Source organism: Rheinheimera lutimaris (assembly GCF_013283795.1).
In the GTDB taxonomy this organism is placed as follows: domain Bacteria; phylum Pseudomonadota; class Gammaproteobacteria; order Enterobacterales; family Alteromonadaceae; genus Alishewanella; species Alishewanella lutimaris.
In genome coordinates this window covers 1-57,671 of record NZ_JABSOD010000015.1, presented here as the reverse complement: position 1 = coordinate 57,671, position 57,671 = coordinate 1, and the positions used below count along the sequence as shown (strand labels likewise).

43 protein-coding genes (1 of these 43 running past the window's edge) are annotated in these 57,671 nt (G+C 50.8%); 11 read left to right on the top strand and 32 right to left on the bottom strand.

What is annotated here, in order from left to right:
• Positions 1-188: the 3' portion of a ribosome assembly RNA-binding protein YhbY gene (gene yhbY / locus HRH59_RS14000; RefSeq protein WP_173501899.1), read on the top strand. Its footprint begins 109 nt before the window's first position; the window shows 188 of its 297 coding nt (coding positions 110-297); the start codon falls outside the window, past its left edge; the stop codon is at positions 186-188.
• A 54-nt stretch (positions 189-242) separates the two neighbouring features.
• On the opposite strand, the gene greA is transcribed toward yhbY, so the two are convergent.
• From greA to HRH59_RS13975, 5 genes are all read right to left on the bottom strand, one after another.
• Positions 243-719, bottom strand: coding sequence for a transcription elongation factor GreA (greA, locus tag HRH59_RS13995; protein ID WP_173501898.1), 477 nt, complete (start codon positions 717-719; stop codon positions 243-245).
• Complete coding sequence (carB, locus tag HRH59_RS13990; RefSeq protein ID WP_173501897.1) at positions 716-3,937, bottom strand: carbamoyl-phosphate synthase large subunit; 3,222 nt, start codon at positions 3,935-3,937, stop codon at positions 716-718. Before carB ends, greA begins: the two co-directional genes overlap by 4 nt.
• A gap of 28 nt (positions 3,938-3,965) precedes the next feature.
• Positions 3,966-5,096 (bottom strand): glutamine-hydrolyzing carbamoyl-phosphate synthase small subunit, encoded by a 1,131-nt coding sequence (gene carA, locus HRH59_RS13985; protein WP_173501896.1) that lies wholly within the window; start codon positions 5,094-5,096, stop codon positions 3,966-3,968.
• A 197-nt stretch (positions 5,097-5,293) separates the two neighbouring features.
• Positions 5,294-6,103, bottom strand: coding sequence for a 4-hydroxy-tetrahydrodipicolinate reductase (gene dapB / locus HRH59_RS13980; RefSeq protein ID WP_173501895.1), 810 nt, complete (start codon positions 6,101-6,103; stop codon positions 5,294-5,296).
• 115 nt (positions 6,104-6,218) lie between these two features.
• The gene (locus HRH59_RS13975; RefSeq protein ID WP_173501894.1) at positions 6,219-8,090 is read right to left on the bottom strand and encodes an MFS transporter; all 1,872 of its coding nucleotides are present in this window, start codon (positions 8,088-8,090) and stop codon (positions 6,219-6,221) included.
• A gap of 174 nt (positions 8,091-8,264) precedes the next feature.
• On the opposite strand from HRH59_RS13975, the gene HRH59_RS13970 reads away from it, so the two are divergent.
• Positions 8,265-9,575 carry a Na+/H+ antiporter NhaC family protein gene (locus tag HRH59_RS13970; protein WP_173501893.1) on the top strand — a complete coding sequence of 437 codons (1,311 nt, stop codon included), beginning with the start codon at positions 8,265-8,267 and terminating at the stop codon, positions 9,573-9,575.
• 21 nt (positions 9,576-9,596) lie between these two features.
• Here HRH59_RS13970 and HRH59_RS13965 read toward each other — a convergent pair whose 3' ends face one another.
• The 6 genes from HRH59_RS13965 to dnaK form a co-directional block, all read right to left on the bottom strand.
• Positions 9,597-10,649 carry a nucleotidyltransferase family protein gene (locus HRH59_RS13965; RefSeq protein WP_173501892.1) on the bottom strand — a complete coding sequence of 351 codons (1,053 nt, stop codon included), beginning with the start codon at positions 10,647-10,649 and terminating at the stop codon, positions 9,597-9,599.
• Positions 10,646-11,503 (bottom strand): HprK-related kinase A, encoded by an 858-nt coding sequence (locus HRH59_RS13960; RefSeq protein ID WP_173501891.1) that lies wholly within the window; start codon positions 11,501-11,503, stop codon positions 10,646-10,648. Before HRH59_RS13960 ends, HRH59_RS13965 begins: the two co-directional genes overlap by 4 nt.
• Before the next feature lie 244 nt (positions 11,504-11,747).
• Positions 11,748-12,314 carry a hypothetical protein gene (locus tag HRH59_RS13955; RefSeq protein WP_173501890.1) on the bottom strand — a complete coding sequence of 189 codons (567 nt, stop codon included), beginning with the start codon at positions 12,312-12,314 and terminating at the stop codon, positions 11,748-11,750.
• A 140-nt stretch (positions 12,315-12,454) separates the two neighbouring features.
• Positions 12,455-13,255 carry a M48 family metallopeptidase gene (locus tag HRH59_RS13950; RefSeq protein ID WP_173501889.1) on the bottom strand — a complete coding sequence of 267 codons (801 nt, stop codon included), beginning with the start codon at positions 13,253-13,255 and terminating at the stop codon, positions 12,455-12,457.
• 102 nt (positions 13,256-13,357) lie between these two features.
• Positions 13,358-14,491, bottom strand: coding sequence for a molecular chaperone DnaJ (gene dnaJ, locus HRH59_RS13945; protein ID WP_173501888.1), 1,134 nt, complete (start codon positions 14,489-14,491; stop codon positions 13,358-13,360).
• Positions 14,492-14,560: 69 nt separating this feature from the next.
• Complete coding sequence (gene dnaK, locus HRH59_RS13940; RefSeq protein WP_173501887.1) at positions 14,561-16,471, bottom strand: molecular chaperone DnaK; 1,911 nt, start codon at positions 16,469-16,471, stop codon at positions 14,561-14,563.
• 227 nt (positions 16,472-16,698) lie between these two features.
• Between dnaK and luxS the strand changes: the two genes are divergently transcribed.
• On the top strand, positions 16,699-17,208 hold the full coding sequence (gene luxS, locus HRH59_RS13935) for an S-ribosylhomocysteine lyase (protein ID WP_173501886.1): 510 nt from the start codon (positions 16,699-16,701) through the stop codon (positions 17,206-17,208).
• Positions 17,209-17,263: 55 nt separating this feature from the next.
• Here the strand turns inward: luxS and HRH59_RS13930 are convergent, their stop codons facing one another.
• From HRH59_RS13930 to HRH59_RS13840, 19 genes are all read right to left on the bottom strand, one after another.
• Entirely contained in the window at positions 17,264-17,524 is a 261-nt protein-coding gene (locus HRH59_RS13930; protein WP_173501885.1) for a PepSY domain-containing protein, read from the bottom strand.
• Between the two features lie 56 nt (positions 17,525-17,580).
• Positions 17,581-20,325 carry an FAD-binding and (Fe-S)-binding domain-containing protein gene (locus HRH59_RS13925; protein WP_173501884.1) on the bottom strand — a complete coding sequence of 915 codons (2,745 nt, stop codon included), beginning with the start codon at positions 20,323-20,325 and terminating at the stop codon, positions 17,581-17,583.
• Positions 20,326-20,465: 140 nt separating this feature from the next.
• Complete coding sequence (locus tag HRH59_RS13920; protein ID WP_173501883.1) at positions 20,466-20,846, bottom strand: VOC family protein; 381 nt, start codon at positions 20,844-20,846, stop codon at positions 20,466-20,468.
• Positions 20,847-20,849: 3 nt separating this feature from the next.
• Complete coding sequence (gene pelA, locus HRH59_RS13915; protein WP_173501882.1) at positions 20,850-23,207, bottom strand: pectate lyase; 2,358 nt, start codon at positions 23,205-23,207, stop codon at positions 20,850-20,852.
• Positions 23,207-26,236 (bottom strand): TonB-dependent receptor, encoded by a 3,030-nt coding sequence (locus HRH59_RS13910; protein ID WP_218573529.1) that lies wholly within the window; start codon positions 26,234-26,236, stop codon positions 23,207-23,209. The genes pelA and HRH59_RS13910 overlap by 1 nt, the downstream gene beginning before the upstream one ends.
• Before the next feature lie 160 nt (positions 26,237-26,396).
• Positions 26,397-28,010: an NADP-dependent glyceraldehyde-3-phosphate dehydrogenase gene (locus tag HRH59_RS13905; protein WP_173501881.1), complete on the bottom strand. Its 1,614-nt coding sequence runs from the start codon at positions 28,008-28,010 to the stop codon at positions 26,397-26,399.
• 374 nt (positions 28,011-28,384) lie between these two features.
• Entirely contained in the window at positions 28,385-29,341 is a 957-nt protein-coding gene (locus HRH59_RS13900; protein ID WP_173501880.1) for a sugar kinase, read from the bottom strand.
• A gap of 11 nt (positions 29,342-29,352) precedes the next feature.
• Entirely contained in the window at positions 29,353-30,009 is a 657-nt protein-coding gene (gene eda / locus HRH59_RS13895; RefSeq protein ID WP_173501879.1) for a bifunctional 4-hydroxy-2-oxoglutarate aldolase/2-dehydro-3-deoxy-phosphogluconate aldolase, read from the bottom strand.
• Positions 30,009-31,478 carry a mannitol dehydrogenase family protein gene (locus HRH59_RS13890; RefSeq protein ID WP_173501878.1) on the bottom strand — a complete coding sequence of 490 codons (1,470 nt, stop codon included), beginning with the start codon at positions 31,476-31,478 and terminating at the stop codon, positions 30,009-30,011. Before HRH59_RS13890 ends, eda begins: the two co-directional genes overlap by 1 nt.
• Positions 31,479-31,674: 196 nt before the next feature.
• Positions 31,675-33,099 carry a glucuronate isomerase gene (uxaC, locus tag HRH59_RS13885; protein WP_173501877.1) on the bottom strand — a complete coding sequence of 475 codons (1,425 nt, stop codon included), beginning with the start codon at positions 33,097-33,099 and terminating at the stop codon, positions 31,675-31,677.
• Positions 33,100-33,145: 46 nt separating this feature from the next.
• Positions 33,146-34,702 (bottom strand): UxaA family hydrolase, encoded by a 1,557-nt coding sequence (locus HRH59_RS13880; protein ID WP_231702507.1) that lies wholly within the window; start codon positions 34,700-34,702, stop codon positions 33,146-33,148.
• 276 nt (positions 34,703-34,978) lie between these two features.
• On the bottom strand, positions 34,979-36,424 hold the full coding sequence (locus HRH59_RS13875) for a glycoside hydrolase family 28 protein (protein ID WP_173501876.1): 1,446 nt from the start codon (positions 36,422-36,424) through the stop codon (positions 34,979-34,981).
• A 162-nt stretch (positions 36,425-36,586) separates the two neighbouring features.
• Positions 36,587-37,621 carry a LacI family DNA-binding transcriptional regulator gene (locus HRH59_RS13870; protein ID WP_173501875.1) on the bottom strand — a complete coding sequence of 345 codons (1,035 nt, stop codon included), beginning with the start codon at positions 37,619-37,621 and terminating at the stop codon, positions 36,587-36,589.
• Positions 37,622-37,631: 10 nt separating this feature from the next.
• Positions 37,632-38,417 carry an IclR family transcriptional regulator gene (locus tag HRH59_RS13865; RefSeq protein WP_173501874.1) on the bottom strand — a complete coding sequence of 262 codons (786 nt, stop codon included), beginning with the start codon at positions 38,415-38,417 and terminating at the stop codon, positions 37,632-37,634.
• Positions 38,418-38,475: 58 nt separating this feature from the next.
• Entirely contained in the window at positions 38,476-39,771 is a 1,296-nt protein-coding gene (locus tag HRH59_RS13860; protein WP_173501873.1) for a TRAP transporter large permease, read from the bottom strand.
• On the bottom strand, positions 39,771-40,271 hold the full coding sequence (locus HRH59_RS13855; protein ID WP_173501872.1) for a TRAP transporter small permease: 501 nt from the start codon (positions 40,269-40,271) through the stop codon (positions 39,771-39,773). The genes HRH59_RS13860 and HRH59_RS13855 overlap by 1 nt, the downstream gene beginning before the upstream one ends.
• On the bottom strand, positions 40,264-41,271 hold the full coding sequence (locus HRH59_RS13850; RefSeq protein ID WP_173501871.1) for a TRAP transporter substrate-binding protein: 1,008 nt from the start codon (positions 41,269-41,271) through the stop codon (positions 40,264-40,266). The genes HRH59_RS13855 and HRH59_RS13850 overlap by 8 nt, the downstream gene beginning before the upstream one ends.
• A gap of 87 nt (positions 41,272-41,358) precedes the next feature.
• Positions 41,359-42,201 carry a 5-dehydro-4-deoxy-D-glucuronate isomerase gene (kduI, locus tag HRH59_RS13845; protein WP_173501870.1) on the bottom strand — a complete coding sequence of 281 codons (843 nt, stop codon included), beginning with the start codon at positions 42,199-42,201 and terminating at the stop codon, positions 41,359-41,361.
• A gap of 43 nt (positions 42,202-42,244) precedes the next feature.
• Positions 42,245-43,003: an SDR family oxidoreductase gene (locus tag HRH59_RS13840; RefSeq protein ID WP_173501869.1), complete on the bottom strand. Its 759-nt coding sequence runs from the start codon at positions 43,001-43,003 to the stop codon at positions 42,245-42,247.
• Between the two features lie 372 nt (positions 43,004-43,375).
• Between HRH59_RS13840 and HRH59_RS13835 the strand changes: the two genes are divergently transcribed.
• The 5 genes from HRH59_RS13835 (at position 43,376) to HRH59_RS13815 (ending at position 52,682) form a co-directional block, all read left to right on the top strand.
• A complete protein-coding gene (locus HRH59_RS13835) occupies positions 43,376-46,156 on the top strand; it encodes a TonB-dependent receptor (RefSeq protein WP_173501868.1) in 2,781 nt (926 codons plus the stop codon).
• Between the two features lie 125 nt (positions 46,157-46,281).
• Positions 46,282-48,750: a glycoside hydrolase family 88 protein gene (locus tag HRH59_RS13830; RefSeq protein WP_173501867.1), complete on the top strand. Its 2,469-nt coding sequence runs from the start codon at positions 46,282-46,284 to the stop codon at positions 48,748-48,750.
• 187 nt (positions 48,751-48,937) lie between these two features.
• A complete protein-coding gene (locus HRH59_RS13825; protein ID WP_173501866.1) occupies positions 48,938-49,948 on the top strand; it encodes a pectinesterase family protein in 1,011 nt (336 codons plus the stop codon).
• A 3-nt stretch (positions 49,949-49,951) separates the two neighbouring features.
• Positions 49,952-50,704, top strand: a complete 753-nt coding sequence (locus tag HRH59_RS13820) for a rhamnogalacturonan acetylesterase (RefSeq protein ID WP_173501865.1) — start codon at positions 49,952-49,954, stop codon at positions 50,702-50,704.
• Positions 50,705-50,810: 106 nt separating this feature from the next.
• Positions 50,811-52,682 carry an Ig-like domain-containing protein gene (locus tag HRH59_RS13815; protein ID WP_173501864.1) on the top strand — a complete coding sequence of 624 codons (1,872 nt, stop codon included), beginning with the start codon at positions 50,811-50,813 and terminating at the stop codon, positions 52,680-52,682.
• A gap of 72 nt (positions 52,683-52,754) precedes the next feature.
• Here the strand turns inward: HRH59_RS13815 and grpE are convergent, their stop codons facing one another.
• Positions 52,755-53,318, bottom strand: a complete 564-nt coding sequence (gene grpE / locus HRH59_RS13810) for a nucleotide exchange factor GrpE (protein ID WP_173501863.1) — start codon at positions 53,316-53,318, stop codon at positions 52,755-52,757.
• 30 nt (positions 53,319-53,348) lie between these two features.
• Complete coding sequence (gene hrcA, locus HRH59_RS13805; protein WP_173501862.1) at positions 53,349-54,380, bottom strand: heat-inducible transcriptional repressor HrcA; 1,032 nt, start codon at positions 54,378-54,380, stop codon at positions 53,349-53,351.
• Positions 54,381-54,507: 127 nt separating this feature from the next.
• Here hrcA and nadK point away from each other — a divergent pair, with 127 nt between their 5' ends.
• From nadK to HRH59_RS13790, 3 genes are all read left to right on the top strand, one after another.
• The gene (gene nadK, locus HRH59_RS13800) at positions 54,508-55,389 is read left to right on the top strand and encodes an NAD(+) kinase (protein ID WP_173501861.1); all 882 of its coding nucleotides are present in this window, start codon (positions 54,508-54,510) and stop codon (positions 55,387-55,389) included.
• Between the two features lie 115 nt (positions 55,390-55,504).
• Positions 55,505-57,178 carry a DNA repair protein RecN gene (gene recN, locus HRH59_RS13795; RefSeq protein WP_173501860.1) on the top strand — a complete coding sequence of 558 codons (1,674 nt, stop codon included), beginning with the start codon at positions 55,505-55,507 and terminating at the stop codon, positions 57,176-57,178.
• Between the two features lie 67 nt (positions 57,179-57,245).
• The gene (locus tag HRH59_RS13790; RefSeq protein ID WP_173501859.1) at positions 57,246-57,596 is read left to right on the top strand and encodes an outer membrane protein assembly factor BamE; all 351 of its coding nucleotides are present in this window, start codon (positions 57,246-57,248) and stop codon (positions 57,594-57,596) included.
• Positions 57,597-57,671: the final 75 nt, after the last annotated feature.

Here is a 57,671-nt window from a genome sequence, read left to right as displayed (position 1 = left end):
TCGAAGTAGCGCTTAACTTTCATGAATTAATTAAAGTGAAAGTACCTACTGAAGATCGCGAACAAAAAGTGTTGATCATGGATGCTATTATCCGTGAAACCAAAGCTGAGAAAGTTCAGGTAATCGGTAAAACACTGGTGTTGTTCCGCCAGGGCGAAGATAAAAAAATTGCCTTACCACGCAAATAAATTTTAAATATAAAAAAAGCGCCTTTAGCAGGCGCTTCTTTTTGCCCGAATGGCTCAGATATACTGCACAGCAGTGATCTCAAACTCTACCACGCCTTTGGGCGTGGTAATGTTAACAACATCATCTGCTACCTTACCGATTAAGCCACGCGCAATGGGTGAATTAACCGAAATCAGGTTATTTTTAATATCGGCTTCATCGTCACCAACAATGCGGTAAGTCACTTCTTCTTCTGAATCCAGATTCAGAATAGTTACCGTACTACCGAAAATAACCTTACCGGTATTAGGCAACTTGCTGATATCAATGATCTGCGCATTAGACAACTTGGCTTCAATATCCTGAATACGGCCTTCACAAAAACCCTGTTGCTCACGGGCCGCGTGGTATTCCGCATTCTCTTTTAAATCGCCGTGTTCGCGCGCAGTGGCAATGGCCTGAATAATCGCCGGCCGTTTCACTGATTTTAATTCATGCAGTTCAGTGCGCAAACGTTCTGCGCCCTGCACTGTCATCGGGATTGCACTCATCCGTTCACTCTCTTATGTAGTTCCTGCACCGATGCTACGCTGTCAAACGCGCTGGCGGCGTTGGACTTAACGGTAGCAAAGGCAGCATTTAACGTAGTGGTGTAGTTAGCTTTATATTGCAAGGCACCACGGCGTATTACTTTAGAATCTTCAATGGCCTGACGACCGTCAGTGGTATTGACAATATAGCTGTACTCACCGTTTTTAATACGGTCCAGAATATGCGGCCGGCCTTCAGACACCTTGTTTACTGTACGGCAAACCACACCTGCAGCTTCCAGTGCCTTAGCGGTACCGCCGGTAGCATCCAGCTCAAAGCCTTTGACTACCATTAGTTTAGCCAGTTCAACTACGCGCACTTTATCGCTGTCACGCACTGAAAGCAAGGCACGGCCACCGGTCGGAATTAAGGTGCTGGCACCTAACTGGCCTTTGGCAAACGCTTGCTCGAAGGTATCACCCACGCCCATAACTTCACCGGTAGAACGCATCTCGGGGCCTAAAATAGGATCGACACCCGGGAATTTGTTAAACGGGATCACCACTTCTTTTACTGAGAAAAACGGCGGAATAATCTCTTTGGTTACGCCCTGCTCAGCCAACGATTTGCCGGCCATACAACGCGCGCCCACTTTGGCTACTGCGACACCGGTTGCCTTAGACACAAACGGCACAGTCCGGGCAGCCCGCGGGTTTACTTCAATTAAGTAAACTTCGTTATCTTTTACCGCAAACTGGGTGTTCATCAGGCCTACTACGCCCAGCTCCAGCGCCAGCTTTTTAACCTGTTCACGCATGACATCCTGAATTTCTTTGCTCAGGCTGTGCGGTGGTAACGAACAAGCCGAGTCACCGGAGTGCACGCCGGCTTGCTCAATGTGTTCCATAATGCCGCCAATGACTACTTCTTTACCGTCACAGATAGCGTCGATATCAACTTCAATGGCATCGTCCAGGAAGTTATCCAGCAGCACCGGTGAGTCATTCGATACACTTACCGCATCCGTCATATAACGGCGCAAATCCTGCTCGTCATAAACGATTTCCATAGCACGGCCGCCCAGTACGTAAGACGGACGAACTACCATCGGAAAACCGATTTCCGGCGCCTTGGCAATGGCTTCTTCCATGCTGGTTACAGTAGCGTTTTTTGGCTGCTTTAAGCCCAAACGCTCAACCGCTTGCTGGAAACGCTCACGGTCTTCGGCACGGTCAATGGCGTCCGGCGAAGTACCAATAATTGGCACGCCATTAGCTTCCAGCGCACGGGCTAATTTCAGTGGCGTTTGGCCACCGTATTGCACGATAACGCCTTTAGGCTGCTCTTTACGCACGATTTCCAGCACATCTTCCAGCGTAATGGGTTCAAAGTACAAACGATCTGAGGTGTCGTAATCGGTAGAAACGGTTTCCGGGTTACAGTTCACCATAATGGTTTCAAAACCGTCTTCGCGCAGTGCCAGTGACGCGTGTACACAGCAGTAATCGAATTCGATACCCTGACCTATACGGTTCGGGCCGCCGCCGATAATCATAATTTTATCGCGGTTGGTCGGCGCCGCTTCACACTCTTCATCGTAGCTGCTGTACATATAGGCGGTATCAGACGCAAATTCAGCGGCACAGGTATCTACCCGTTTGTATACCGGATGAATATTAAAGCTGTAGCGCTTTTTACGTACTTCGTTTTCGCTAACACCCAACACATCGGCGATACGTTTATCGGCAAAGCCTTTACGCTTTAAGCGTTTTATCCGCGCTTCGTCCAGCGCAACAAAACCGTCTTTGCTAAGCGCCAGCTCTTCCTTTACCAGATCTTCAATTTGTACGAGGAACCAGCGATCGATATTGGTTAAGCTGAAAATTTCATCCATGCTCATACCAAGGCGGAATGCATCGGCAATGTACCAAATACGGTGTGAACCGGGCTCTTTTAATTCGCGGATAATTTTATCTTTGCTTTCCGGCAAGCTGATATCAATGACCGGATCAAGGCCGCAAACGCCAATTTCAAGGCTGCGCAGCGCTTTTTGTAAAGATTCCTGCTGGTTACGGCCGATGGACATCACCTCACCCACCGACTTCATCTGGGTGGTTAAGCGATCATTGGCGCCGGCGAATTTTTCAAAGTTAAAGCGCGGTATCTTAGTTACCACGTAATCGATGCTGGGTTCAAACGACGCCGGGGTTTTACCACCGGTAATATCGTTAGCCAGTTCATCCAGGGTGTAGCCAATCGCCAGCTTGGCAGCCACTTTGGCAATCGGGAAGCCGGTTGCTTTAGACGCCAGTGCAGATGAGCGCGACACGCGCGGGTTCATCTCGATAATAACCATCCGGCCATCAATCGGGTTGATACCAAACTGTACGTTCGAACCGCCGGTTTCAACACCGATTTCACGCAGTACCGCCAAAGAGGCATTACGCATGATTTGATATTCTTTGTCAGTCAGGGTTTGCGCCGGCGCTACAGTGATAGAGTCACCGGTGTGTACGCCCATAGGGTCGAAGTTTTCAATGGCACAAACGATAATGCAGTTATCGTTTTTATCGCGCACCACTTCCATTTCGTATTCTTTCCAGCCAATTAACGACTCGTCAATCAACAACTCTTTGGTGGGCGATAAGTCCAGACCGCGGGTACAAATTTCTTCAAACTCTTCGCGGTTGTAAGCAATACCACCACCCGAGCCACCCATAGTGAATGACGGCCGGATAATACACGGGAAACCGATATCATCCAGTACCTGGTAAGCTTCATCTAATGAGTGGGCAAAACCGGCGCGCGGGCAGGCCAGGCCGATAGAGCGCATAGCTTTATCAAAACGGCCACGGTCTTCAGCTTTGTCGATAGCATCAGCAGTGGCGCCTATCATCTCAACGTTATATTTGGCCAATACGCCATGGCGTTCTAAATCCAGCGCACAATTTAGTGCAGTCTGGCCGCCCATGGTTGGCAACACAGCACAGGGCCGCTCTTTTTCAATGATTTTTTCCACAACCTGCCAGTGAATTGGCTCGATGTAGGTGGCGTCAGCCATTTCCGGATCGGTCATAATGGTGGCCGGGTTAGAGTTCACCAGAATAACGCGGTAGCCTTCTTCTTTTAATGCTTTACAGGCCTGAGCGCCTGAGTAGTCAAATTCACAGGCCTGGCCGATCACTATGGGGCCGGCACCTAAAATCAGAATGCTGTTTAAATCTGTACGTTTTGGCATTGCAGTAACTCTCCGTAATTCTGTTCGCTTAGGCTTTGGCTTGTTGCATCAGCGCAATAAAGTGGTCAAACAGCTCTGACGCCTCATGCGGGCCCGGGCTGGCTTCAGGGTGCCCCTGGAAGCTGAATGCCGGTTTATCGGTACGGTGTATGCCTTGTAACGTGCCGTCAAACAACGATTTATGCGTAGCGCGTAGATTCGCCGGTAAGCTCTCTTCATCAACAGCAAAGCCGTGATTCTGCGCGGTAATCAGTACCCGCTTAGTGCCGAGGTTTTGCACCGGGTGGTTACCACCGTGGTGGCCATGGCCCATCTTCACTGTTTTAGCACCGCTGGCCAGCGCCAGTAACTGGTGGCCCAAACAGATACCAAACAGCGGAATATCAGTTTCAAGGAAGCTTTTAATCGCCTCGATAGCGTAAGTGCAAGGTGCCGGGTCGCCCGGGCCATTGGATAAAAAGATGCCGTCCGGTTGCATGGCCAGCACATCAGCAGCCGGTGTTTGTGCAGGAACCACTGTCAGCTTACAGCCGCGATCTGCCAACATACGCAAAATATTGCGTTTTACACCAAAGTCATACGCTACCACATGGAACTGCTGTGGTGCTGCAGCACGATGGCCTTCGCCCAGTGCCCAACTGCCTTCAGTCCACTGATAAGCTTGTTTAACGGTAACTTCTTTGGCTAAGTCCATACCTGACAAGCCCGGGAAGCCTTTGGCCAGTTGCAGTGCTTTGGCTTCGTCCGGGTTGTCGCCGGCGATAATGCAGCCATTTTGCGCACCTTTCTCGCGTAAAATACGGGTTAACTTGCGGGTATCGATATCGGCGATGCCGAGAATATTATGTTGTGTTAAATACTGACTAAGAGAGAGTTGGTTACGGAAATTACTGGCAAGAAGGGGCAGGTCGCGGATGATCAGGCCTCTGGCCCAGATTTGTCCGGATTCTTCATCTTCAAGGTTAGTACCGGTATTGCCAATGTGTGGATAAGTAAGAGTAACGATTTGTTCTGCATATGAGGGATCAGTCAATATTTCCTGATACCCGGTCATGGAAGTGTTAAACACCACTTCCCCTACAGAAACTCCTTCAGCGCCAATGGCTGTACCGCGAAATACGGTGCCGTCTTCCAGTACGAGCAGGGCGGACTTAGTCAAGATAACCTCCAAACAGCAAAAAACGGGCGAAAACCTGACACTGTTTTACAACCCGTTTTGACCCAAAATGTGATACCCGATTTGCCTTAGGCAAACCTGACTATTTTAGGCGATCGAAGGATATTTAGCTATGCTTTTTTTGAATTTTATTACAAATGGCACCTTTAACCCGTTTTTAAGCTTAATAGCGCAAAAAGTTAGCTTAAATCTGCCAAACCTAACACTTGTTGCATAGAATAAAGTCCGGGCTGTTTATTTTGCAACCACAGAGCAGCACGCAGTGCGCCTTGGGCAAAGGTGTTACGGCTGGATGCTTTGTGAGTAATTTCCAGTCTTTCGCCTAAATCGGCAAATAAGGCGGTGTGGTCGCCAATAATGTCGCCGCCACGCACGGTGGCAAAGCCGATAGTTTGCTGCTCTCGCTCACCGGTAATACCCTCACGGCCATATACCGCAACCTTCGCCAAATCGCGGTCCAACGCTTTAGCAATGCTGGAGCCGATAGCCATAGCCGTGCCTGAAGGGGCATCTTTTTTAAAGCGATGATGCGCTTCAATAATTTCAATATCGGCCGTTTGCCCCATCACTTTGGCGGCAGTTTGTACCAAATGCAGCAGCAGGTTTACCCCGACACTCATATTCGGTGCCCACACAATCGGAATATGCTTAGCCGCTTGCTGTACCTGCTGATATTGCACATCGGTTAAACCGGTCACACCTATTACCATGGCTTTTTTGCCCGCAACCGCCAGCGCCAGGTGCGCAAGCATGGCATCCGGCATGGTGAAGTCAACCCAGATATCGGCGTTGTTTATGCTGTCGCTGCCGGTAATGCCAAGTGGCAGGCCCAGTTTACCGACACCGGCCAGCTCACCGGCATCAACACCGGCAAGCTCAGAACCGGCACGCACAGTAGCGGCAGTAAGATGTAGCTGCTGTTCTTTAGCAACCGTAATTAACGCCCGACCCATGCGGCCGTTAGCGCCAAAAATTCCGATAGATGGCATACAAAAGCTCTGCATAAAAATAACAATGGCGGCTATTAGAGCAAAAGCCGCCGGTAGGGGGAAGTAAAATAGCCATCTTTACAGCTAAAAATAAACCGGGCAGCAGTAAACGGTGTCAGGCGCTATCGCCCCGTAACAACCGCACTTGCTGCTCCAATTCGGCCGCACTGGCGTGCTGTGGCGGCACAGACGGGCTTGCTATCAGCTGCACCTTTGACCAAAAACGGCCTTTAAACTTAAAGGCGCCGTTACCATGATGGCTGAAAAACGAGCCCCATAACCCCTGCAGCGCCATTGGCACGACCGGCACCGGTGTCTCAGCTAATATACGCTCAATGCCGGGACGAAAGCTGTCAATCTCACCGCTTTTGGTTAAGCGCCCTTCCGGGAAGATACACACCAGGTTGCCCGCTTCCAGCTCGCGCTTAATGCTGGCAAATGCGGCTTCGTATACCTGCTCATTTTTCTGCTTTGAGCAAATAGGAATGGTGCGCGCCGCTTTAAACAGCCAATTAGCTACCGGCAAATCGTAAATGGCTTTTTCCATTACAAACCGCACCGGCCGGCGCACCGCTCCGGCAATCAGCAACGCATCGACATAGCTGACATGGTTAGCTACCAGCACCGCTGCGCCATCGGCCGGAATATGTTCCAGCCCGTTGCTACGCACTCTGTACGTAGTATGACTTAGCAGATAAATAACAAACCGCAGGGCAAACTCCGGCACCTGGCTGTATACATACAGCGCCACCACAGCGTTCATTATGGCGAGGATTAAAAAATACTCCGGAATAGCTAAATCCAGCACGGTTAAAAACACGATACCGGCAATCGCGCTTACCACCATAAACAGCGCATTAAAAATGTTGTTAGCGGCAATAACCCGCGCCCGTTGCTGCGGCTCGGCACGCTGTTGTAACAATGCATACAGCGGCACAATAAATAAGCCGCCAAATACGCCGATTAATGTCAGATCTGTCAGCACCCACCAGCCGAATGCCGTGGCTAAAAACTGTGGCAGGTTAAGCAGCTCTGCCGGCAACGCTGCCGGGCTGCTGAAAAACAAACTAACGCCAAACACCGTTAAACCGACAGAGCCAATCGGCACTATGCCAAGCTCTACTCTGTCGCCGGATAAACGCTCACACAGCATAGAGCCTATACCCACGCCAACGGAAAATGCCACCAACAATGCCGTTACTACCGTATTATCACCACCGAGCACGGTTTTAGTGAAGTTAGGAAACTGAGTTAAATAGCTGGCACCTAAAAACCAAAACCAGCTGATGGCCATAATAGCTAAATACAAGGTACGGTTGGCGTAACTGATGCTGATAGTCGCCTTGGTTTGTTGCCAGGGGGCAAAGCGAAAATTATCGGCGTTGTGCACTTCCCCCACCGCCGGAATATGCCGGCTTATCAGATAACCCAGAACAGAAAACAGCACTACTACGCCAGCAATCCACAGCGGCGCGTCGGCCAGCCCGACCAATAAACCGCCGGTAATGGTACCGAGTAAAATAGCAACAAAGGTGCCCATTTCAACCCAGGCATTGCCGGCCAGCAGCTCTTTGTCGGTTAACAGCTGCGGTAAAATAGCGTATTTTACCGGGCCAAAAAACGCCGACTGGCTGCCCATTAAAAACAGCAACCCCAGCAACAGCAGATACTGCTGAAAATAAAATGCCAGACCAGCCAACAACATCAGGCCAATCTCCAGCAGCTTTAGCGCCCGGATTAATTTGGTTTTACACACCGCATCAGCCAGGGTACCGGCAGTGGCGGAAAACAATAAAAACGGCAGAATAAACAAGCCGGCCGCCAGGTTCATGGTTAAATCGGTATCCCACGGCAACGCATTAGCCGCGGTAAAAGCCAATATTAACATCAGCGCATTTTTAAACACGTTGTCATTAAAAGCGCCGCTGGCCTGAGTAAGAAAAAACGGCAAAAAACGTTTGCTGTTGATTAAGCGCTGTTGCGACATAGTCACTCCGTCGGAAAAACAGATAGTAATAAATAAGTTGCCAGCATAATCAACTCAGGTAGCTTATACCAGAGCAGAAAACCGGCGGATGAAATTGACAGGCCATCTAGCCATCTATATATTGCGCAACCATTGCGGCTGTTGTTCAGCCGGTGCTTTGATAAGGTATAAGCTATGAACGATATTACGCAGGCGCCAGCGGGTGCCAGGCGCTCGTTGTTACCATTACTGTTTTTTGTCGCGCTGTTTCTCGGCACCGGCTTGTATTTGCAAAGCCAGGATGTGGCCTATGCGTTTTATCAGCTACCGGGCCATGTTGCCATTATTCCGGCGCTGATACTGGCCATCTGGCTGCACCGGGCGCCGTTGCAGCAATCGATAGATGTGATGATCAAAGGTGCCGGTAACAGCAACATTATTACCATGTGTATTATCTACTTGCTGGCCGGCGCCTTTGCCAGTGTGGCGACCGCCACCGGCGGTGTTGATGCCGCCGTCAATGCCGGCCTGAGTTTGGTACCGGCACCCTGGTTGTTACCGGGGTTATTTGTTATTGCTGCGCTGGTATCTACCGCTATGGGCACCTCTATGGGTACCATAGGCGCCTTAGCGCCGATTGCCGTTGGCCTGGCCAATCAGGCGGGGCTGGAGCAGGCATTAGTGGCTGGCGTACTGCTAAGCGGTGCCATGTTCGGTGATAACTTATCCATTATCTCTGATACTACCATTGCCTCTACCCGCACTCAGGGCGCACAGATGGCAGACAAATTTCGCGAAAACATCAAAATTGCCCTGCCGGCTGCCGCCTTAACGTTGTTGTTATATGTTTTACTGGCTAACGAGGGCGCACCAATCCAGATTGACCAGGTAAACTGGAGCGGCGTACTGCCTTATGCCGCCATTCTGCTGCTGGCCGTAATGGGATTAAATGTGTTTGTAGTGCTGCTGTTAGGCATAGTGCTGGCCGCACTGCAGGGTGCATTATTTGCTGATTATGCTATGGCTAACCTGGGCAAAGACATAGCAACGGGATTTGCTAATGTGCAGGAAATATTCTTACTGGCGATGCTGGTAAGTGCATTAAGTGAGTTTATTAAGCAACAAGGTGGCTTGCAGTGGATCGCCGGTAAAATTCAGCAAACGGCAAACCGGCTGAAACTGGCCGGAAATAAAGCGCAGCAACTGGCAATAGCGGCATTAGCGTTTAGCAGTAACCTGTGTATTGCCAATAATACGGTGGCGATAGTGTTAACCGGTGACGTAGCCAAAACACTGGCACAGCAGCATCACATTACGCCGCGGCGCAGTGCCAGCTTGCTGGACATTTTTGCCTGTATCAGTCAGGGATTAGTGCCTTACGGTGCCCAGGCACTGCTGCTCGGTGCCAGCTTTGGCATATCGCCATGGCAGGTAGTTAGCCAAAGTTATTACTGCTTAATTCTGTTACTGGTGGCGCTATTGATTATTCTCGCCAGAAAAAACTGATGATCGGCAAGTTGCTGTTGTTCAAGCAGATTTAAGCAGCCAGCGTTTCAGATAAAACGCTGGCTTGGCTACACTATGATACAGCAGAATGTACCAACGCATTTTAAGACTGTGGCCCCGGACAAACCATAGCATTTTACATATCGCAGCCAGTGGGCCTGTATCTGTCAACGTTCTGACAAACAACCATGATATTAAACGTTGTGGTCGTGAGCTGCTTTTAAGCGCAAAGTAAGCAGCCATATCATGGTCGAAAAGTTTAGCCAGCACATATATCACGTTATTCACAGCCTTCACTGTGCCGGTTTGTTGTGCCTCTGCAGCTAATGACTCTAACTTATCGGCTGCTACTACATCCAAAAATAATTCATTTAAATCAATAATATCTTTTAAGCTTCTGTGTGTTTCTTCTTGCCAGAACAAATGCACAGACGCATGAATAAACATGTGTTCCAGGCAAGGTACCTTAAACGCTGAACCCGCTACCTCTTCCGCCTGTAAAAAAAATCGCTCGATATTGATTTTAGTCGCTGACGCTGCCGGAAATATCTGATGATGTAAATCAATAACGGTGTCACGGTCAAAATGCTGCAAAGGAGGATGTTGGTGCGACCAACGTAAATAGTATTGCCGATCATACTCCGGCAATTCAGGCTCATAAAACCCTTTAAAAAACAGTCTATTTTTAAACTTGGTAAAAAACGCGGCAGGTACCAGCACGTCAATATCGGAAAATAGCCGGCCGAAACTGACCGGTAAAGCCAGTGCACGATAAGCTGCCCCTTTCAGTAACAGGCAGGGATGCTCTGCTTGCTGCACCAACATTTCTAATTGCATTAGCTCAGCAAACAACGATTGTTGTTGTTTAGCTGCATATCTGGCACCGGATCCAAGCTGACGGCGAACCGCTAAGGGTATTTGCGGATACCCCTCACACTGGTACAGTTTAAAATAGGCTTTAGCCAGCAGACCATGCTTACGCAACTCTGTTAACAACTGCGTCCAATCAGTCGCGCCTGCGTTAGCAGCATAGTGCCCGGGCGATCTGAAAAACTGCAATGTATGAGACGTCAACTAAGCTTCTCCAGCAGAGACAATGCTTCATCAGTATCAGCATAAGTTAACTGCAGCATAGTTACAGTGCGGCATAATTGACTAAGCGCTGCAAAGCCTTCTGCACCCAGTACAGAATAATTAAATGAGTTATTTATCAGCTGCATAATGCCTTGCCCAAGGCTTACAGGAGCAAAAATAGTACTGTAACAGTCGCTGTCATAGCGCGGAAAAATAATGTGTGTCGCAACGCACGATTGCTGATAGCCGTGCCAACTGATTGTTGTAGGCAACAAATAGCCAACCGTACCTTTAATAGTGTCAGGAATATTCAGTGCCATTGCTGCTGCAGGATAGCGCTGCCGGATAACGTCTAAAGATTTATTTTTTAAGCTGACAGGCCTGACACAAGGCACAATGTCAGCGCTTTGCAGATCAATCAGACAGGTTTCGTCTGACAGTAGTCGCCAGCCCTGTAACATCAGTAACGCACTGAGTGTACTCTTACCGGCTCCGGGTTCAGCCGGCAATATTATACTTACATCCCCCTTTTGCAACACAGCTGCATGAAACGCCAGATAATGATGTTGAAAGGATGCAATACTCCAGTTAAACGCCCATTCAAAAATAGCCGGTAAATGAGCTTTATTCGTCATTCTGAAATGCTCAGATGCCGAGCCAACATAGTAGTCTGAGCGCAGCCCCAGCCAGCGCCGCTCAACTTTTAAGTCGAAATCATAAACGGTATCAGGCGCTATCGGACCCAGTACAGTGGCAGGATATAGCTGCTTTACAGCATCGTACAGATAGTTTGATCTATTACTGACTATCAGCGAGAACGGATAAGTGTGTAACGCGAAATTGTACTCACTCATTCTGGTTGTTCAACAGTATCAGGTAACTCAGATTTACTTACCAGCCTGGTTTCCTGGCCGATAAGATCAAACAACAGCACGAACGTCTGATTGTCTGCCTGCAACTCATTAGCAATGCACTGGCTCTGCGTGCTGTTACACGCAACAAGCCAATCTGCATAACTCATGGTAATGGGAGGATATGTCTTCACAAACATCTTTATATAACAGCAGCGCCAGAAACAGCAAATACAATAACCGTCATCTAATAACCGTTAACATAAAAAGCAACCAGCCGCATCAAGTCAATACGCTCCTGATTTATCGCTTGCTTATAAGCGTAAACAAAATCGTCTGCCGATGGAAACTCACCATACCGCTTCAGCACGCGTTCCATATATAACGCATATAAAAAACAATAACTCATATTGCGTTCAAAGCTGTCTTCACCTTCGTTAAGACAATGCTCAAGCTTTGTCCTTTTACTTCCGCCAAATATTTGTCTGAACTTGGTATCCTGGCACACTTCTACACCATTATACTTGTGCACTTTATATGAAGGCTTTCTGAAACAACCATGTGGATTACCGAAATAGTTTACATCACAGACTTTGTGAGAAATCTGCTCTTTGCAGGTTTTGCCTGTTTGCGCACTAAATGACGCTATTTGTGATGCCGTTGCACTTAAGCCGCAATTTAACGATGAAGAACCCCATGTTGCTTTGCTTTTAAAAGACATCAGCAACGGCAAACTGGCAAGGCCGGCTTTAAACAGAAATGCTCTGCGGCTGTTCTGAGTTTCCTTTACATCCATATCGTTATCTCTATCCATAGCTGTTTCCCGAAATCTGGCGGCAAATTAACTTAAAAGGCTCATGCAATAATCAATCCAGCGCGCCAAAGCCATGATTTTTATCACTAATCAAAAATTGACTTTAGCTTCACTGGTTTACATGTAAAAAAAACCGACAATCAACGACTGCACTTGGGCAACGACGACGCCGCTTTACGGTCGTTATAGGTTTTCATTGCCGCCGGCATTTTTTCGCGTAAATCTTTAATCCGTGTTTCGGGCAACGGATGCGTTGACATAAATTCCGGCGTTCCACCGCCGCCCGCTGCAGCCATGTTCTGCCATAAGTTCACTGCCTGGCGCGGCTCAAAACCGGCCCTGGCCATTAAATCCAGACCAATAATGTCAGACTCAGACTCATGCGCGCGGCTAAACGGTAAGGCAACGCCCAACTGTGCCCCCAAACCAAAGGCTGTCATCAGCTCCTGTTGATACTTCACACCATAAGCCTTCATGCCGGCATCGCCTAACGACAGCACCGTTTGTAGCGCCTGGTTCGTTGATAAACGCTCGTTACTGTGGCCGGCAATAACGTGGCCTATTTCGTGGCCAACTACCGCAGCCAGTTGGTCCTGATTTTCAGCGACCTTTAACAGGCCGGTATACACACCTATTTTGCCGCCCGGCAGTGCAAAGGCATTGACCTGGTCTGAATCAAACACCACAATTTCCCAGCTTTGCGCCCGCATACTGTCCGGTGTTACTGCCAGCAGGCTGTTTGCCACGCATTTCACATAGTTATTGGTTTTTACGTCTTTCGCAATCGGCGTTTCCGCTTTCATGCTTTCAAACGTCTGCGCCCCCATTTTACTCAGCTCGGTATCGTTAAACAGCATGATCTGGCGCCGCCCGGTGGGTGATTGCGCGCAGGCTACGATCAACAAAGTGCAGGTGGCGCCAAGCAATAACTTCTTCAACATCAATATATCCTTATCCGTTGCGGTAGCAGGGAAAATATCATCAGCTTTTATTGTATCTGCTGAAAAACAAAAAACCACCCGCAGGTGGTTTTTCATTAGTGTTTAACTGGTTAAATCATCAAAGAACTTCTTCACACCATCGAAGAAGCCTTTTGATTTAGGCCGGTGTTTGGCTTCACCATCACCTGCCATGCTGTCATCCAGTTGGCGTAGTAAGTCTTTTTGCTTATCACTTAAATTAACCGGCGTTTCAATGACCACTTTACATACCAGGTCACCTACGCCACCGCCACGTACCGACTGCACACCTTTACCGCGTAAACGGAACATTTTTTCGGTTTGTGTTTCCGCCGGTATTTTCAGCTTCACGCGGCCGTCCAACGTGGGCACATCAATTTCACCGCCCAGTGCGGCAGTGGTGAAACTCAGCGGCACATCGCAATACAGGTTATTACCGTCACGCACGAAAATCGGGTGTTCTCTTACATGCACCTGCACATATAAATCGCCCGCTTGCGCGCCATGCATACCTGCTTCACCTTCACCGGTTAAACGAATACGGTCACCGGTATCAACGCCAGCCGGAATTTTCACCGACAGCGTTTTGGTTTTCTCTACGCGGCCTTCGCCATGGCACTTGGAACAAGGATCCGGAATGATCTTACCGCGGCCATTACAGGTTGGGCAGGTTTGCTGCACAGCAAAAAAGCCCTGACGCATGGTAACCTGGCCGGCACCGTGACAGGTTGGACAACTTTTGGCTGAAGTGCCTTTTTTGGCACCTGAGCCATCACAGACATCACAACCGACCATGGTCGGTACTTTAATATCGACCGATTTACCACGAACCGCCTCTTCCAGGCTCAGCTCCAGGTTGTAGCGTAAATCTGAACCACGCTGCGCCCGCGATTGACCCCGACGGCCACCGCCACCGAAGATATCACCGAACACATCGCCGAAAATATCACCGAAATCAGCGCCGCCGGCGCCACCGGCACCACCACGGTTCGGATCTACTCCGGCATGGCCATAACGGTCGTAGGCAGCCCGCTTTTGTTCATCCGACAACACCTCATAGGCTTCCTGGACTTCTTTAAACTTCTCTTCCATGGCTTTATCGCCCTGAGTACGATCAGGGTGAAACTTCATGGCGAGGCGTTTATAAGCCTTTTTGATGTCTTTATCGTCGGCGCCTTTAGCGACACCTAATACTTCATAATAGTCACGCTTGGACATAGTTCCCGCTCAGTAAATGTCTTAATGCCAAAAGGCTGGCACCAGGCCAGCCCTTATACTTCAGCCAGATTACTTCTTATCGTCTTTGACTTCTTCAAACTCAGCGTCAACCACGTCGTCATTGCCGTCAGCTTGCTGGCCAGCGTCAGCGCCACCTTGCTGCGCTTTGGCTTGTGATGCTTCCATCAGCTTCTGCGACGCCTGGATCAGTGTTTGTGACTTCTCGTCAATCGCCGCCTTATCGCTGCCTTTTAATACAGCTTCCAGCTCTTTGATTGCCGTTTCAATTTCTTCTTTATCGTTTGCTGCTAATGCATCGCCAACTTCTTCCAGTTGCTTGCGGGTGGCATGTACCATCGCATCAGCCTGGTTGCGGGTTTGCACCAGCTCTTCAAACTTTTTGTCATCTTCAGCATGGGCTTCAGCATCACGTACCATGGCCTGGATTTCTTCATCGGTTAAACCCGAGTTAGCCTTGATGGTGATCTTCTGCTCTTTACCGGTGTCTTTATCTTTAGCAGACACATGCAAAATACCGTCGGCGTCTAAATCGAAGGTCACTTCAATTTGCGGCTCACCACGACGACCACCACGGATGCCTTCCAGGTTAAACTGGCCCAGTGACTTGTTATCAGACGCACGCTTACGCTCGCCCTGCAGCACATGAATAGTTACCGCAGACTGGTTATCTTCTGCTGTTGAGAACACCTGCGATTTTTTGGTTGGAATCGTGGTGTTTTTCTCAATCAGCGCAGTCATTACGCTGCCCATGGTTTCAATACCCAGTGACAATGGCGTAACGTCAAGCAGCAATACGTCTTTAACATCACCTGACAGTACCGCGCCCTGAATCGCTGCGCCTACTGCAACAGCCTCGTCCGGGTTTACGTCTTTACGCGGCTCTTTGCCAAAGAACGCTGTTACCGCTTCCTGTACTTTTGGCATCCGCGTTTGGCCGCCAACCAGGATGATGTCGTTAATTTCACCCACGCTTAAATCAGCGTCTTTCAGTGCTTGCTTCAGCGGCTCGATAGTACGCTGAATTAAGTCTTCAACTAAAGATTCCAGCTTAGCACGGGTTACTTTGATGTTCAGGTGTTTCGGGCCTGAGGCATCAGCAGTAATGTACGGCAGGTTCACTTCAGTTTGTGATGCTGACGACAGCTCAATCTTGGCTTTTTCAGCAGACTCTTTTAAGCGCTGCATCGCCAGTGGGTCGTTACGCAGGTCAATGCCCTGCTCTTTTTTGAATTCTTCAACCAGATAGTTGATTAAACGGTTGTCGAAGTCTTCACCACCTAAGTGAGTATCACCATTGGTAGCCAGTACTTCAAAGGTTTGCTCGCCGTCTACATCATCAATTTCAATGATAGAGATATCGAAAGTACCGCCACCTAAGTCATATACTGCAACCTTGGTGTCGCCTTTTTTCTTATCCATACCATAGGCCAGTGCCGCAGCAGTTGGCTCGTTGATAATACGTTTTACGTCTAAGCCTGCGATACGGCCGGCATCTTTAGTGGCCTGACGCTGCGCATCGTTAAAATACGCCGGTACAGTAATTACTGCCGCCGTTACCGCTTCGCCTAAGAAGTCTTCGGCAGTTTTCTTCATCTTTTTCAGCACTTCAGCTGAAATTTGCGGTGCCGCTAATTTTTTACCTTTAACTTCAACCCAGGCATCGCCATTATCTGCTTTTACGATAGCGTAAGGCATAATTTTAATGTCGCGCTGCACTTCTTCGTCTTCAAAACGACGACCAATTAAACGCTTAATGGCGAACAAGGTGTTTTTCGGGTTGGTAACCGCCTGACGTTTTGCCGGCTGGCCAACTAACACTTCGCCATCTTCTGCATAAGCAATAATGGACGGCGTAGTGCGGGTACCTTCAGCGTTTTCTAACACGCGAGGTTTATCACCGTCTAATACCGCCACACAAGAGTTGGTTGTACCTAAGTCAATACCGATAATTCTGCCCATAACTACACTCCACTTAATATTCTGAACAAGCACAAATTGCGTTGAGCGATTAATGGGGATTAGCCCTGATCCATTCAAGGTTATTACATTAAAAATTTTGTACTATGTGCATTTAACCGTGCTTTAGCGCAGCTTTAACGCTGATATCTGCCGATAACGGTTAACTTATCCGGCGTTACCTGCCTATAATAGCCGCTATCTGTAGCCTTAATTTTGAGGGTGTTGTTATGCCATTACTCGACAGTTTCACCGTAGACCATACCATTATGAAAGCCCCGGCTGTGCGCGTGGCAAAAAAGATGAATACACCCAAAGGCGATGCCATCACGGTATTTGATTTACGTTTTTGTGTGCCGAATGAAGAAATTTTGTCGGAAAAAGGCATTCATACGCTGGAGCATTTATTTGCCGGCTTTATGCGCGACCATTTAAATGGCAACGACGTAGAAATTATTGATATTTCGCCAATGGGTTGTCGTACCGGTTTTTATATGAGCTTAATCGGCACACCGGACGAGCAACGTGTAGCTAAAGCTTGGCAGGCAGCGATGGACGATGTTTTGCACGTGGCCAGCCAGGGCGACATTCCAGAGCTGAATATTTATCAGTGCGGCACAGCGCAAATGCACTCACTGGACGAAGCCAAGCAAATTGCGAAAAACATCCTTGATCGTGGTGTCGGCGTAAACCGCAATGACGAGCTGGCATTACCGGCTGAGATTTTAAACAAGCTTTAACAATGAACAACAGGCGGCGCAACCAGCTTAGCGCCGCCCCTGACAACAAAATCGCTTAATCGTCTCTGTCACGTAATATCTTCCCGCTAACCGGGTCAACCGTCAGCTCGCGTTTATCGTTACCACGCCATGCATCAATTTCCCACTTATTATCGTCAAATTCAACGTCAGCAATTGGATTGTAGCCCTGTTGCTCCAACTGCTTTATAACTTCAGATAACTTTAACGTATTGGCTGCAGGTTTATCATCATCGGCCAACACTGTCCATGAAATAGCAGTCGTTAATATTACAGACATCAGTATTGAATGTTTCATATACCCTCCGTTCTATTTAGTGAGGATAGTATATACGCCGGAATCTGAACTTTGGGTTAACCTGCAGCACGGTCCAGCAAATACACCAAATGCTGATACTCAATGCCACTGTGCTGCGACAAACCAATTTCACAGGTACGGCTGGTCGATACTCCTTGTGAGCAACCACTTACCTGCTGCTTTAACTCAGATAAAGCTGAGGTGTTCAGCTGTGGCAACACAAAGCCTTTATCACCGGCAAAACCGCAGCAACTGATGCCTTGTGGTACCACCACCTGATTACTGCAGGCGCTAAGCAAAGCCTGTAACTTTTGTGCCTGGCCAAGTTGGCTGGCACTGCAGGTAATATGCAGCGCCACCGGCTCTGCCAGCGGGGTTATCTGTAGTTTTGGCAGCACCTTATCATGCAAAAAATCGACGCTGTCAAAAATGGTCAATCGCGGGTCCAGCTTGCCGCGCAGCGTTAAACTGCAGGGGCTGGTATCAGAAAAAACCGCAATAGCGCCGTTATTGGTTACTTTAAGCAGCCATTGCTCCAGCTCGCGCTGCTTAAGTTCTGCTGCCGCAAACTGACCCTTCGATTGAAACGGCATACCGCAGCACTGGCTGTCGATACCCTCCGGCACGATCAGCTGATAGCCGGCCTTTTGCAGTAAGCTGGCGCTTACCTGCTGTAAACTGCGTTTATCTTTGCTATTGGCCGCAGGGGCCATGACACGGCCGGAGCAAGACGCCAGATAAATCAGCGGCGTTAACGCCTTATCAGCAGCGTACTGATTTACCACACTGCGGTAGTTTGCTGTTGGCATAGCCTTATGCCAGCGCGGCAGCACTGCGCCAAATACGTTGCCAACAGCCAGGCCTAAACGGCTGATACCAGCAGCAACACTAAAGTGCCGCGCGATAAAAGCGGCAACACCCTGCCATGGCCGGTTATTTACTGCGCGCAGCTGTCGGGTTAAATCACCGGTATTAATGCCTACCGGGCAGGCCGTACTGCACATACCGCAAGCGGCGCAGCTGTCATTACCCTGATACTGATAAGATTGCTGCAAAGCCGCCAACCGCTGCGGTTCATCACCACTGGCGGTTAAGCGCGATATTTCGCGCTGCGTAACAATGCGCTGGCGTGGCGTTAGCGTTAATTTGCGTGACGGGCACACCGGCTCACAAAAGCCGCATTCTATGCATTTATCTACCAGCGCGTTAGTGGCCGGCAACGGTTTTAAGTTTTGCAGGTGCAGCTGCGGGTTATGGCTTAGCACCACGTCAGGGTTAAGAATATGCTGCGGGTCGAGCAGCTTTTTAATTTGCCACATTAATTGATAGGCGTCTGTGCCCCATTCCAGTTCAACAAAAGGTGCCATATTGCGGCCGGTACCGTGCTCAGCTTTTAGTGAACCACCAAACTGCACTGCTACCAACTGCGCAACCTCCTGCATAAAGGCGTCATAGCGTGCAACCTGGGTGGCATCATCAAAGCCCTGGGTAAAAACAAAATGCAGGTTGCCCTCCAGCGCGTGGCCGAAAATAATCGCCTCGGTGTAATAATATTTATCGAACAGCTGCTGCAGATGCGACACTCCCTCTGCCAGTTGTTCTACCGGAAAGGTAACATCTTCAATAATCACCGTAGTGCCGGTTTTACGCACTGCGCCTACTGCCGGAAAAGTGCCTTTGCGAATGGCCCACAACTGGTTATACACCACAGGATCAGTACTGAAATCAACCTGTTGCTCAAGCGTGAAGTCCTGTAGCGAGGAGCGTAGTCGTGCCAGTTGCTGTTGCAATAAACTACCGCTGGCAGCCGTAGTTTCAATTAATAACGCACAGGCATTATCTGACAAGCCCTTTACCCAATCCGGCATGCCGGGTTTATTCTGCACCGAGCGCAGGCTGCGCCGATCCAGCAACTCTACTGCCGATACCGGTTGCTGTTTTAGCTGTGTTACTGCCAGACAGCAGCTTGCTACCGACGGGAATACCAGCAACCCGGTGGCGCGGTGCGGATACTCCGGTACAGTGTTGTACGTTACCGCGCTGATAAAACCGAGGCAGCCCTCCGACCCCACCATTAAATGCGTAAGAATATCTATTGGATCGCTAAATTCGGTTAAGGCATTCAGTGAAAAACCGGTGGTATTTTTTAAGCGGTATTTATGGCGGATTTTAGCACTAAGCGCGCTATTGGCACGGGTTTGGGCGCCCAGCAATTCAAGCTCTGCCAGCAACCGGGCGTGACTTTGCCGAAATGCCGCCACGCTTTGCGGATCTTCGGTATCCAGCACAGTGCCATCAAACAATACCAACCGCATGGCTGCCAGGGTGTTAAACGTGTTGTGCGCGGTGCCGCAGCACATACCACTGGCATTATTGGCCACGATACCGCCGATTTTGCAGCTGTTAATCGATGCCGGATCCGGGCCGATTTTACGCTGAAACTTTGTCAGCACGCTGTTAGCCGCGGCACCGATGACACCGGGTTGCAGGCGTATTTGCTCACCTAAACCGCGCACTTCGCGCTGTTGCCAGTTTTCGCCCAGCACCAGCAGCACAGAGTCGGTTACCGCCTGGCCGGATAGACTGGTGCCGGCAGCACGGAAGGTTAACGCCACCTGATATGCATTCGCCAGCTTTAACAACGCCACCACTTCGGCTTCGCTTTCAACGCGCAATACCAGTTTGGGCAGCAAGCGATAAAAGCTGGCGTCAGTGCCATAGGCTAACGTAGCAATAGGGTCGTCAAAATAACGCTCAGCCGGAATAAGCTGTTTAACGGCCTGAATAAACTGCGGTGGCATGCAAACCTCTGGCGATAAAACATTCCAATCAGATTAACTGATAATACGGCATTCGCCGACAGCTTGCATAAAATTTTTACTGGCCAACTTAATTTATGAATAAATTATTCAAATTGGCGCGCCGGCTTTGCCCCGCAATATTATCTGGCAGGGCCGCGCCGGCACAGTTGCAGTGCCAGGCCCCAGGGGTCGCGCAGCATGGCAAGATGCGAGCCATCGTTCAGATGTACGTCGGTAACATGGCTGGCACCGGCGGCAATTAAGCGGGCACTGTCGGCGATCGGATCAGCCGATACCAGCGCCAGGTGTAAAATCAGCGGGTCCATACTGGCGTAATCAGGCACCTGATCGGCCGGGTTGCAGTAAATTTCTATCATCATGATCCCGCTGTCGTCGGCTAGAAAATGCGTTTGCGCGGCATCATTTAATGCGCGTTTTAAACTAAAGCCTAAATGCTCAATATACCAGTTGGCCATCAGTGTCGGCTCAACAACATTAAAAGCGACATGTTCGATACGCATAACTTAAGGTTCCTGTAATTTACTACGGCTTGGCACAAAGCTGTCCAGCCAAGCGTTAATATTGTCTGTGGGTACCTGCAGCTCACGGTACACCGGCTTAATTTTCGGGTAGCCGCCTACCTGCTGCTGACTGTCGATAATGCGGCTGCTGCCGTCTGCAAGTTGCTGCAATATGCGTTTATCAATGGCATCACGTTGCCAATAGCGGGCGCCGGCCCGTGTTAACACCATAGTTTCGGTTTCACCGGCAGCTAAGGCGTTGTAACCGACCGGCCACAACGCTGGAAAATCAAGACGCTTAATGACGCCCTGGGTGTCGTACATTGCTTGTTGGCGCAGGTTAAAGGTTTGATTATCTGTAATAAAGGCATCACCACGGTCTGATACCAGCGCCAGATCTGAATAAGAGTCCGTGCCATAACGCAGCACATTGCCCACTACAGCCACTTGCGGGTTTTGTGGCACTATGCCGGAGCTCTGCCACTCAGTTTCAACAAAACCCAGCTGTACCGCTGCATTACCGGCATTAACAATCAGGTTATTGGCTACCACACCGGAACTGAACGCTTTAAAGTACGGGTTACGCCTGTCATTGCTGATGAATAAATTGCCGATAAAGGCTACCTGCTGCACGTTGTCATGCACCAGCGCACCCTTACTGTGTTTACCTTTGATATGGCTGGCATAATCCAGTGCTTCGGCCAAAATATTGTAGCGAAAGGTAATATGCTTCGAGGTTGCCGCAGGCCCTTTATCCCGCGGGCCGGAGGCCGATACCAACTCGTCAGTGGCCCAGCTGATTGAGTTATGCTCTACCAACACATTGCAGGCTTTGCTGCCGGTTACCGCTATGCCATCAGTGTCCCAACCGGCACGTTTAGCTAAGCCGGCATCACCCGGCCGGATATGTAAATGCCGCACGATCACATCATGGCTGACAATCCGCAGGCCGCCTTTAATCAGCGTAATGCCGGGATCCGGTGCGGTTTCACCGGCGATGGTCAGGTACGACTGGTTTATGTCCAGATTAGTGCGATCAAGGTCTATCACCCCGGCAACTTCAAATACCACAATACGTGGCCCGCTGTGTGCCAGCGCGGCGGCCAGAGAGCCAGGCCCGTTGCGGTTCAGATTAGTGACCTTTAACACCACTCCACCGTCGCCGCCAGGTGTGTCCAGACCAAAGTTAGTACAATGTTTATCTGCGGCGACCTGGCCATATTCTGCCAGGAACTCTGCGGCCACGCTTTGATACCAACCGTAACCGCGTTGGCGCTCCAGCGATATCTGGCTGACATCGCTATACGTTTTACCGTCACGATCGAAAAATACCGGCTGGCCGCTGCTGATGTCGTAAAAGCGTGACCAGATCACACTACCGGGGCTGTCGATTAATGCCAACCGGCCATCGGCGTCGCGGTAACGCGCTTTATCTTTGATTTGTTTTTCTCTAAACCAGTTGGCGCCATCCGCCAGACTTAGCGCTACACCCGGGTAATCAGGCGCATAACGCAGCAATAGCTGCAACAATTTGGCACTTTCACTGCTAACCAACGCCACTTGCTCAAACTTACGCGCAGCTACCGGCTCGCCGCTTAACGGATGATGCTGCGCACCCCATACTGTGCGCTTACCATTTACCACCACCTGATTAGCCAGTAACCAATCCACGGCGCGATAAAACGCTGCGCCAGCCGCTGTTTTAGTAGTGTCAGCCAGCATAGCAAAACGTGGTTCATTAGCTACCTGCCACAACAGCTGCATCAACTGATACAGGGCGTTATCGTTCAGCGTAACAGCGTCATGATAACCGCCGCGCAGCGGATACGATTGCGGAAAACCACCATTGGGATACTGCGCTTTTAGCACCAACGCCACACCACGTTCTATCGCCTGCGCGATACGTTGCTGCTGAGGTGGCGCGGCCTTGGGGTAAAAATCGGCCAGCCAGTGCAACTGCGTGCTGGTAGCGTCGTTGTCAAAGGTGGGGACGTAATTCGGCTCAGAGCCATACTGCTGGCCGCTTTGCCGGGCAATACGCATATCGGTGCGCTTGCTCCAGCCGCCGGAGGGGGTTTGAAAGCTCAGCACTGCTTCTGCTTCAAGCTCTGTGCTGATGCCAGTTAAACCAAAGTCGCGATGTTTTGTTGCACTAAGCAGCGCTGATTGGCTGCTTTGCTGCAGTTCAAACTGCAGCTGCTGCTTGTCGTGTTGCATTAACTCAGTCGATTGCTGCATATATTGTTGCCAGACCAGGGGCAAATCTTGCCCCTGCCAATAACTGGCCGCCCGGGCGGGCGACCACGGCAGCACACACAAGCAGAGCAGCAAACTGCCAATCTGAGCGTATGTGCCTGACATCAGAAAGAACCCCGAACACCAACTAAGTATTGTCGTCCTGTAAGTAAATACTCATAGGGCCGCGGGGTATATACATCGCTCCATTGGGTATTGGCAGCGTTAGTCAGGTTAATGGCTTCAAAGCTGAACGACAGGGTCTCACTGAATTTATAACGGGCAGAAAAATTCAGCTGAGCTTTATCATCAATACCGCGACCAAATAAACCTTCATCACGGTACTTATTCAAATACTCTTTAATATAACGCTCACGGAAATTATACGAGAAACGGGCACTGAATTTCTCGTACTCATAGTACAAGGTGGCATTGTAAGTACGTTTTGACGTTTCCTCAGCCATTAGTGTCACTTGCTCGCGGCTAAGCGGGTCCGTTACATCTTGCTCATAATCAATCAGCGTCAGGTTAGTTTGCAAACCAAAGCGATTAAAAGGTGCCGGTAACATGGTAAAAGGCTGTTGATAAATAAACTCCAAACCTTTTACGGTTTCACCCGGTGTATTAATCAGTTGTGATACATCCCAGGTCACAGTAGCCGGATCTCTGTCGCCAATGTCGATACCTAATTGCGCCAGTTGTTGTGCACTCAGCACTTCTTGTCGCGTACCCCTGCTCAGGCCAGTCATATCCTTATAGAAGAAGGCGACAGCCAGTAGTGCTTCGTCGTCGAAATACCATTCCAAGCCCAGATCAAGCTGATCCGCCTCATAAGGCCGCAGCGTTGGCCCCGCACCTAATTGTATCGTTGCGGTATCATTATTGGCGCTGCTTGGACGGGTGACTTTAATGGCTGAGGCCAGATCACTTAATGGTGGCCGGGTAATGGCTTTAGATAAGCTAAAACGCCCTACCAGGTCATCAGTAATGTCATAGGCTAAGTTCAAACTTGGCAGGAAGTCCTTGCCTTCACTTACGGTATAACGCCAGTCATAGCCGCCCGCAAAGTTAACCCCTTCGCCACGGCCTGCGGTGTAGCCATCAGCATAAATATGATCAAGGTTAATAATGCCGGAAGTGTTTTTATTATCGAGGTAACGGCCACCGATATTTCCGCGCAGCTCGCGCCCTGCCAGTTCTAAACGGAAATCCAATTGCAGGTAAGCACCGTTAACCCGCTCTTCAATATCATAGGTACTGTTATAGCGCTCTTTGGCTACAAAAAACGCTTCATTGCTAAAAGCGTTATACACTTTGCCATAGTCGGTGGTTAACCAACTGCCGGCAGATAACGTAGAATTAGCAGGCACTGAAGCCGCATTACCAAAATACTGCCCGGCTTGTGATAAGGTTAGCGCATAAAGATCTCCTGCTGTGCGGCTGGCATCAAGCTGTTGCACCATTACCTCGGCAATTTCTCCGCTGGTGCGGTTGGTTTCCGTATTCAGTGTGCGCCAACCATTATCACGCTGAACATTAGCAGTATTAAAAGTTCGGTGATTAAGGCCCCACTTTAAGGTGTATTGCTCATTCAGCTCATAAGTAAAATGCAGTGACACATTCTTATTCTCACTGCCAATTTGCTGATTGCGGTTACGCACTAAACCTAAGCTGTATAAATCAGGGTTTAGCATCAATTGCTCTAACTCTGCCTTGCTATAGCTACTTCCAAAGGCCTGAGCCGGGGCAAAAGCAAAAGCCGGCATATTTACATTCATGCTCCCACTACCAATTGCTGTGCCACTTTGGCCAATCAAGCTTATCGGGTCGATAGCACTGTCGTAACTATAAGCAAAGGTAGAGTCGAAACTGTCCAGCGCAAAGGTGCGCTGATAAGGAATATCCAGATCAGACTTTCCTACACCAAGCAGAAAGTTCATCTTTAACCGATCATTCAGATACCAATCACCACTTAGTGTAAATTGCTTAAAGGTAGAGTTTGATACATCCTGTCGCGCTTCTGAGCGGATAGGTACACCGGAAAAGGTACCTGCGACAATCGTATTATTACCATCTACGATCAGGTTTTCCGCGTATATGTCCGTTTGGCTCGATACGTTATTGCGGATCAAGGCTGAATACTGGAATTCATCCATTGTATTATCCAACGCGGCATACAGCACATCGAAGTTCAGTGTTAAATCATCTATAGGTCGGTATTGAAACGCCGCAGTAATACCCAAGCGCTCTTGCTGCTTATTAAAAATAGAGTAACGCGGCAATCTCGGCAGCCAAAGCCCTTCCATATTTTCATTGGTATACACACCTTTAGGTGACAGCTGGGTAACAGGAGCGGCAGTAAGTTTATTCTCGCTGCCATCAACAGCCCACGCGGGGTTGTTAACCGTCCAGCGACCGGTTGTTACACCTTCACTTTGTACCAGGCCTTCTGAATAAGCCGCTGAGATCAGCACACCAAACTTATTATCCCAGTTTTGGCTAAACATTAACGAAGCACGTGGCGTCACCTCTTCTGCTACATCGTTGTATCGGGCGTTCAGGTTGTAGGCAAACTTAGTATCCTGATACTGAAATGGCCGCGCCGTTTGCAAATTTACATTACCGGAAATACCACCATCTTCTAATTCTGCCGACAGGGTTTTATTGATATCAATTTGGGTAAACAGCTCCGAGGCAAAAACGTTAAAGTCAAAAGCCCTGCTTTTGTTAGAACCACCGGCAGCATCGGTAGCGGCACCGGCAGACGCTGACTCCATACCATTAATCGTGGTTTTAACGAAAGTAGCGCCCAGGCCACGTAAACTTATTTGCCGTCCTTCACCGGCATCTTGTTCAATGGCAATACCGGGTACCCGCGCAAGGCTGTCGGCAACGTTTAAATCGGGGAACTTGCCTAAATCCTCTGCCAATATTACCTCTTTGGAACCTACCGCATCGCGCTTAGCCATCAGCGCCACATTTAAACTGCCCCTGAAACCAGAAACTTCAATAATCTCAATATCATCTGTTTTAGTTGCAGTTTGTGTTTCTGCTTCCTGCGCTGTAGCACCTGACGGCAGTGCTAAAATCAACGCCGGAGATAATGCCAGCATAACAGCAGCAGCCAGCTTGTGATGTTTAACGACTTTATTCATATACCCTGTTGTCCTTTTTTATTGTTTAAGTGACTCCGGTGTGCCTGGCAAGGTCCCAGTCTGACTACTGCTAACCTGCTTTTGCCACCGGTAGCAAAAGCAGGTAAATTTTAAATAATTTAAATAGCCGGGATGCGGCTGACTAAAATCCGGCAACGCATCAAAACAAAAAGTCCGTTGATAAAAAGTGCGAGCTGCGTGCCTTTACCATTTGCTTAACAAAGTCGATATCAGCATCCTGGTATTTCGCCGCGACTAAGGTCGGCGTGGAAAACTGCCGCAGCGCATCCACCACCGACAGCGTGCCTTCAGCCGAGTCTTTACGACCGTTAAACGGGAAGCTGTCCGGCCCGCGCTGACACTGGCTGTTGATATTAATGCGGCCAACCTGATTGGCAAAAATATCCACCAGCTCACCGACTTGCTGCGCGTCCTGACCGAAGATACTCAGCTGTTGGCCAAAGTTAGCATTCACCACATAATCAATCACTTCGTTAATATCGTTATAGGGCACCACCGGCACCAGCGGGCCGAATTGCTCTTCGTTATACAGCCGCATACTGCTGTTAACCGGATACAACAGCGCCGGGGTAAACAAGGATGCACTCGTTTGCCCACCACCCGGGTTTTGCAGCTTGGCGCCTTTGCTTAGCGCATCTTCAAGTAGCTCTGTTAAAAACTGCGTTTTACCGGGCTCCGGCAGCGGGGTTATTGCTATGCCGTCTTGCCACGGCATACCGGCTTTTAGCTCGCCGATAGCATGTGAGAGTTTATCCACCAGCTCGGCGGCGCGGCTTTGCTGCACAAACAGAATTTTCAAGGCTGTACAGCGCTGGCCGTTAAACGACAAACTGCCGGCCAGACATTCTTTTACCGTACGAGCCATATCGGCATCGGGCAAAATAATGGCCGGGTTCTTCGCATCCAGCCCCAGCACAGCGCGTAGCCGGTGCGGTTTGGGGTGCATACGTTTTAAGTCACTGGCACCTTTATTAGTGCCGATAAAAGCGAATAAATCGATTTTGCCGCTTTCCATCAGCACACCAACGGTCTCGCGGCCACGGCCATAAATAATGTTGATCACCCCGGCCGGGAAGCTTTGCAAAAACGCCTGTAGCAGCGGTTGAATAAGCAGCACACCGTATTTTGCCGGTTTAAAAATCACGGTGTTCCCCATGATCAGCGCCGGAATTAATGTGGTAAAGGTTTCATTTAACGGATAGTTAAACGGCCCCATACACAGTGCCACGCCTACCGGCACGCGGCGGATCTTACCCAGGCTACCCTGCTCAATAATAAAGTGGCTGGCGTCTCTGTCCTGCTGTTTTAACGCTTCGATGGTGTCGCGGATATAGTCACAGGTACGGTCGAATTCTTTTGCTGCATCGGGGTAGGTTTTACCTATTTCCCACATCAGCAGACGAATAACTTCAGCGCGCTGCAGCTGCATTAAGCTAAGGAATTTCTCCACATGCTGAATGCGCTCCAACACCGCCATAGTTGGCCAGGCGCCACGGCCTAAGTCGTAGGCTTTTACTGCACTGTCCAGTGCCTTTAGCGCGGTATCGGCGTCCAGTAACGGCGTATGGCCGAGCACGACTGGCTGCAGTGCTTCGCCGTCGCGAATGTAAATCGGGCTAACTACCGGACTTAATTCGCCCTGCCACTGCACCAACTCGCCGTTTAATAAATACTCGCGCTGGGTTATTTCGCCCTTGTGGGCAAACTGTGGCGGTATATCAGTGGCTTGCGGAAAAACTGTTGCTAAACTCATGCCTTGCTCCTTCTAACAAAATTGACTTGGTTGTTAGTCAGGGTCAGATGCGACGCTTGCCCGGCTTAGGCCGGATCTTTTTATGTTGCTTTGTTCTGGTACCCCAGCGGGCTTCACAGTTAAGGGAACGCAAAGACGTCGTGAATACGTCCCTGTAGACTCCTCTGCCGCATCCCTGCGGCAGACGCTTTGCTATACCCTTAACTGCTTCGCTTTGTTGTTTCAGTGTTTCATCGATATTTGGTAGTGATACCGGAAAAAACTAAGCAGACCGTTGAAGGCATGGATGCCTGAATCGAGCCTACAGGGACGTATTCACGGCGTGTCTGCGTGTTTTATTGCGGCATCACCAGCCACCAAAGCCAACCCAACACTCACTTCACAAACACAGAAGGCCGGTTCTGCGCCCAAAAGCCGTTAAAGTGATCCTTGCTGACAATAGCGCCGGTGTGCTCCACGACAAAGCCTGCTAAACGGGCAGCAAACTTAACGGCATGCTGCGGCGCTATACCACCTAAACGCGCTGCCAGATAACCGCCGTTAAACGAATCGCCTGCTGCCGTGGTGTCTACCACCTTCTTCACCGGGTGCGCCAGCGCAGTAAAACCCTGCTGCTGATAACGGCCGTTAATGCCGTTTACGCCATCTTTAACAATGATCTCAGCCACACCTAACTCAGTTAGTTGCGCCAGCACATCATTGGTGGTTTTCGCGTCAAACAGCACGCGGTGGTCATCCAGCCCCGGCAGCGCCACATCGGCTAGACTGTAAGCCTGAATAAAGGCCGCTTTGGCTGCATCAGCGTTTAGCCACAGCGCCGGGCGGTAATTCGGGTCGAACACTATCCGGCTGCCATCAGCTTTTAACCGGCTTACCAGCTCAAACAATTGGGCTCTGTCAGCATCAGATAAAATCGCCAGCGTAATGCCGGAGAAATAAAACATATCGCAGCCTTTAATGGCGCTGTAATTAAGCTGAGCGTTAAAACACTGCAATACCTGCTTAGCCGCCGAGCTGTCGCGCCAGTAGACAAAACTGCGCTCGCCAAAGGCATCGGTATTAATCATATACAGGCCCGGCCTGGCGGTTTTGGTGCGCAGCATCAGGCTGGTGTCTATTTTTTCCCGCTCAACCGCGCGTACCAGCTTGTCGCTGATAAGATCGGTACCAACAGCAGTAAAAAACTGTACATCGACCGGGTTTTCACAGGTGCGTTTTAAGTACACCGCAGTATTAAACACATCACCGGCAAAATTCTGGTGATAGACACTGTCGACCAGCTGATACAGCTCGACCATGCACTCGCCCATAATGACAATACGTTTGCTCATGCTGTTGCTCCTTAAGCTGCGGTTTTAATCTGCCTGGCAATGGCGGTTGCCTCTGCGGCCAGGGCGGTAATTTGGCCCCACTGCTGTGCTTTTACCAGATTAGCCGGCGTTAACCAGGACCCGCCTACCACAAACACATTTTTCAGCGCCAAAAACTCCGCCAGATTATGCTGGCCAATGCCGCCAGTGGGGCAAAACTTCACCTGCCGGAATACACCACTCAGCGCTTTTAGCATTTCAATACCACCGGATAAATGCGCCGGGAAAAACTTAACCTCGCGCAAACCATATTCGTACGCCATGGCAATTTCTGACGGCGTCGCCACGCCGGGCGCCAGTGGCAAGCCGGTAGCAATCATCGCTTCCAGCAATTTAGGCGTGCTGGCCGGGCTGACCAGAAACTGCGCGCCGGCGTCTTTACAGGCATTGGCATCAGCCGCCGATAATATAGTGCCGGCGCCGACCAATAAATTTGGCAAGGCAGTGCGGATAGCAGTAATGGCCGCCAACGCCTGGCGGGTGCGCAGCACTACTTCAACCGAACCTACGCCACCGTCAGCCAGCGCTTTGGCGATGGCTACGGCCTCATGCGGCGTGTCGGCCTGAATTATCGGTAACAATGCCGGACCTTTTACCAAAGACGACAACAACGGGGGTAAAGACGACATCAAACGACTCCTGCAAAAGCGGCCAGCGCTGCGGCCGGTTGAGAAACTAATTGTTGATAAGCAGCATGCACTGCACTAAAAAAGGCTTTGTTTAAACTCAGTTGTGGTGGAAACACCGCATCAACGGCTAAAAACAGCGCCACGTCGGTATCCGCGTTGCCGCTGCACTGCGCCGCCACGGCCAGCAATTGCTCTGCCAGCGGGTCGACCAGTTTATCGTTGTCGTTATAACGCTTCACAATAAAGCGGCACCAGGCTGCGATGGCAAACGCCAGTTTGTCGATTGGTTTACCGGCGGCTAAGTTATCGCTAATGGCTGGTAAAATACGCATCGGCAACTTTTGCGAGCCGTCCCAGGCAATTTGTGCCAGCAAATGGCGGATAGCCGGGTTACGAAACCGCGCCAGAATGTCTTCGCTGTACTGTTTAACATCCAGCTCGGCCGGCGCTTTGAACGACGGCATAATCTCGTCGTTTATCATTTGCTGAATAAACTGCGTTAGAACCTTATCCTGCATGGCATCGAATACGGTTTCATAGCCAAGCAAACAGCCGACATAAGCCAGGGTAGAATGCGGTGCATTAAGTAAACGCAGCTTGGCTTTTTCAAACGCGGTGACATCCTGAGCGTAAATCACTCCGGCTTGCTGCCAGGCGGGTCTGTCAGCCGGTAAAATATCTTCAATAACCCACTGTACAAAGGCTTCGCGTTTAATCGGCCAGTTATCCTGCACGCCCAGTACGCTTGCTACCTGCGCTTTAATGGCATCGTCGGTGGCAGGGGTAATACTGTCGACCATAGTACAGGGGCTGATTAATTGTTGGCTTAACCAGTTGGCAATAGTCGGGTCTTTTTGCTCAGCAAAGGCAATCAATGCGCTGCGCAGCTTATGGCCATTGTCGGTTAAATTATCACAGCTGATTACACAAAACGGCGCGATATTGGCCTGGTAGCGTGCGGCCAGGGCGGTAAACAACAAGCCAATGGCGGTTATCGGCTGGCTGCTGCCGGTTAAATCCTGCTGGATTTGGCTATGGCTTAGGTCGAGCTTGCCGCTGCCGTTTAAGCAGTAGCCTTTTTCGGTAATAGTCAGGGTAACGTACTTAGCGCTGGCGGCCGTTAAGCGCGCTAACACCTGACTGTACTGTTCGCTGGCAATCAGCACTTCCTGCACCGAGCCGATAACCTGATAGCTTTGCACGGCATCCAGCACGGCCAGGGTATACAAACCATCTTGTGGTGATAAGGCCTGGCTGACATCGGGTGAGCGCATTGATACCGCACTGATGGCCCAATCGCCGCCAAATTGCAGTGCCTGTTCGGTATACCAGGCCTGATGGCCGCGGAAAAACGCGCCCGGGCCTAAATGCACTATGCCGATTTGCGGCTTATGTTCGCCCAGCCGGTAAGCCGGAATTGGCAGTTTGCCGTTTAGGCTTGCCAGAGTCTGATTGTTGAGATTTGCCATAAAATGTCTGTATCCGATTTATGCTGTTCTGGCTCCACTCAGTAACAGCACACAAAGACGCCGTGAACCCATCCTTGGGGGCTCCTCTGCCGCATCCATGCGGCAGACGCTTTGTTTAGCTATTACTGAGCTGCGCTTGCGATATAGGTGAAACGTCAACGCAGAACCTGGCCCCGCTATAACATTCTGTTTATTGTTACTTCAACTGATACGCTTTCTTTACCAGGCCGTAAGTCAGCTCGTAGGCTAACTCGCCGGCTTCTTCTTCGGTTAAGCGGTGTTCGGCCACTAAACCTGCCAAAAAGCGACAGTCAATGCGCCTTGCTACGTCGTGCCGCGCCGGTATAGATAAAAACGCCCGTGTATCGTCGTTAAAACCAACGGTGTTATAAAAACCGGCGGTTTCGGTTACCTGATGGCGAAAACGCAGCATGCCTTCCGGGCTGTCATGAAACCACCAGGCTGGGCCGAGTTTTAACGCCGGGTAATGGCCGGCCAATGGCGCCAGTTCGCGGGCATAAGTCGTTTCGTCCAGCGTAAACAGAATAATGTTCAGGCTGGCCTCGTTACCGTATTTCTGCAGCAACGGTTTCAGGTTTTGTACGTATTCGGTCGGGCTGGGAATATCCGCGCCTTTGTCGGCGCCAAAGCGCTCAAAAATCACCTGGTTGTGGTTACGGTGTGCACCGGGGTGAATTTGCATGGTCATGCCATCTTCCAAACTCATGCCGGCCATTTCGGTCAGCATCTGGCCGCGGAACAGCTCTGTTTCTGCCGGTGTGGCTTTACCGCTTAAGCAGCGCTGAAACAGCGCGGCCGCGTCTTTCATGGCTAAATCAGCAGTTATCGCCGTCGGATGGCCGTGATCGGTAGCGGTAGCGCCATGCTCACGAAACACCGCGCGGCGCTTACGCAGTGCGGCCAGGTAGCCTTGCCAGCTTTTCGTGTCTTCGCCGGTAATTTCTCCCAATTTGGCGACATTAGCGGCAAAATCGGCGCGATCCGCATCCACCACGTCATCCGGGCGGAAGGTGGTGATAACGCGGGTTTCAAAACCGCTGCCTTTTAATTTGGCATGGTGTTTTAAATCGTTTAGCGCACCTTCGGTGGTGGCAATCAGCTCGATATTAAAACGCTCTAATAACGCACGCGGTTTAAATTCCGGCTTGGCCAGCTGGGCGTTAATGCTGTCGTAATAATGATCGGCGGTTTCTTCGCACAGAGTTTCGGTTAAACCGAATACATCGTGGAACACCGTGTCGAGCCAAATGCGCGATGGTGTGCCGCGAAACAGGTAATAGTGCTTGGCAAAAATATGGAAGATTTTGCGGTAATCGCTTTCCACTACGGCGCCGTCTTTACGGCGGATGCCAAGCTCTTCGAGCTTAATGCCCTGGCTGTATAACATACGAAACACATAATGATCCGGCAGCAGCAATAAGGCAGTGGCATTGTCCCAGTTGGCATCTTCGGCAAACCAACGTGGATCGGTATGGCCGTGCGGACTGACTATCGGCAAGTCTTTAATTTGCTGATATAAACGCCGGGCGATATCGCGCACCACCGGATCTGACGGAAATAACCGGTCCGGGTGCAGTTCTAAGCGACGACTCTGTGCCATATTCAAGTCCTGTTATAAAAAGTGTTTAAATTCAATACGTTTATTTTTAAAGCGTGACGCCATTCTTCCAAATGGCAATTTCACGGTTATCCGACTGCTCGTTGCGCGTGGCTTTGCCTGAAGCAACGTCTATCAGATAACGGAAAAAATCATGGCTAAACTGTTCGGCGTCCCGGCCTTTTTGCAGCAGGCCGCCGGCGTCATAGTCAATCCACTGTGGCTTACGGGCGGCCAACGATGAATTTGACGATATTTTTACCGTTGGTGCCGGAAAGCCCAGCGGTGTGCCGCGGCCGGTGGTAAACAACAGCAAAGTAGCACCGGCAGCGGTTAAGGCAGTGGACGACACCGCATCATTACCCGGCCCTTCCAGCAGCGTTAAGCCGCTTTGGCTGGCCATATCACCATAACGGATCACCTGATTGACCACCGCCGAGCCACCTTTTTGAATGGCGCCGAGCGATTTTTCTTCCAGCGTGGTTAAACCGCCGTCTTTATTACCCGGGCTCGGATTTTCATACACCGGTTGTTTGTTGTCGATAAAGTACTGCTTAAAGTCATTAACCAGGGTGACAATATCGCCAAACACCTGCTCGTTTTGCGCCCGCGCCATAAATACCTGCTCGGCACCGAACATCTCCGGCGTTTCGGTCAGCACCACTTTGCCATTACCGGCGGCGACTAAATCGGCAATGCGGCCCACCAGCGGATTAGCGGTTAAACCGCTTAAACCGTCAGAGCCACCGCATTTCATACCAACCACTAAATCGGCCACCGGGCATGGTGTGCGTTTATCAGTGCGCATCTGCGCGACTAATTCGTCCACTGCTGCCAAGCCCTGCTCTATCTCATCTTCTACCTGTTGGGCATTAAACGAGCGGATGCGGCTTAAATCGACACCCGGGCTGGCGGCCAGCAGTTTGCTTAGCTGATTGTTCTCGCAGCCCAGGCCCATCACTAATACGGCGCCGGCATTGGGATGCTGAATAAGCCCGGCCAGTAAGCGGCGGGTGTGGTCTAAATCATCGCCCAGCTGCGAGCAGCCAAACGGATGGGTAAAAGCATGGATACCGTCAATCTCATCGCCATAACGCTTGCGTGCCTGTTCGGCCACCCGCATCGCGGCGCGGTTAACGCAGCCTACGGTGTTGATGATCCACAGCTCATTGCGGGTGCCTACTTTGCCATTAGCACGGCGATAACCCATAAATTCAGTCGGTAAGCCGGCCGGAAAAGTTAATGGCTGCGCCTGACAGCCGCTGTAACGGTAATCGACCTGGCCACTTAACAGCGTGGCAAGGTTATGCGAGTGAATATGCTCACCGGCGTTAATATCAGTCGTCGCTTTGCCGATGGCAAAGCCGTATTTAATTACCGGCTGGCCCTTGGCGATATTTGTTAGTGCCACTTTATGCCCGGCCGGTATGGCCTGCTGTGCGCTTAGCTCTGCGAACGGCTCAGGCAAGGCCGCACCTTGCGCCAGCGGTTGCAGTGCTACCACCACGTTGTCACGCGGGTGCACCTGCAACACGTGCAACTGCTCACCGATGTCTGCCGGTGTATTTAGTTTAGTACTACAACCGGGTTGTTGTTCTGTGCTCATCTTCAGCCTTCCTGCACCTTGTCTAGCGGTGGCAAACTGGGTTTAAAAAATACGATGTTCGGGCTTGAATCAGGTGGAAACCGGCTTGCCCTAAACCAACCGTTGAAGCTTTGGGGCCGGACAAATTCGCTTGGAGCGAATTTGAACAGCTCCGCTGGCCCAACGGGCAAACTTCACGGATGAAGTTTGTAATCGAGCCTACAGGGACGTATTCACGGCGTGTTGGTGTGGGCAAACCGGTTTTCGCCCCCGCGGCTGCAACCACACTCATACCAGTCATAATGTTAATGCTTCGCCATTTAAGGTTAGATCGACCGCATCAATCTGCGCCACATTCTCCAGCACCCCAAGGCTACCGGTTTGGTTAAACTGCACATGGTGCAAACTGACACCGCTGATTGGCGCGCGCTCAAAACCACGCAGCAAAAACGCCCGCTGCGCTTTTTGTACGCGTAAATTGCTGATATGCAAATTCTTCACCTGCGGCAAGTGCTGGCCTGCATCACCTTCTTCGTAGAAGAAGTTAATCACGATAGCGTCTTTAACTTCGCCGATATCAATATCGCGGATATAGATATTTTCAATTAAGCCACCGCGCACCGAATTGGTTTTAATGCGGATGCCGCGCTCCAGATCCGGGCTGCTCATACGGCAACGGCGGGCGAAAATATTGCGCGCCCCACCGGATATTTCACTGCCCAGCACCACACCACCGTGGCCGGCGCGCATCATACAATCCTGGATCACCACATTTTGTACCGGTGTTGCCAGCCGGCGGCCGTCATTATTGCGGCCGGATTTCAGCGCAATACAATCATCACCGGTATCAAATAAGCAGTTTTCAATTAATACCCGGTTGCTGGACTCCGGGTTACAGCCATCTGAGTTTGGCCCATGGCTAACGCAGTTTACGCCACGCACGATCACATCTTCTGACAACACCGGGTTAATCAACCAAAACGGTGAGTTACGAATAGTGATGCCTTCAATTAATACCCGTTTACAGCGATACGGCTGAATAAACGGCGGGCGTAAATAGTTGTCGGCAAATACACGCTGGCTAACCGGCACGCCGGCTTCGGCCATATCAAACAACGGGTTACGGGTATTGGCCTGATCGGTTTTCGCATCCAACTGCCAAGGCGTATGTTTCCATTTGCCTTTCCACGGCCACCACTGCGTATTGCTGCCGTTGCCTTCCAGAATGCCTTCACCGGTGATAGCGATATTTTCCTGCTCAAAGGCATATATCAGCGGCGAGTAACCCATCAGCTCTACGCCTTCCCAGCGGGTAAATACCGCTGGCAGGTAACGCTGTGGTTCAGGGTAAAACGATAGTACGGCATCTTTTTGCAAATGCAGGTTTACGTTAGATTTTAAATGCACCGGCCCGGTGTTAAAGCGCCCGGCCGGCACCACTACGCGGCCACCACCGGCGGCTGCGCAAGCGGCAATAGCCGCACTGATAGCCGCGCTGCTGTCAAAGTCTGCTGCTGCTTTGGCACCAAACTCAGTAACAACGAAATCGCGCTCAGCGAACCGGGTTGGCGCTATGGCGGCGATAATGGCATCAGCCTGTTGCCATAACACATCGTCAGCGGCATCACTGGCAGAGGTTGTCACTGCAGACACCGACGAACAGCCGTTTAATGACCATAAAGACAAGCCCATTCCTGCCAGGCTTAAGGTTTTTAAATGCTGTCGTCTTAATCTGTCTGTCATAGATTTCTCCGGAGTTGCCGGCCGCTGCGTGGCCGGGAGCATCTGCTTTACTGCGCGATTGTTACTATAATAACCAATTTGCCACCGGTGGCAAGTAAATCGGCAAACTTTTTGCCACCGTTGGCAAAAAAGTTTAATTCAGTTGAAAAATACTAAAGCAACTTAGTCGTTACTGCCGGCCACTCTGGCGGTAGACTCGCGCACCACTAAAGTTGGTGCTACTTTAGCAGCGACATTGTTTGCGGCTTTATCATTGTTTTCTATCGACATAATCAGTTTGCTGGTAGCCAGCAATGCCATTTGCCGTACCGGCCGTTTAATGGTGGTAAGCGCCGGTATTACCCTTGAGGCCAGCATGTTGTCATCAAAGCCAGCCACCGATAATTGCTCCGGTACTTTTATACCCAGGCTGTGTGCCACTTTAAGCACCCCTGCCGCCATTTGATCGTTATTGGCAAAAATAGCCGTAGGTCTGTGCTCGACTTGCAGCAACTGGCGCGCGCATTCAATACCGGTCTCATAGGTGTTATTACCTTCGATAATCCAATCCGGCCGTAATTTGATGCCATAAGCCGATAAGCCCAGCTGAAAACCTTCCATCCGCTCGGTAGAGGATTTATAGCGCTGCGGCCCGCTGATAAAGGCAATCTGTTCATGACCTAACTGAGCAAAATAGCGCGCCATTTCAGCCGCGGCAGCGCGATCGTCCGACACAACGATATGTTTGGCTTCATCCAACGCCACTGAGCTTAAGCGCACATAAGCACTGCCGGAGTCTTTTAATGCCAGCGCCAGGGTTTCAGATTCTGACACCGGCGGCAACACGATAACGCCATCCAGTTTAGAGCGCTGCATAAAACGCAAACAATCCTGCACCAGGGTTTCACTGCGGTAACGGCACGGATGTACTACCAGCTCGTAACCAAGGTTGGAACAAACCTCCAACACTCCGCGTTGTACGTCATCCAGATACAAGGCATCGGGGTTATCGTAAATGAGCCCCAGCAGATAAGAGCGGCTGGACGCCAGGCCGCGTGCCTGGGTATTGGGCGAGTATTTCAGTTCGCTGATCACTTTTTCCACCCGGGTGCGGGTAGTATCACCGACACTAAGCGAGCCGTTAATCACCCGCGAAACCGTGCGTTTAGACACACCGGCAATGCGGGCAACATCATTTATTGTGGCTTGTTTTTGCATAAGTCTCATCTTATTGACCACGCGCGCTGTTAGCGACCAATTGCGGCCGGTAGGTACTAAGGGCAATATCAATTGCCGTTTGCTTTACGCTGGCAATCAGGTCGGTGTGTATTTTTCCGGCAAACAACGCCAACGGGCCGGTTATGCCAACAGCCGCCACTACCGCGCCCTGACTGTTCCGCACCGGCGCCGCCAGGCAACGCACATCATCGTGGTATTCCATTTCGTCGCTAGCATAACCGCGGGCCAGTATCCGCTGCAACTCTGTTGTTAACTCATTTGGCTGCACCAGGCTGTGTGACGTACGTTGCTTAAATAAACCGGCTGCAGCGAAACTGTGTAATTGGTCAAAATGATGAAACGCCAGAAACAGTTTTCCGGCAGCAGAACAGTTAAAATCGGCGATGGTTCCTGGCCTGGCGGCTAAACGCAGCGGGTTCGGACTGTCGCATACCTCTACCAGTAACGCGCCTTTATTGTGTGGCAAGGCCAAATGTGCACTTAAGCCTGTGCTCAGCGCCAGTTTTTGCAGCATCGGCAAAGCCTGCTGTTGTAAACGCTGCGAGCTAAGTAAGCTTAAACCCATTTTAAACAGCTGCGCGCCAACAAGATAACGCTTACCGTGCTTTTCCAGCACCTGCTCCTGGCACAGTGTTTGTAAAATACGAAACGCCGTGGTGCGCGGCACCGCTAAGCGCTGCTCCAACTCAGTTAAACTCAGGCCCAGGTCCGACTCTGTCACCAGCGACAGAATACGACAAGCATTGGCCAAATTCGGGATCACGTAGCTTACCATCGGTTAACTCCTGAGTTTACCATCTGTTGAAAGCCAGCCGGGTTAACAACCCGGCCGGTTAGAAGCCAAACTGCTTTGGCAACCATTCACTGATCGCCGGCACATAAGTTACCAGCATCAGCACCGCAAACATTGCCAGATACAACGGCATTAACGGCCGGATAATGGCTTCCAGTTTGGTTTTGGCAATAGCGCAACTGACAAACAGCACACTGCCTACCGGCGGCGACACCAGGCCGATGGATAAATTCAACACCATCATAATGCCGAAATGCAGCGGGCTCATGCCCAGCTCTACCGCTACCGGCAAGAATATCGGCGTAAAAATCAGTACCGCCGGCGTCATATCCATAAAGGCTCCCACCAGCAATAAGATCAGGTTGATCATTAGTAAAATCAGTAGCGGGTTATCGCTTAGCGCCAGCATGGCGGCACTGATAGTTTGCGGAATTTGCTCGTAAGATAATATCCACGACATCGCCGATGAAGTGGCAATCAGCGCCAGCACGATAGCGGTGGTTTCTGCCGATTTCATTAAAATGCCCGGCAACTCAGTGGTTTTTACTTCACCGTAAATACCCACGGCTAAAATCAGCGAATATACCACCGCAATAGCACCGGCTTCAGTGGCAGTAAAGACGCCGCTGACAATACCGCCGATTACCAGAAAAATCATAAACAAGCTGGGCAGTGCCGCCGCCACTTTTTGCAGCACCAGCTTAAGCGGTAAGCGCGCGCCAACCGGATACCCCTTTAGCTTGGCGTAACCGGCACAGACCAGCATCAACGATACCCCCAGCAAAATACCCGGTAAATACCCGGCAATAAACAGCGCTGCTATCGATACCCCACCGCTGGCTATGGCATAAACAATTAAAATATTACTCGGCGGGATCAGCATGCCGGTGGTGGCAGCCGCTGCGGTAACCGCAGCGCTGTAGTTTACGTCATAGCCCTGCTTTTTCATCTCAGGCAGCATAAAGCTGCCAATTGCCGAGGTCGCTGCCACGGCCGAGCCGGAGATAGCACCGAAAAACATACAGGACACCACATTAACCAATGCCAGGCCGCCGGGCAGCATACCCACCAATGCCATGGCACATTCGATTAAGCGTTTGGCTATACCGCCGCGGCCCATAATTAAGCCCGACAGCACAAAAAACGGGATCGCCAATAAGGCAAAGCTGTTAATACCACCGGCCATACGCTGCGCCATAGTGGTCACCGCCGGCATAACATCGACACTGAGTAACATAGTTGCCAGTGTGGCTAAACCAATACAAAATGAAATTGGTACGTTTAGCAGCAATAAGCCGAAAAATACCAGCAACAGAACCAGAATCGCCATTTCCATCAGTGCATCCCCTCAACCGGCTGCATCGGTTTATTTATAAGCATAAAGTACAGCTGGCACACGCCATAAAAGGCGATCAACAGCCCGGATAGCGGCAACGCAATATAGATATACGCCATCTTAATATTCAGTGCGGCCGACATCTGGTTAAGCTCATATGTCAGCGCCACCAGATTACCGCCGCCGACTACCATCACAGCGATAGCAAAAATTACCACCGCAGCGGTCAGCACTATCGCCAAGCGTCGCCGTACTGCCGGGTTAAACTTCTGCGTTACGATATCCAACCCCAAATGCACGCCGGTGCGATAGGCAAAAGCGGCCCCCACCATGCCAATCCAGATCAGCAAGGTGCGCGACAGCTCTTCAGTGATGGAGCTGGGAGCATTTAACACAAAACGTGACACCACCTGCCAACTCACCACCAACACTATGGCGGCCATTAACGCGGCGAGAAACCATTTCAGTATGCTGTCTACCCAATGTACTAACTTAATCATGGCCAGGCTCCATTTGCGCACCTACATCGGCAATTTGCTGCAATAAAGGCCCGATATCGGTTTGTTTAAGGCTCTGATGAAACGGTGCTACCGCATCGCGAAACGGCTGTTTGTCAGGGTAAATTACCGTAACACCGGCGGCTTTTACCGCCGCTAAGGCATCATCGGATACCTGCTGCCAGGCGGCACGCTGATAAGCGATGGAATCATCTGCCGCCTGTTGCAGCCATTGTTGCTGCTGTGGGGTTAAATCCTGCCACACCGGCAGGCTCATAATCAGCACATCCGGCACGGCGGTGTGCTCGTCCAGGGTGTAATATTTGCTCAGCTCATAATGGCGCGATAAGTAAAAACTCGGTGGGTTGTTCTCGGCGCCATCCACTACGCCCTGCTGCAATGCGGTATACAGCTCGCCCCAATCAACCGGGGTAGCGGCGCCACCTAAGGCTTCCACCATCCTTACGGCGGTTTGGCTGGCCAGCACGCGGAATTTTTTACCGCGTAAATCCGCCGGCGTATGAATTTCCGTATTGGTGGAGTAAAAACTGCGGCTACCGGCATCATAGTAACCCAGGCCTCGCAGGCGCGCCGGTTGCAGCGCCATTAACAACTCCGTGCCGGCTTTACCGTTTAACACCTGCCATAAGTGCGCATTGTCGTTAAAAATATAGGGCACGCTAAATACGCGCATTTGCGGTACAAAGCTTTCTACCGAACTGGCCGATACCTTAGTCATGGCCAGGCTGCCAATTTGTAACAGCTCCACCAATTCACGTTCGTTACCCAGTTGGCCGCCACTGTATATTTCTATTTTCATACTGCCATCGGAGTATTGCTCAAGGCGTTCGCCCATCAATACCATGGCTTTGTGCACCACATGCTCCTGATCCAGCGCATGCGCTAAACGTAAGGTGGTCACTTCCTGCTGTGGCTTACAGCCACTCAGCAGCGCAGCCGCAACCAACAGCAGGCTGCAAGCCTGCCGGGGGAAATTATTCATAACTCGTCCTACCCTGTTGCTAAAGTGGCATATCTAACCGCATGCCTTACTCAGAACCTGCTGCCAGCGGCAGCGAAACACCAGACGCTATTTCATTGCACTGGCAGGGAATTTATCCATATCGTGATAATCCAGGTTTTCACCGGCCATGCCCCAGATAAAGGCATAATTGCTGGTACCGCAGCCACTGTGAATAGACCACGCCGGCGACACCACGGCTTGCTCGTTAGCAACCCAAATATGCCGGGTTTGCTGTGGCTGGCCCATAAAATGGCACACGCGCTGCTCATCAGCGAGGTTAAAATAAAAATAAGCTTCCATCCGGCGGTCATGCTGGTGCGCCGGCATGGTGTTCCATACGCTGCCGGGTTTCAGCACCGTTAAGCCCATTTGCAACTGACAGGTTTGCACCACATCATTAATCATCAACTGATGGATCGCGCGCTCGTTCGAAGTTTCCAGCGCGCCCATCTGCAACACGGTGCAATTGTCCATCGTCAGGTGTTTTGTGGGGTAAGCATGGTGCGCCGGGGCGGAGTTCAGATAAAATTTGGCCGGTTTTGCACCGTCAGCGCTTTGGAAACTCACCGCACGCGCGCCCATACCAACATATAATGCTTCGGTGTTTTTCAGCTCGTAATCGCTGCCATCAACCGTTACAGTGCCGCTGCCACCGACGTTAATAATGCCCAGCTCACGGCGCTGCAAAAAATACTCTGCTTTAAGTGGTTCCGGTGCCTCAAGCTTTACCGCTGCTTTTACCGGTACCGCACTACCCACTATTACCCGCTCATAATGGGTGTAACACAGCACCAGCTTGTCGGCCTGCATCAGGTTATCTACCAAAAAGTGCTGACGCAGCTCGTCAGTGTCGTAATGCTTTACGTCATCCGGATGAGTGGGGTAACGGCTGTCAAATAAAACTGTCATAAAAACCTCAAGTGAAAAATTCAGTGATACAAAATAAACGCGCTTAGCGCGCCAGCCAGCCACCATCAACCGCCAATACATGGCCGTTAACGTAGTTAGCTGCATTGGAGGCCAAAAACACCGCCGCGCCGGCTAAATCTTCCGGCTCGCCCCAGCGCCCTGCCGGAATACGGGCAGTAATGGCGGCGTTACGCGCGGTATCTGCCTGCAGCGCCGCAGTGTTATCGGTGCTGAAATAACCCGGCGCAATGGCATTAACCTGAATATTATGCTGTGCCCATTCGTTAGCTAACGCTTTGGTTACGCCGGCAATGGCGTGTTTACTGGCGGTGTACGCCGGCACGGTAATGCCGCCGCTGTAAGATAGCATTGAAGCGATATTAATAATTTTGCCCTGTTTGCGCTTAATCATCTCTGCACCCAGGCGCTGGCTGAGCAAAAACGCGGCATCAAGGTTTACCGCCATCACCTTATGCCATTCGTTCATCGGAAACTGATGCGCCGGAGCGCGAAAAATAGTACCGCCACAATTGACTAAAATATGCACCGGCCCCTGCGCCAGCGCCTGCGCTGCCAGCTGCTCTACTGCCGCTTCGCTGCTTAAATCCGCAGCCAAAGCACCGGCTTTACCGCCTGCTTCTTTAATAGCAGCCACAGTATCATTGCTGCCGTTTGCCGACGAACTGGCGCACAATACTGTGGCACCGGCCTGTGCCAGGGCTACAGCTATTGCCCGGCCTAAACCGCGGCTGGCACCGGTGACTAAAGCGGTCTGTCCTGCCAGTGAAAATAAGCTTGCCATTGGGCTCTCCTGTTAACTCGTTTTGCTTGTTGCAACGCCAAAACTGTTCAAATATGGAACAATTTAAAAATTCAAAATCAACAACAAACGTTTAAAATTAGTCACTTAAGTAAAGTCGGCATAATTCAGTTACAAATTACACCGATTTAAACTCTATCAATAATTGACAGATTTTAGTTGATGGTGTTAGCTTTTTGCCATCGGTGGCACAAAATTGCAAGTTTTTTTTGCCACCGGTAGACAAAGCATATAAGCTGAATACAAAACAAGCAAATCGACAGGGAGCAGAAACCGATGCTCCGTAAAAAACACTTAAGGCCCGGCATGACCCGGGCTACGACAACAAGTTAATTCAGGACGAGGTGAACACAGATGGCTTATCGCAATACACAATTTCGCCCGACTAAACTGGTACGGGCGCTTACCCTGGCCGGTTTAGCAACGATTCTCGGCGCAGCGCCGGCACTGCAGGCGCAGCAAGCTGAGCAAACTGCGGCACAAGTGCAGGAAGAAGATATCGAAGTGATCACCGTTACCGGTGGTTTTCGCGGCAGTTTAGCCAGCGCGCTGAATCAAAAGCGTTTTGAAACCGGCTCTACCGACACCATTAAGGCTGAAGATATTGCCGACTTCCCCGACTTAAACTTAGCCGAATCATTGCAGCGCATTCCGGGTGTAGCAATCAGCCGTGCTGCCGGTGAAGGCCGGCAAATTTCAGTGCGCGGCTTAGGCCCGGATTTTACCCGGGTGCGCATTAACGGTATGGAAGCACAATCCACCAGCGGCGGTACCGACCAAATTGGCGGCGCGAACCGTGGCCGTGGCTTTGACTTTAATACCTTTTCATCCGACTTATTCAGTGAGCTGACGGTACGTAAAACCGCCTCAGCTAATATTGAAGAAGGCTCGCTCGGTGCTACGGTAGACCTGCGCACCGCGCGGCCGTTTGACTATGACGGTTTAACCTTTGCTGCCAACGTGCAGGCCGGTTACAACGATTTATCCGAAGAAGTGGATCCGAAAGCCTCTTTCCTGGTGAGCAATATTTTTGCTGACGGCAAATTTGGTGCCCTGTTCTCACTGGCAATGTCAGAGCGCAATGTTAAAGATGAAGGCGCCAGCACAGTACGCTGGGATAACGTTAACGACTTTGGCAGCTATCAGGGCGCAGAACCGACAGATGCAAACCCGGTGATTCCAGAATTAGACGCCATTAACGACGCCTTCCGCCCGCGCTTACCGCGTTACGACTCATACACCCATAACGTTAAACGCACCGGCGCAGCGGCGGCGTTTGAATTCCGCCCAAGTATGGAAACCCGGTTTAATCTGGATATTCTGTACGCCAAAGACGATTCAACCCGTAATGAAATTTTTACCCAGGGTATTCTGAACGGCAACAGCCAGGCTGCCCGTATGAACGTGCTGGACTATGAAATTGATGACAGCAATACCGCAACTTATGCCGCCTTTGAAAACGCTACTGTGCGCAATGAAAACCGCTACGACGAATTGGGCACCGAGTTTTTACAGTTCAGTTTAAGTGCGCAGCACCAGCTGACTGATGACTTAAAAATTGACGGCATGATTGGCCGTGCCAAGTCTGAGTTTGACAACCCAATCCAAACCACTGTAGTGATGGAAAAAAGCGGCGTAGATTTCAGCTATAACTACCGCGGTAGCAAGCGCCAATCACCTGAACTGCTGTTTGGTTCTGGCGTGTTTGATGCAGAGGGCTGGAGCACCAACAGCGTGCGTTTACGCCCGCTGGGCGCAGAAAATACCTTTGATAATGCTGCTCTGAACCTGGAATATGTGCTGAGCGAGAACCTGACGCTGCGCGGCGGCCTGCATTATAAAACCTTTGAGTTTGAAACCCGCGAAGCGCGCCGTTCCAGTGAAAATGCCGGTGGCGTTGTCATGACACCGGACCTGATTATGAGCTACAACTCAGGCTTGGGATCACAAGGCGCCTGGCTGGTACCTGATCTGGCGGCAATTGATGCCGCTTATGATATTTACAGCAATATCGGTGCATTTGAAGTCAGCATTGAAAACCGTCTGGTAGATAACTACTCTGCCGAAGAAAAAACCTTAGGCGCTTATGTACAACTGGCGTTTGAAACCGAAGTGGGCGACACCGTGATCCGCGGTGATGTTGGCGGCCGTTATGTTAAAACTGATCAATCCTCCACTGCTTGGGCAAAACTGGGTGGTGTGGATGAGTTGATTACCGCCAAGCACGACTACAACGACTTCTTGCCATCATTAAACCTGGTATTTGAACCGCTGGAAGATGTCATTATCCGCTTTGGGTATGCTGAAGTAATGGCCCGTGCCGGTTTAGGCAGCCTGCGCCCCAACGTGTCGGTATCGGTATCCGGCGGCTCGCGCAGTGTTAGCGGCGGTAACCCGACACTGGAACCTACCAAAGCCAAAACCTATGATTTGGGCTTAGAGCTGTACTTTGATAACGAGTCATTGCTGGGTGTAGCCGTATTCCGTAAGGAAATCGACAGCTATGTGCAGGGCCTGCGCGAAACCAAGCCATTTACTGAAACCGGTTTACCGATCCAGGCGGCGATTGATGCCTGTAATGCCGGCCCGGGTTATGGCGCCGACTGTAATGAAAACGTAGAGTGGCAAACCAATACGCCGTTAAATGGCCCGGGCGGTAACCTGTACGGCTTTGAAGTACAGTACCAAATGCCGTTTACCTTCCTGCCGGAAGGCTGGGATCGCTTTGGTTTTATCGGTAACTTTACCTACGTTAAAGCCCAGCTTGATTACGTAAATGCTGACGGCCAAATTCTGGCGACCCGTGATTTACAGGGTTTATCAGAAAACACCCGCAGCGCCACCCTGTACTACGAGGATGACAAGTTCAGTGCCCGGGTGTCGTTAACTGACCGTTCTGAGTACCTGACCAATGCCATCGGTCGCAATAACAATGATATGGAAGGCACCAACGCTACCCGTAACATTGATGCGGCACTGTCATACCAACTGACCGATAAATGGAAAGTCAGCCTTGAAGCACTTAACCTGACCGATGAAGTAGATGATCAGTGGGTAGACTCAAGCGGTAACCGCTTAACCTACTACCATGCTACCGGCCGCCAGTACTACTTAGGCGCCCAGTACAAGTTCTGAGCTGAACCTTAATATAACCACTGCTATGCTCCGGCATAGCAGTGTTGTTTCTCCCGCAAAACGCTGAGCCACGGAAGGCCCGTTTTATTTAGCATGGACGTACGAATTGTAATAACAGGTATTTTATGGCCCGCATTCTTTTTGGCAAAACCTTGTTAAGTCTGAGCATCGCTGCTGTTGTCAGCGCCTGCACACCACAACCTGCGGCTAAAGCACCAACTGCAGCCGGCAGCTACAACCACATTGCCAACCTTAGTGTCAGTAATCCCTCTGCATTTGCGCGTAACGAGCAAACCTTGCTGTTACCCTTTAGTGATCTTGGTGTCACCACAGACCAGGCAAACGCGCTGGTAGCCGTGAACGGCAACAATACCGTGGCATCGCAACTGATAGACTACAGTGGCGATGGCAGCAAAGACAGCCTGTTATTACAGTTTGATTTAACTGCAGCAGCCACGCAGCAACTGCAGATTGTGAATGATCAGGCGCGCTTTGATGCTCAGCAGTTGCCCAAACGCACTCAGGCAGAAATATCGCATAAAACCGGTGGCCAGTGGCAGGACAGTAAATACATTGGCGGTGAATTTCAGAACGTCACAGAGCTGACGCCTCCGCCACAATATACTGACCATTCCGAATGGATCCGTTACGAGGGCCCTGGCATAGAGTCAGATAAAGTCGGTTACCGTATTTATCTCGACTGGCGCAACGGCTTTGATGTATTTGGTAATAAAACCGGCAAGCCGGTATTGCATCAGGTCGGGCTGGACGGTTATCAGTCATACCATAAAATGGCCGACTGGGGCATGGATTTACTTAAAGTCGGTAAATCGCTCGGCGCCGGCGGTTTCGGCTATTGGGATGGCGAAAAAGTACAGCTGGTGTCCAAACTCAGTGGCCACAGTGCCAAAATCATTGAAAACGGCGCCTTGTACTCGGCACTGCAAATTCAATATAAAGACTGGCAAATTGCCGGCAAAACCACCAACTTAACCGCTAACATGGCAATGACCGCCGGTAGCCGCCTGGTGCATACCCGGCTTTCACTTAGCGAGCCGCTGGACAATATTGCCATTGGCCTGGTGCGCTTGCCTGACACCAAAGTGCTGCATGGTAAATCGGAAATTACCGGCCATAGCTGGACCTATCTGGCAACCTGGGGCGAACAAACCCTGACCGGCGGTAACGATAAATTGGGTATGGCGATCTTGTATAAACGCGGCGCCAATATCCAACTTACCGGTGATGAGCACAGCCATGTCGCTGTGATGAAGCCGTCCGGCACACAGCTGGAATATTATTTTCTGTCGGCCTGGGACGGAGAGCCCGGCGGCATTAAAACCGAAGCCGAATTTGTTGAGTATCTTGAGCAGGAAGTGGCCAAGCTAACGCTGGCCCCCAGACTAACGTTGAAGACCGCGTTATCACAACAGCAAAAAGCCGGCGAGCTTACAGCAAAAACAGCGCTGGATTGGAGTGAACGCTTAGCCGCCAGCGAAATGACCCGGCAAACGCCGTTTTATGCCTACGGCGGCTGGGATTATGAGCGCCAGCGGCCCAGCAAATGGGAATACACCACCGGCCTGCAGTTGCAAGCCTATGACGACCTGCTTAAATTACGGCCAAACCCACAGTGGCAACAGGTACTGAACGATGTTATCGACTCCTTTATCACTGAGGATGGCGATATCCGTACTTACAAAATCAGCAACTATAATATCGACAGCTTAAACAGCGGCAATATGCTGCTGCGCGAATACCAGCGTAACCCCAAGCCACAATACAAACAGGCGTTGGATCTACTGCGTAAACAGTTAAGCGAGCACCCGCGCACTGCTGAGGGCGCCTTCTGGCATAAGAAAATATACCCGCATCAGCTGTGGTTAGACGGCGTTTATATGGGCATGCCGTTTCTGGCTAACTACAGCAAAACGTTTGAGCAGGGCCATGCTTTTGACGAAGTGGTAAAAGAATTTACCATCAGCCGCGCCAAACTGCGTGATCCCGACACCGGCCTGTATTATCACGCCTGGGATGAAGCACGCGCGCAGGACTGGGCCGATAAAGACACCGGCCTGGCAAGTCAGTTCTGGGGCCGCGGCTTAGGCTGGTTAGCTATGGCATTGGTGGATGTGTTGGAGATTATCCCTGAACAGCAAACCGAATTGCGTCAGCCGTTACTGGATATGAGCGCTGAACTGGCCGCAGCGCTGGTAAAGGTGCAGGATAGCAAAACCGGTACCTGGTACCAGATTCTGGATAAACCCGCTGCAGTGGGTAATTACTTAGAGTCTTCCGCCAGCAGCATGTTTACTTACTTTTTTGCCAAAGGCGTAAACAACGGCTATCTGGATGCTCGCTATAAAGACACTGCCATCAAAGCCTATCAGGGCCTGTTAGATGAATTTATTCTGGTGCATCCGGATAACAGCGTAAGCTTGGTGAATACCTGCCAGGTAGCCGGTTTAGGCTTTGGCCGCGACGGCAGCTATGAATACTATATGAGCGAGCCGGTGTTTCGTAACGACGCTAAAGCCAACGGCCCTTTTATCATGGCCGGAGTGCAAATGGCGAAACTGCTTGGCACTAACTAAGTCTTCTTCCTGTGTTTAGCCGGTAAATCACCTGAACGAGAACCGGCTTACCCTAAACTAACCGTTGAAGGCATGGATGCCTGAATCGAGCCTACAAGGACGTATTCACGGCGTGTTAGTGTGGGTAAACCGGTTCGTGTCAGATGCATAAAACTTGCAGCCGGCTGCTTTTTTTGGAATCAAAAATATGCAAAAAGCCTTTCTGTTCTGCATCCTGCTGCTGTTTATCAGCACAGCCAGCTCCGCCGATATCATTCGCCTGCAGGTGGCGCAAAGTGGCGATGCGCCGTTTCTCAGTATTCAGCAAGCTATTAACAGCCTGCCCGACAACGATACTCAGGCCATTATCCAGATTGGCCCGGGTGTCTATGCCGAGAAGATTTATCTGACCCGCAATAACGTCGCGCTGATTGGCGCAGGGGCTGACAACACCGAAATTCGCGTCGCCGAACTGCGCAGCAACTGGTTAAAACAGCACCCCAGCGACTGGGGCGCCGCCGTGGTAAATATTCGCGCCAGTGACATCGCGCTGCTGAATATCAGCATTGTAAACAGCTATGGCGAACTGACCGGCGATAACGAGCATCAATTCGCCGTGCGCGGCTTTGAGCAGGCCACGCGCATTATCACCGCTAATTGCCGCATTATTGCCGGCGGGGCCGACACCCTAAGCCTGTGGAATAAAACCGACGGCATGTATTACCACGACAACTGTTACTTTGAAGGCCATACCGATATGGTGTGCCCGCGTGGTTGGGCGTTTTTCAGTAACAGCACCTTTATCAATAAAAAAGCCTACGCCACGCTGTGGCATGACGGCGAGTTAAACCAGCAGCAAAAAATGGTGGTGCGCGACTCACACTTTGATGGCGTGCCGGGCTTTATGCTGGGCCGGCGCCACTACGACGCGCAGTTTTATCTAATCAATAACCGGTACAGCAGCAATATGGCCGACAAGCCGATATTCCGCCACACCTACCCGACTGAACCCGAACGTGATCGCGCCAATTTGTGGGGCGATAGATATTACTTCAGCCATGCTGATGGTAAGCAAGTTATTTATCCGTGGCTTAAAGCCAACTTAGCCGCGCATCCGGCACAACTTTCACCTGAACAGATCACCGCTAAGTGGACCTTTGCCGGCCGCTGGGATCCACAGCTGCAACTACAGACACTACTGCAACTGAATAAGGAATAACCGATGAAATACCTGCTGCTGTTAAGTTTTTATTTTGGCCTTACGCAGGCACAAGCTGCTGAGATTACCCCGGTTAAACTGCATTTGGTCGGCGACTCGACCATGTCAGATAAACCTAACCTGGCCTACCCCGAACGCGGCTGGGGCCAGCTGTTGCCGCAGTTTTTACTGCCGCAGTTAACCGTAGTTAATCATGCTGCCAATGGCCGCAGCACCAAGCGTTTTCTCGACGAAGGCCGCTGGCAACTGCTGTTAAGCGAGCTTGGTAACGGCGATTATGTATTGATCCAGTTTGGCCACAACGATTCGAAACAATCCGACCCGGCGCGTTACGCCGCCTTTGACAGTGATTATCAGACTTTTTTAAAGCAATTTATCGCCGATGTGCGCTCGCGCGGCGCCACGCCAATGCTGGCCAGCTCGATTTGCCGGCGTAATTTCGCGGAAGACGGCAGCTTAAAACGTGATCTGGCCGACTACGCCAACGCTGCGGCCAAAGTGGCCCTGGAAGCGAAGGTTAGCTTTTTCGATTTGCAGCAGCACAGCTGTGATTTTTGGCAGCAACTGGGCAAAGACGCCAGCCAGCCGTATTTTATTCAGGTACCGGCAGGTTTGTATCAAAAATTCCCCGACGGCAAAGTGGATAACACCCATCTGACATTGCAGGGCGCCGGCAAAATAGCGCAATTTTTTGTGCAGGATTTAAAACGCCGGCAACATCCGCTGGCCAATTACGTGTACCGCGAATTGCTGTAAGCAAATAATGTCAGCTTGGCAGGCAAGCCTTAATAATTGTCTCGGTACAACAAGTTAGGTACTATTGCGCGGCAGTAAACGGCTGTTAAAAAGGATAGTACATTATATGAAAGGTTTTCCCGCCATGCTGAAAATAGCAGTGTTCAGCTCGCTTGCTTTTATGCTGCTCGCCTGCCAGTCGGACACCGCTAAAAACGTCACTACATTAACACTAACCAGCAGCGATACCGGGCTGGACGCAGCTTTTCCGCAACGTTTCGCCACTGTTACGGCTACCGCACACGACAGTGAAGGCAACCTGCTGCGTAATGCTACTATCGAGTTCAATACTAACCTGGGCAGTTTTAGTGCAGACAGTTTACTTCGCAACACCAGCGCCAGCACCTCGCGCGGCGATGCCGGCGGTGAAGGTGAAGGCCAGGCTAAGGTCAGACTGTATCCGGCAGCAGATGCCGGCACTGCTACTGTTACTGCTTATGTGAATGGCTACAGCCAAAGTGTCGACTTAACAATTAACGGCGCCCCCACAACACCGCAGCCACAGGCGCCTGCCGCCATCGCATTAAACGTAGCAGAAAAAGCACTGTTGGTTGCCGGCGTAAACGGCAGTGACAGCTCCACTATTACGCTGCGCTTACTGCAAGCCAATGGCGACCCCGCACAAGATGCTGGCGAAGGTGTTAATAATCTTAAAGTCAGCTTTGTCAGCCAACCCGGCGGTGGCGAATATTTGAGCGGCCAAAACGCGGCCGACGAGTTAGTGCAGAGCGATAGCGTTATTACCGTAAATAGCAGAAACGGCGCAGCAGTACTGACCTTGAGTGCCGGCACCTTGCCCGGTGTAGTGGAGCTGCAAGCGGAAGCATTAGATGACAATGGCAACAGTTACTCGCCGGCAGTGCTCACTACTGTGTCTGCTGTCAGCATTGCTTCAGGCCCTGCACATTCTATTGCTGTCAGTTACCCAATCCAGAATGCTATTACCGATCTGGGCAATGGTATCTACCGGCGCATAGGCGGCCTGTTGGTAACTGACCGCTACGGCAATAAGGTATCTGATGGTACTGTAGTTAACCTGGGTATAGTTGACAGCGTTATTTTATCCAACACTGCACCGGTAATTAATTATGGCTTTGCCAGCAGCGTTGCCGATCATGCCGCAGCAACCAATGCAGGGATAAGTACGTTATCGGATGCCGGCAACAGCTTGTTCAGCAGCGCTTATATTACGCGCAACAACAACGAGCGCTATATCGAACAAAGCGACCGGGTATTGTTATTAAATGCCACTGCCGCAGATAAAAGCCGTTTCGTAGCAGCCAAACCACAGCAAGTATCAGAGCTGAGCGTTAACCAACCTTATACTAACAGCGCCACAGAGCTGAGTTATATAGTAGGAGCGTCTTTGCTTGGTGCCCAGGTGTCCGGTGTTGATCCCGACAAAGCAGAACTGGTCAGCGGCCAGGCGGTAACAGTTGATGGCAATGCCAGCTTTTACCTGACCTATCCTGCCAACCGTCATACTATTCTTACCGGCTGTATTGATCCGCTGGTAGACACCCGACATCAACCGGCGGGCTCTGCTCAGGTTTGGCTGGTAGCCGGTGTCAGCAACAGTAGCGCGACCACAGTGAACAACCAAGCTTGTTTCAGCGCTATGCGCGAGCTGAAACTGCTTAATCTGTCCGGCAACAGTAGCTTGTCTGAATCAGGCAGTGTGCTGCTGCAGGCGCTGGATGCAACGGATATTGAACTGCCGTTTTTGAACATTAACAGCAATATCAACTACAGCAAGAATGATGGCGGCTTAAATGTAGCGGTGGCCAATTGTCAAAGCAGAGCGGATAAGCGCACCAACCTGCTGGGACAATGCGAATTGCCGGTTCTGATCACCGGCGGCACAAGCGGAGACAGCGCCGAGCTGTCATTAAGCATCGGCCAGAGCACGCCATTGCAAATCAGCATTAAGATACCCTAAGCCACTGACAACGCTTTTTAACAAAAAACCGGCTTCAAGCCGGTTTTTTGTGGTGTAACGAATGCTGCCGGTTTAGTCCGGTGCTTTAGATACACCCACCATGGCCGGGCGCAGTAAGCGGCCGTTCAACTCGTAACCTTTTTGCATCACAAAGGTCACGGTATTTGGCGCTACGTCTGCTGACGGCTGAATACTCATGGCCTGATGATGCTCAGGGTTAAATGGTTGGCCTTGCGGGTCAATTTGGTTTACGCCATATTTGGCTACGGTATCAAGGAAGCTTTTCAGCGTTAACTCAACGCCTTCTACCACACCTTTTAAACTGTCATCTTCACGGTCAATAAAGCCCAGCGCCCGCTCCAGATTGTCAACTACCGGCAACAGATCTCCGGCGAATTTTTCCAGCGCAAATTTATGTGCTTTTTCCACGTCCATACTGGCACGGCGGCGCACGTTTTCCGATTCAGCTTTAATACGCAGCATTACATCCTGCTGCTCTGCTACGCGGGCATTGGCGTCTGCCAGTTCAGCTTCAAGTTTGGCAATTATGGCTTGTTCACCCGACAGCTCTACGGTATCAGCATGCTCATTAGCTTGCTCCGGCGTGTTGTCGTTTGGCTGTTGTTGCTCTGTCATGCGTTACTACTCCCAAATTAAGTAGGTGTATTATGGGGATGCTTGCCGCCGATTCAAGTTTAAATTTAACTGTCGGGCACAGGCTTCTACTAAAGGTATCAAGCGCGCGTAATTCATCCGCCGTGGCCCCAGCAAGGCAATAAAGCGTTGCGGCTGGCTTTGATAACGCTGCGCTATCAGGCTGACATTGGCCAGCTCAATAAACCCGGACTCTTTTCCCAACAATAACTTAGGCTTATCGTCCAGCGTCAGGCTTTGTAACAGCCGGATTAATCCGTCCGGCCGCTCCAGCATCTCCATAACTTGTTGTAACGCCGGATTTTGCTGATATTCCGGCGTTAACAGCAGTTGATGCTGACCAAAAATAAGCGGCTGGTGTTGTTGCAGCTCATCTAAACTAAGCTGCCCCAATACTTTTTGCAGCAACTGCTGACATAAACCGGTTTCACTGCGCACTATAGTGCCCAAGCGTTCAATACCGTCCTGCCACTGGCCACCGCCACCCAGCGCGGCGTTAAGTAAACACAGCACTTTACTCAGCGTGCTGTTATCTATTGCGCTTTCACAGTGCAGTACGCGGTGCAATATATCGCCGTCTTCATCAATTACCACCAGTAACAGGCGGTCACTGGCTAAACGCACCAAATCAATTTGCCGTACGATACGGCCTTCGGCCTTGGGCGCACTGACAATAGCCACAAAGCCGGTAAGGTTGGTAAGCAACTGCCCGGCTTGCTGGCACAATAACGAAATAGGTAATTGCGGCGTAATTTTACGTTGCAGCTCGTTAATCCAAAAACCGGATAACGGCTGCAGCTGCAGCATTTTATCGATAAATAAACGGATACCGGCCGTGGTAGGAATACGCCCGGCCGAGGTATGCGGCGAGCGGATCAGGCCTTGCTGCTCCAGCGCCATCATGGTATTACGCACCGTAGCAGAGCTCACCGCCAACTGCACATTATCCGCCAGTGCTTTGGACGATACCGGCTGCCCGTCTGACAGGTACTGCTCTACAATCAGCTTTAATATCAGCTCGGGTCTGCTAAGGCTTAACGTCATGCGCCACACTCGTTTTATTATTGCTAACGGATATGGGGGCATTGCGTTTTAATTCAAGCAGCATAAGCATCTGGTTTGCACCGGCTGCTGCCGTTATACTGCGTTAACGCCGTGCAAGGAAATCGCTATGCAACACGCCTTTAATACCGTTGGCCTGATTGGCAAACCACATCACCCTGGGGCTAACCATACGCTGGTTAGTCTGTACAGCTTTTTGCAGCAACAAGGCCTGACCGTTTACGTTGAAGAACGGGTAGCGGAATCGCTGGCGCTGCCGGGCGTTGAAGTACTCGACCTGGTAGAGCTGGGTAAAAAGTGTGATTTAGCCATAGTGGTAGGCGGCGACGGCAATATGCTGGGTGCTGCCAGAGTGTTAGCGCGGTTTGATGTGGCGGTGCTCGGCGTTAACCGCGGCAATTTAGGTTTTCTCACTGATTTAGCTCCGGAAGATTTTCAGCAACCACTCAGCCAGGTACTGGCAGGTAACTTTGTTACCGAAAAACGTAACCTGCTGGAGATCTCCGTGCACCGCCACGGTACAGTAAAAAGCAGCAACAGCGCAGTAAACGAAGCAGTATTGCACGCCGACAAAGTGGCGCACATGATTGAGTTTGAAGCCTATATCAATGACGAATTTGTTTACAGCCAACGCTCTGATGGCTTAATTATCAGCACGCCTACCGGTTCAACCGCCTACTCGTTATCCGGTGGCGGTCCTATTCTGACGCCGGATCTGGACGCGGTTTGTTTGGTACCGATGTTTCCGCACACCTTAAGCAGCCGGCCGCTGGTAGTATCGGGCAGCAGTGAAATCAAGCTGAAAGTGGCCAGCACCAACGATGCTCACCTGCAAATCAGCTGCGACAGCCATGTTATTTTGGCGGTAATGCCGGGCGACGATATTTATATCCGCAAACACCCCACCCCACTGCGGCTGGTGCATCCGCCCGGTTACAGCTACTTTCATGTGCTGCGCAATAAGTTGGGCTGGGGCAGCAAACTTTATTAAACACCTGCTTGCTAAGTAGCCAATACCTGTATAAAGTTACTGTATAAATAAACACTGTTATTTTTCACAGTTATTAAATCTCGTAACTTTAACCTGTTCAGGTCTGGAGCATCGCATGCTGTGTCATCTGCATATCAGTAACTTTGCCATTGTTCGCGCGCTGGAAATCGATTGGGCCGGCGGCATGTCTACCATTACCGGCGAAACCGGGGCCGGTAAATCTATCGCTATAGATGCGTTGTCGCTCTGTCTGGGCGAGCGGGCTGATGCCAGTGTGGTACGGCCGGGTGCCGATAAGGCCGATATCGTTGCCAGTTTCGACGTTAGCAAATTAACCGGCGCGCAAAAGTGGCTGGCAGAGCAAGACCTGGCCATGGGCAGCGAATGTATAGTGCGGCGCGTGGTAAGCAATGAAGGCCGCTCACGCGGTTATATCAATGGCGTACAGGTACCGGCGCAACAACTTAAAGCACTGGGCCAGCATTTACTCAGCATTCATGGCCAGCATGCGCACCAGCAGTTACTGAAAAACGATTACCAACGCCAGCTGATTGACGCCTTCGCCGGCCACGCCGACACTCTGGAAGCTACCCGCACCGCCTGGCGTGGCTGGCAGCAACTGCAACGTGAATACAGCGAACTGGAGCAGTCGCAACAACAACGCGATGCTCAGCGTCAGTTGCTGGAATACCAGGTGGCTGAGCTGGATAACTTTGCCCCACTGGATGATGAATACCCCAACCTTGAAGCCGAGCACAGCCGCTTAAGCCATGGCAACACCTTGCTTAGCCAAAGCCAGCAGTGTCTGCAACTGTTGTATGATGATGAGCAGCAAAATATCTATCAGGCGCTGTCTGTAGCGGCCGCTCAGTTGGAGCAACTGAGCAGCCTCGATCCGGCATTAAACAGTATTCAGCAAATGTTAAATGATGCGCTGGTGCAAACGGAAGAAGCCAGCCGCGAGCTGCGCCGCTATGCCGATAAAGTAGAATTAGACCCGGAGCGGTTGCAACAGGTAGACGAACGGCTAAGCCTGTGGCTAAATTTATCGCGCAAACATCAGGTAGCACATGAAGAGTTACCGGCGCTGCATCAGCAATTGTCCGCACAACTGGCCAGCCTGACCGGCGATGACAAACGCTTGCTGCAATTGGCCGCAGATATCGACAGCGCCCAACAGCAGTATCTGGCACAGGCACAGCTGTTAAGCGAACAGCGGCGCGAAGCGGCAGCGGCGTTAAGCCGCCAGGTTAGCAACAGCATGCACGAGTTAAGCATGGCCAATGCACGCTTTGAAATAGTGCTCAGCCCGCTAAGTGCAGAGCAAGCAGGCGCTAACGGTACCGACGCTATTGAGTTTCAGGTATCCACTAACCCTGGCCAACCGCTGCAGGCGATGCACAAAGTGGCCTCCGGCGGCGAACTATCGCGTATCAGCCTGGCTATCCAGGTTATTTTGGCCGACAAAGTTACCACGCCTACGCTTATTTTTGATGAAGTGGATGTTGGCATCAGCGGCCCGGTAGCGGCCGGTGTCGGCCGCTTACTGCGCCAGCTCGGTGACAGTACACAAATTATTTGTGTTACCCATTTGCCGCAGGTTGCCAGCCAGGGCCATCAGCAATTATTTGTTGAGAAATACACCGACGGCATTGCCACCGAAACACGGATGCGCACCCTGAGCGATGAAGAACGTATCAGTGAAATAGCGCGCTTGCTGGCTGGTGAGAACATCAGCGCCAGCGCACTGGCAAACGCGCGCGAACTTTTGTGTGCACCGGCAGTCTGAAAGAAGGTTTTTCACCGCGCTTGTCATAGGGTATGATGAGCGCAATCAGATAAAACAGATGTGACAAATGAAAGCAGTAATTAAAACATTAGTATTGGTCACCGGCTTAATCAGCCTTGGTGCCTGCAGCAGCTGGGTATATCGCATAGATATTCCGCAGGGTAACTTTTTAGAGCAAAAAGATATCGACAAACTGCGGGTAGCAATGACCAAAGAACAGGTTAAATATGTGTTGGGCTCGCCGGTTGCCAGCAATGCGTTTGACAATGATACCTGGCATTATTTTTATGCCCTTAAAGGCGGCCGCGGCACCAACTTTGAAAAACAGCTAATTGTTGAGTTTAAAGACGACAAGCTGCAAGACATTAAAGGCGATTTTAACAAGTCTGCCGACTTTAATACGCCGCTGGATATTTAAGCCCGGGGGTTAAGTAAAAAACCAGCGTAACGCTGGTTTTTTTTATTGTCGGCCTTAAACCACCTCCTATGGAGG

What these genes read in the sequence shown, in the direction of transcription:
- HRH59_RS13830 (WP_173501867.1), top strand. Translation starts at nt 46,282, where the DNA reads ATGGCCCGCATTCTTTTTGGCAAAACCTTGTTAAGTCTGAGCATCGCT.
- HRH59_RS13835 (WP_173501868.1), top strand. Translation starts at nt 43,376, where the DNA reads ATGGCTTATCGCAATACACAATTTCGCCCGACTAAACTGGTACGGGCG.
- HRH59_RS13930 (WP_173501885.1), bottom strand. Translation starts at nt 17,524, where the DNA reads ATGAAACATTCAATACTGATGTCTGTAATATTAACGACTGCTATTTCA.
- HRH59_RS13950 (WP_173501889.1), bottom strand. Translation starts at nt 13,255, where the DNA reads ATGTTGAAGAAGTTATTGCTTGGCGCCACCTGCACTTTGTTGATCGTA.
- HRH59_RS13960 (WP_173501891.1), bottom strand. Translation starts at nt 11,503, where the DNA reads ATGAGTGAGTACAATTTCGCGTTACACACTTATCCGTTCTCGCTGATA.
- HRH59_RS13925 (WP_173501884.1), bottom strand. Translation starts at nt 20,325, where the DNA reads ATGCCACCGCAGTTTATTCAGGCCGTTAAACAGCTTATTCCGGCTGAG.
- HRH59_RS13870 (WP_173501875.1), bottom strand. Translation starts at nt 37,621, where the DNA reads ATGCAAAAACAAGCCACAATAAATGATGTTGCCCGCATTGCCGGTGTG.
- HRH59_RS13875 (WP_173501876.1), bottom strand. Translation starts at nt 36,424, where the DNA reads ATGACAGACAGATTAAGACGACAGCATTTAAAAACCTTAAGCCTGGCA.
- HRH59_RS13970 (WP_173501893.1), top strand. Translation starts at nt 8,265, where the DNA reads ATGAACGATATTACGCAGGCGCCAGCGGGTGCCAGGCGCTCGTTGTTA.
- eda (WP_173501879.1), bottom strand. Translation starts at nt 30,009, where the DNA reads ATGTCGTCTTTACCCCCGTTGTTGTCGTCTTTGGTAAAAGGTCCGGCA.
- HRH59_RS13905 (WP_173501881.1), bottom strand. Translation starts at nt 28,010, where the DNA reads ATGAGTTTAGCAACAGTTTTTCCGCAAGCCACTGATATACCGCCACAG.
- hrcA (WP_173501862.1), bottom strand. Translation starts at nt 54,380, where the DNA reads ATGACGTTAAGCCTTAGCAGACCCGAGCTGATATTAAAGCTGATTGTA.
- HRH59_RS13910 (WP_218573529.1), bottom strand. Translation starts at nt 26,236, where the DNA reads ATGAATAAAGTCGTTAAACATCACAAGCTGGCTGCTGCTGTTATGCTG.
- HRH59_RS13975 (WP_173501894.1), bottom strand. Translation starts at nt 8,090, where the DNA reads ATGTCGCAACAGCGCTTAATCAACAGCAAACGTTTTTTGCCGTTTTTT.
- HRH59_RS13815 (WP_173501864.1), top strand. Translation starts at nt 50,811, where the DNA reads ATGAAAGGTTTTCCCGCCATGCTGAAAATAGCAGTGTTCAGCTCGCTT.
- HRH59_RS13825 (WP_173501866.1), top strand. Translation starts at nt 48,938, where the DNA reads ATGCAAAAAGCCTTTCTGTTCTGCATCCTGCTGCTGTTTATCAGCACA.
- kduI (WP_173501870.1), bottom strand. Translation starts at nt 42,201, where the DNA reads ATGACAGTTTTATTTGACAGCCGTTACCCCACTCATCCGGATGACGTA.
- greA (WP_173501898.1), bottom strand. Translation starts at nt 719, where the DNA reads ATGAGTGCAATCCCGATGACAGTGCAGGGCGCAGAACGTTTGCGCACT.
- HRH59_RS13855 (WP_173501872.1), bottom strand. Translation starts at nt 40,271, where the DNA reads ATGATTAAGTTAGTACATTGGGTAGACAGCATACTGAAATGGTTTCTC.
- uxaC (WP_173501877.1), bottom strand. Translation starts at nt 33,099, where the DNA reads ATGGCACAGAGTCGTCGCTTAGAACTGCACCCGGACCGGTTATTTCCG.
- pelA (WP_173501882.1), bottom strand. Translation starts at nt 23,207, where the DNA reads ATGTCAGGCACATACGCTCAGATTGGCAGTTTGCTGCTCTGCTTGTGT.
- dnaK (WP_173501887.1), bottom strand. Translation starts at nt 16,471, where the DNA reads ATGGGCAGAATTATCGGTATTGACTTAGGTACAACCAACTCTTGTGTG.
- nadK (WP_173501861.1), top strand. Translation starts at nt 54,508, where the DNA reads ATGCAACACGCCTTTAATACCGTTGGCCTGATTGGCAAACCACATCAC.
- recN (WP_173501860.1), top strand. Translation starts at nt 55,505, where the DNA reads ATGCTGTGTCATCTGCATATCAGTAACTTTGCCATTGTTCGCGCGCTG.
- HRH59_RS13865 (WP_173501874.1), bottom strand. Translation starts at nt 38,417, where the DNA reads ATGGTAAGCTACGTGATCCCGAATTTGGCCAATGCTTGTCGTATTCTG.
- HRH59_RS13900 (WP_173501880.1), bottom strand. Translation starts at nt 29,341, where the DNA reads ATGAGCAAACGTATTGTCATTATGGGCGAGTGCATGGTCGAGCTGTAT.
- HRH59_RS13890 (WP_173501878.1), bottom strand. Translation starts at nt 31,478, where the DNA reads ATGGCAAATCTCAACAATCAGACTCTGGCAAGCCTAAACGGCAAACTG.
- HRH59_RS13790 (WP_173501859.1), top strand. Translation starts at nt 57,246, where the DNA reads ATGAAAGCAGTAATTAAAACATTAGTATTGGTCACCGGCTTAATCAGC.
- grpE (WP_173501863.1), bottom strand. Translation starts at nt 53,318, where the DNA reads ATGACAGAGCAACAACAGCCAAACGACAACACGCCGGAGCAAGCTAAT.
- HRH59_RS13840 (WP_173501869.1), bottom strand. Translation starts at nt 43,003, where the DNA reads ATGGCAAGCTTATTTTCACTGGCAGGACAGACCGCTTTAGTCACCGGT.
- HRH59_RS13850 (WP_173501871.1), bottom strand. Translation starts at nt 41,271, where the DNA reads ATGAATAATTTCCCCCGGCAGGCTTGCAGCCTGCTGTTGGTTGCGGCT.
- HRH59_RS13880 (WP_231702507.1), bottom strand. Translation starts at nt 34,702, where the DNA reads ATGAGCACAGAACAACAACCCGGTTGTAGTACTAAACTAAATACACCG.
- HRH59_RS13820 (WP_173501865.1), top strand. Translation starts at nt 49,952, where the DNA reads ATGAAATACCTGCTGCTGTTAAGTTTTTATTTTGGCCTTACGCAGGCA.
- HRH59_RS13860 (WP_173501873.1), bottom strand. Translation starts at nt 39,771, where the DNA reads ATGGAAATGGCGATTCTGGTTCTGTTGCTGGTATTTTTCGGCTTATTG.
- HRH59_RS13920 (WP_173501883.1), bottom strand. Translation starts at nt 20,846, where the DNA reads ATGCGTATCGAACATGTCGCTTTTAATGTTGTTGAGCCGACACTGATG.
- dapB (WP_173501895.1), bottom strand. Translation starts at nt 6,103, where the DNA reads ATGCCATCTATCGGAATTTTTGGCGCTAACGGCCGCATGGGTCGGGCG.
- carB (WP_173501897.1), bottom strand. Translation starts at nt 3,937, where the DNA reads ATGCCAAAACGTACAGATTTAAACAGCATTCTGATTTTAGGTGCCGGC.
- HRH59_RS13955 (WP_173501890.1), bottom strand. Translation starts at nt 12,314, where the DNA reads ATGGATAGAGATAACGATATGGATGTAAAGGAAACTCAGAACAGCCGC.
- luxS (WP_173501886.1), top strand. Translation starts at nt 16,699, where the DNA reads ATGCCATTACTCGACAGTTTCACCGTAGACCATACCATTATGAAAGCC.
- dnaJ (WP_173501888.1), bottom strand. Translation starts at nt 14,491, where the DNA reads ATGTCCAAGCGTGACTATTATGAAGTATTAGGTGTCGCTAAAGGCGCC.